This is a genomic window from Brevundimonas sp. AVps31 (assembly GCF_058681355.1).
The window spans coordinates 3,337,184-3,389,588 of sequence record NZ_CM178736.1 but is presented as its reverse complement, the minus strand read 5'-3'; the positions used below and the strand labels follow the sequence as shown (position 1 = coordinate 3,389,588).

General features: G+C 69.2%; 57 protein-coding genes, 2 tRNA genes and 1 other RNA gene (1 of these 60 only partly in view). 25 read left to right on the top strand and 35 right to left on the bottom strand.

The annotated features are described in order from the left end of the window. Window positions 1–32 precede the first annotated feature (32 nt). Window positions 33–386 carry a RusA family crossover junction endodeoxyribonuclease gene (locus tag ACW174_RS16650; RefSeq protein WP_492015474.1) on the top strand — a complete coding sequence of 118 codons (354 nt, stop codon included), beginning with the start codon at window positions 33–35 and terminating at the stop codon, window positions 384–386. A gap of 4 nt (window positions 387–390) precedes the next feature. Here ACW174_RS16650 and ACW174_RS16645 read toward each other — a convergent pair whose 3' ends face one another. The 6 genes from ACW174_RS16645 to ssrA form a co-directional block, all read right to left on the bottom strand. Then, window positions 391–801, bottom strand: coding sequence for a hypothetical protein (locus ACW174_RS16645; protein WP_492015473.1), 411 nt, complete (start codon window positions 799–801; stop codon window positions 391–393). A 71-nt stretch (window positions 802–872) separates the two neighbouring features. Further along, window positions 873–1,643 (bottom strand): C13 family peptidase, encoded by a 771-nt coding sequence (locus tag ACW174_RS16640; protein ID WP_492015472.1) that lies wholly within the window; start codon window positions 1,641–1,643, stop codon window positions 873–875. A gap of 58 nt (window positions 1,644–1,701) precedes the next feature. Next, window positions 1,702–2,196, bottom strand: coding sequence for an SspB family protein (locus tag ACW174_RS16635; protein ID WP_492015471.1), 495 nt, complete (start codon window positions 2,194–2,196; stop codon window positions 1,702–1,704). 92 nt (window positions 2,197–2,288) lie between these two features. Further along, complete coding sequence (locus ACW174_RS16630; protein ID WP_492015470.1) at window positions 2,289–2,702, bottom strand: hypothetical protein; 414 nt, start codon at window positions 2,700–2,702, stop codon at window positions 2,289–2,291. Next, entirely contained in the window at window positions 2,699–3,001 is a 303-nt protein-coding gene (locus ACW174_RS16625; RefSeq protein ID WP_492015469.1) for an autorepressor SdpR family transcription factor, read from the bottom strand. Before ACW174_RS16625 ends, ACW174_RS16630 begins: the two co-directional genes overlap by 4 nt. A gap of 155 nt (window positions 3,002–3,156) precedes the next feature. After that, window positions 3,157–3,519, bottom strand: a transfer-messenger RNA (tmRNA) gene (gene ssrA, locus ACW174_RS16620). A 136-nt stretch (window positions 3,520–3,655) separates the two neighbouring features. On the opposite strand from ssrA, the gene ACW174_RS16615 reads away from it, so the two are divergent. Next, complete coding sequence (locus ACW174_RS16615; protein WP_492015468.1) at window positions 3,656–4,519, top strand: hypothetical protein; 864 nt, start codon at window positions 3,656–3,658, stop codon at window positions 4,517–4,519. On the opposite strand, the gene miaA is transcribed toward ACW174_RS16615, so the two are convergent. Next, window positions 4,485–5,354: a tRNA (adenosine(37)-N6)-dimethylallyltransferase MiaA gene (gene miaA / locus ACW174_RS16610; RefSeq protein WP_492015467.1), complete on the bottom strand. Its 870-nt coding sequence runs from the start codon at window positions 5,352–5,354 to the stop codon at window positions 4,485–4,487. The genes ACW174_RS16615 and miaA overlap by 35 nt on opposite strands. A gap of 86 nt (window positions 5,355–5,440) precedes the next feature. Here miaA and ACW174_RS16605 point away from each other — a divergent pair, with 86 nt between their 5' ends. The 3 genes from ACW174_RS16605 (at window position 5,441) to ACW174_RS16595 (ending at window position 8,023) form a co-directional block, all read left to right on the top strand. After that, window positions 5,441–6,523: an Mrp/NBP35 family ATP-binding protein gene (locus tag ACW174_RS16605; protein ID WP_492015466.1), complete on the top strand. Its 1,083-nt coding sequence runs from the start codon at window positions 5,441–5,443 to the stop codon at window positions 6,521–6,523. Continuing rightward, window positions 6,523–6,846 carry a hypothetical protein gene (locus ACW174_RS16600; RefSeq protein WP_492015465.1) on the top strand — a complete coding sequence of 108 codons (324 nt, stop codon included), beginning with the start codon at window positions 6,523–6,525 and terminating at the stop codon, window positions 6,844–6,846. Before ACW174_RS16605 ends, ACW174_RS16600 begins: the two co-directional genes overlap by 1 nt. A gap of 79 nt (window positions 6,847–6,925) precedes the next feature. Further along, on the top strand, window positions 6,926–8,023 hold the full coding sequence (locus ACW174_RS16595; RefSeq protein WP_492015464.1) for an NADH:flavin oxidoreductase: 1,098 nt from the start codon (window positions 6,926–6,928) through the stop codon (window positions 8,021–8,023). A 104-nt stretch (window positions 8,024–8,127) separates the two neighbouring features. Here the strand turns inward: ACW174_RS16595 and ACW174_RS16590 are convergent, their stop codons facing one another. Continuing rightward, entirely contained in the window at window positions 8,128–8,655 is a 528-nt protein-coding gene (locus ACW174_RS16590) for a dihydrofolate reductase (protein WP_492015463.1), read from the bottom strand. Window positions 8,656–8,686: 31 nt separating this feature from the next. On the opposite strand from ACW174_RS16590, the gene ACW174_RS16585 reads away from it, so the two are divergent. After that, a complete protein-coding gene (locus ACW174_RS16585; protein WP_492015462.1) occupies window positions 8,687–9,277 on the top strand; it encodes a hypothetical protein in 591 nt (196 codons plus the stop codon). A gap of 9 nt (window positions 9,278–9,286) precedes the next feature. Here ACW174_RS16585 and ACW174_RS16580 read toward each other — a convergent pair whose 3' ends face one another. The 4 genes from ACW174_RS16580 to ACW174_RS16565 all read right to left on the bottom strand — a co-directional run bounded on the left by ACW174_RS16580 (window position 9,287) and on the right by ACW174_RS16565 (window position 11,701). Beyond that, window positions 9,287–9,763 (bottom strand): hypothetical protein, encoded by a 477-nt coding sequence (locus ACW174_RS16580; RefSeq protein ID WP_492015461.1) that lies wholly within the window; start codon window positions 9,761–9,763, stop codon window positions 9,287–9,289. Continuing rightward, a complete protein-coding gene (locus tag ACW174_RS16575; protein ID WP_492015460.1) occupies window positions 9,760–10,110 on the bottom strand; it encodes a phosphoribosyl-ATP pyrophosphohydrolase in 351 nt (116 codons plus the stop codon). The genes ACW174_RS16580 and ACW174_RS16575 overlap by 4 nt, the downstream gene beginning before the upstream one ends. Further along, entirely contained in the window at window positions 10,077–10,934 is an 858-nt protein-coding gene (locus ACW174_RS16570; protein ID WP_492015459.1) for a thymidylate synthase, read from the bottom strand. Before ACW174_RS16570 ends, ACW174_RS16575 begins: the two co-directional genes overlap by 34 nt. A 224-nt stretch (window positions 10,935–11,158) precedes the next feature. After that, complete coding sequence (locus tag ACW174_RS16565) at window positions 11,159–11,701, bottom strand: DUF924 family protein (protein WP_492015458.1); 543 nt, start codon at window positions 11,699–11,701, stop codon at window positions 11,159–11,161. On the opposite strand from ACW174_RS16565, the gene ilvC reads away from it, so the two are divergent. Further along, entirely contained in the window at window positions 11,700–12,716 is a 1,017-nt protein-coding gene (gene ilvC / locus ACW174_RS16560; protein WP_492015457.1) for a ketol-acid reductoisomerase, read from the top strand. The genes ACW174_RS16565 and ilvC overlap by 2 nt on opposite strands. Before the next feature lie 69 nt (window positions 12,717–12,785). Here ilvC and ACW174_RS16555 read toward each other — a convergent pair. After that, a tRNA-Pro gene (locus ACW174_RS16555) sits at window positions 12,786–12,862 on the bottom strand. A 219-nt stretch (window positions 12,863–13,081) separates the two neighbouring features. Here ACW174_RS16555 and ACW174_RS16550 point away from each other — a divergent pair. Next, window positions 13,082–13,155 (top strand) — tRNA-Gln (locus ACW174_RS16550). Between the two features lie 86 nt (window positions 13,156–13,241). Further along, window positions 13,242–15,074 carry a tetratricopeptide repeat-containing sulfotransferase family protein gene (locus ACW174_RS16545; RefSeq protein ID WP_492015456.1) on the top strand — a complete coding sequence of 611 codons (1,833 nt, stop codon included), beginning with the start codon at window positions 13,242–13,244 and terminating at the stop codon, window positions 15,072–15,074. Window positions 15,075–15,080: 6 nt separating this feature from the next. Here the strand turns inward: ACW174_RS16545 and ACW174_RS16540 are convergent, their stop codons facing one another. Continuing rightward, window positions 15,081–15,683: a sensor histidine kinase gene (locus ACW174_RS16540; protein ID WP_492015455.1), complete on the bottom strand. Its 603-nt coding sequence runs from the start codon at window positions 15,681–15,683 to the stop codon at window positions 15,081–15,083. A 130-nt stretch (window positions 15,684–15,813) separates the two neighbouring features. On the opposite strand from ACW174_RS16540, the gene ACW174_RS16535 reads away from it, so the two are divergent. After that, window positions 15,814–16,269: a response regulator gene (locus ACW174_RS16535; RefSeq protein WP_492015454.1), complete on the top strand. Its 456-nt coding sequence runs from the start codon at window positions 15,814–15,816 to the stop codon at window positions 16,267–16,269. A 239-nt stretch (window positions 16,270–16,508) separates the two neighbouring features. Here the strand turns inward: ACW174_RS16535 and ACW174_RS16530 are convergent, their stop codons facing one another. The 3 genes from ACW174_RS16530 to ACW174_RS16520 form a co-directional block, all read right to left on the bottom strand. Then, window positions 16,509–17,933, bottom strand: a complete 1,425-nt coding sequence (locus tag ACW174_RS16530; RefSeq protein ID WP_492015453.1) for a hypothetical protein — start codon at window positions 17,931–17,933, stop codon at window positions 16,509–16,511. Between the two features lie 65 nt (window positions 17,934–17,998). Then, window positions 17,999–18,334 carry a hypothetical protein gene (locus ACW174_RS16525; protein ID WP_492015452.1) on the bottom strand — a complete coding sequence of 112 codons (336 nt, stop codon included), beginning with the start codon at window positions 18,332–18,334 and terminating at the stop codon, window positions 17,999–18,001. 40 nt (window positions 18,335–18,374) lie between these two features. Further along, on the bottom strand, window positions 18,375–18,923 hold the full coding sequence (locus ACW174_RS16520) for a GNAT family N-acetyltransferase (protein WP_492015451.1): 549 nt from the start codon (window positions 18,921–18,923) through the stop codon (window positions 18,375–18,377). Between the two features lie 75 nt (window positions 18,924–18,998). On the opposite strand from ACW174_RS16520, the gene ACW174_RS16515 reads away from it, so the two are divergent. Next, window positions 18,999–19,472 carry a DUF1036 domain-containing protein gene (locus tag ACW174_RS16515; RefSeq protein ID WP_492015450.1) on the top strand — a complete coding sequence of 158 codons (474 nt, stop codon included), beginning with the start codon at window positions 18,999–19,001 and terminating at the stop codon, window positions 19,470–19,472. Window positions 19,473–19,492: 20 nt separating this feature from the next. Here the strand turns inward: ACW174_RS16515 and ACW174_RS16510 are convergent, their stop codons facing one another. Continuing rightward, window positions 19,493–21,679 carry a S9 family peptidase gene (locus ACW174_RS16510; RefSeq protein WP_492015449.1) on the bottom strand — a complete coding sequence of 729 codons (2,187 nt, stop codon included), beginning with the start codon at window positions 21,677–21,679 and terminating at the stop codon, window positions 19,493–19,495. A 159-nt stretch (window positions 21,680–21,838) separates the two neighbouring features. Here ACW174_RS16510 and ACW174_RS16505 point away from each other — a divergent pair, with 159 nt between their 5' ends. Then, a complete protein-coding gene (locus ACW174_RS16505; protein ID WP_492015448.1) occupies window positions 21,839–22,348 on the top strand; it encodes an STM3941 family protein in 510 nt (169 codons plus the stop codon). A gap of 249 nt (window positions 22,349–22,597) precedes the next feature. Here ACW174_RS16505 and ACW174_RS16500 read toward each other — a convergent pair whose 3' ends face one another. Beyond that, the gene (locus ACW174_RS16500; RefSeq protein WP_492015447.1) at window positions 22,598–24,382 is read right to left on the bottom strand and encodes an acyl-CoA dehydrogenase; all 1,785 of its coding nucleotides are present in this window, start codon (window positions 24,380–24,382) and stop codon (window positions 22,598–22,600) included. Window positions 24,383–24,591: 209 nt separating this feature from the next. On the opposite strand from ACW174_RS16500, the gene ACW174_RS16495 reads away from it, so the two are divergent. Further along, a complete protein-coding gene (locus tag ACW174_RS16495; protein ID WP_492015446.1) occupies window positions 24,592–25,539 on the top strand; it encodes an L-threonylcarbamoyladenylate synthase in 948 nt (315 codons plus the stop codon). A gap of 20 nt (window positions 25,540–25,559) precedes the next feature. On the opposite strand, the gene ACW174_RS16490 is transcribed toward ACW174_RS16495, so the two are convergent. The 4 genes from ACW174_RS16490 to ACW174_RS16475 form a co-directional block, all read right to left on the bottom strand. Continuing rightward, window positions 25,560–26,603, bottom strand: coding sequence for a patatin-like phospholipase family protein (locus ACW174_RS16490; RefSeq protein ID WP_492015445.1), 1,044 nt, complete (start codon window positions 26,601–26,603; stop codon window positions 25,560–25,562). A 3-nt stretch (window positions 26,604–26,606) separates the two neighbouring features. Continuing rightward, complete coding sequence (locus tag ACW174_RS16485; RefSeq protein ID WP_492015444.1) at window positions 26,607–27,455, bottom strand: 3-hydroxybutyrate dehydrogenase; 849 nt, start codon at window positions 27,453–27,455, stop codon at window positions 26,607–26,609. Between the two features lie 66 nt (window positions 27,456–27,521). Continuing rightward, window positions 27,522–28,292: a peroxide stress protein YaaA gene (gene yaaA, locus ACW174_RS16480; protein WP_492015443.1), complete on the bottom strand. Its 771-nt coding sequence runs from the start codon at window positions 28,290–28,292 to the stop codon at window positions 27,522–27,524. 67 nt (window positions 28,293–28,359) lie between these two features. Then, window positions 28,360–29,193 carry an NAD(P)H-hydrate dehydratase gene (locus ACW174_RS16475; RefSeq protein ID WP_492015442.1) on the bottom strand — a complete coding sequence of 278 codons (834 nt, stop codon included), beginning with the start codon at window positions 29,191–29,193 and terminating at the stop codon, window positions 28,360–28,362. A 125-nt stretch (window positions 29,194–29,318) separates the two neighbouring features. On the opposite strand from ACW174_RS16475, the gene ACW174_RS16470 reads away from it, so the two are divergent. Both ACW174_RS16470 and glnA read left to right on the top strand, forming a co-directional pair. Beyond that, a complete protein-coding gene (locus ACW174_RS16470; protein ID WP_291835915.1) occupies window positions 29,319–29,657 on the top strand; it encodes a P-II family nitrogen regulator in 339 nt (112 codons plus the stop codon). A 70-nt stretch (window positions 29,658–29,727) separates the two neighbouring features. Then, window positions 29,728–31,137, top strand: coding sequence for a type I glutamate--ammonia ligase (gene glnA, locus ACW174_RS16465; RefSeq protein WP_492015441.1), 1,410 nt, complete (start codon window positions 29,728–29,730; stop codon window positions 31,135–31,137). A gap of 74 nt (window positions 31,138–31,211) precedes the next feature. Here the strand turns inward: glnA and ACW174_RS16460 are convergent, their stop codons facing one another. Genes ACW174_RS16460 through ACW174_RS16445 form a run of 4 tightly spaced genes read right to left on the bottom strand, consistent with a single transcriptional unit; the run spans window position 31,212 to window position 34,030 of the window. Continuing rightward, window positions 31,212–32,261 carry a DUF4118 domain-containing protein gene (locus ACW174_RS16460; protein WP_492015440.1) on the bottom strand — a complete coding sequence of 350 codons (1,050 nt, stop codon included), beginning with the start codon at window positions 32,259–32,261 and terminating at the stop codon, window positions 31,212–31,214. A gap of 37 nt (window positions 32,262–32,298) precedes the next feature. Then, window positions 32,299–33,138 carry a twin-arginine translocase subunit TatC gene (gene tatC / locus ACW174_RS16455; protein WP_492017305.1) on the bottom strand — a complete coding sequence of 280 codons (840 nt, stop codon included), beginning with the start codon at window positions 33,136–33,138 and terminating at the stop codon, window positions 32,299–32,301. Window positions 33,139–33,188: 50 nt separating this feature from the next. Next, window positions 33,189–33,782, bottom strand: a complete 594-nt coding sequence (gene tatB / locus ACW174_RS16450; RefSeq protein ID WP_492015439.1) for a Sec-independent protein translocase protein TatB — start codon at window positions 33,780–33,782, stop codon at window positions 33,189–33,191. Between the two features lie 29 nt (window positions 33,783–33,811). Beyond that, window positions 33,812–34,030 (bottom strand): twin-arginine translocase TatA/TatE family subunit, encoded by a 219-nt coding sequence (locus tag ACW174_RS16445; RefSeq protein WP_492015438.1) that lies wholly within the window; start codon window positions 34,028–34,030, stop codon window positions 33,812–33,814. A 105-nt stretch (window positions 34,031–34,135) separates the two neighbouring features. Between ACW174_RS16445 and rnhA the strand changes: the two genes are divergently transcribed. Continuing rightward, a complete protein-coding gene (gene rnhA / locus ACW174_RS16440) occupies window positions 34,136–34,579 on the top strand; it encodes a ribonuclease HI (RefSeq protein WP_492015437.1) in 444 nt (147 codons plus the stop codon). Between the two features lie 168 nt (window positions 34,580–34,747). On the opposite strand, the gene ACW174_RS16435 is transcribed toward rnhA, so the two are convergent. The 3 genes from ACW174_RS16435 to ACW174_RS16425 form a co-directional block, all read right to left on the bottom strand. Further along, complete coding sequence (locus ACW174_RS16435; protein ID WP_492015436.1) at window positions 34,748–35,206, bottom strand: NfeD family protein; 459 nt, start codon at window positions 35,204–35,206, stop codon at window positions 34,748–34,750. A 3-nt stretch (window positions 35,207–35,209) separates the two neighbouring features. Then, entirely contained in the window at window positions 35,210–36,217 is a 1,008-nt protein-coding gene (locus ACW174_RS16430; protein WP_492015435.1) for an SPFH domain-containing protein, read from the bottom strand. Between the two features lie 97 nt (window positions 36,218–36,314). Further along, a complete protein-coding gene (locus tag ACW174_RS16425) occupies window positions 36,315–36,776 on the bottom strand; it encodes an NUDIX hydrolase (RefSeq protein WP_492015434.1) in 462 nt (153 codons plus the stop codon). Window positions 36,777–36,848: 72 nt separating this feature from the next. Here ACW174_RS16425 and ACW174_RS16420 point away from each other — a divergent pair, with 72 nt between their 5' ends. Beyond that, complete coding sequence (locus tag ACW174_RS16420) at window positions 36,849–37,397, top strand: GNAT family N-acetyltransferase (protein WP_492015433.1); 549 nt, start codon at window positions 36,849–36,851, stop codon at window positions 37,395–37,397. Window positions 37,398–37,418: 21 nt separating this feature from the next. Here ACW174_RS16420 and ACW174_RS16415 read toward each other — a convergent pair whose 3' ends face one another. Then, window positions 37,419–38,879: an alpha/beta hydrolase gene (locus tag ACW174_RS16415; RefSeq protein ID WP_492015432.1), complete on the bottom strand. Its 1,461-nt coding sequence runs from the start codon at window positions 38,877–38,879 to the stop codon at window positions 37,419–37,421. Between the two features lie 112 nt (window positions 38,880–38,991). Between ACW174_RS16415 and ACW174_RS16410 the strand changes: the two genes are divergently transcribed. Further along, window positions 38,992–40,425 carry a LytR/AlgR family response regulator transcription factor gene (locus tag ACW174_RS16410; protein ID WP_492015431.1) on the top strand — a complete coding sequence of 478 codons (1,434 nt, stop codon included), beginning with the start codon at window positions 38,992–38,994 and terminating at the stop codon, window positions 40,423–40,425. Window positions 40,426–40,429: 4 nt separating this feature from the next. Here the strand turns inward: ACW174_RS16410 and ACW174_RS16405 are convergent, their stop codons facing one another. Further along, window positions 40,430–41,791 carry an alpha/beta hydrolase family protein gene (locus ACW174_RS16405; protein ID WP_492015430.1) on the bottom strand — a complete coding sequence of 454 codons (1,362 nt, stop codon included), beginning with the start codon at window positions 41,789–41,791 and terminating at the stop codon, window positions 40,430–40,432. Window positions 41,792–41,902: 111 nt separating this feature from the next. On the opposite strand from ACW174_RS16405, the gene ACW174_RS16400 reads away from it, so the two are divergent. The 4 genes from ACW174_RS16400 (at window position 41,903) to fabD (ending at window position 45,537) form a co-directional block, all read left to right on the top strand. Continuing rightward, entirely contained in the window at window positions 41,903–42,679 is a 777-nt protein-coding gene (locus tag ACW174_RS16400) for a LytTR family DNA-binding domain-containing protein (RefSeq protein WP_492015429.1), read from the top strand. 52 nt (window positions 42,680–42,731) lie between these two features. Then, window positions 42,732–44,138: an FAD-binding oxidoreductase gene (locus ACW174_RS16395; protein WP_492015428.1), complete on the top strand. Its 1,407-nt coding sequence runs from the start codon at window positions 42,732–42,734 to the stop codon at window positions 44,136–44,138. A gap of 118 nt (window positions 44,139–44,256) precedes the next feature. Further along, window positions 44,257–44,505 (top strand): hypothetical protein, encoded by a 249-nt coding sequence (locus tag ACW174_RS16390; RefSeq protein ID WP_492015427.1) that lies wholly within the window; start codon window positions 44,257–44,259, stop codon window positions 44,503–44,505. 78 nt (window positions 44,506–44,583) lie between these two features. Beyond that, window positions 44,584–45,537: an ACP S-malonyltransferase gene (fabD, locus tag ACW174_RS16385; RefSeq protein ID WP_492015426.1), complete on the top strand. Its 954-nt coding sequence runs from the start codon at window positions 44,584–44,586 to the stop codon at window positions 45,535–45,537. Between the two features lie 128 nt (window positions 45,538–45,665). On the opposite strand, the gene ACW174_RS16380 is transcribed toward fabD, so the two are convergent. After that, the gene (locus tag ACW174_RS16380; RefSeq protein ID WP_492015425.1) at window positions 45,666–46,949 is read right to left on the bottom strand and encodes a serine hydrolase domain-containing protein; all 1,284 of its coding nucleotides are present in this window, start codon (window positions 46,947–46,949) and stop codon (window positions 45,666–45,668) included. A 70-nt stretch (window positions 46,950–47,019) separates the two neighbouring features. Between ACW174_RS16380 and fabG the strand changes: the two genes are divergently transcribed. Beyond that, complete coding sequence (fabG, locus tag ACW174_RS16375; RefSeq protein ID WP_492015424.1) at window positions 47,020–47,760, top strand: 3-oxoacyl-[acyl-carrier-protein] reductase; 741 nt, start codon at window positions 47,020–47,022, stop codon at window positions 47,758–47,760. Window positions 47,761–47,810: 50 nt separating this feature from the next. On the opposite strand, the gene ACW174_RS16370 is transcribed toward fabG, so the two are convergent. Next, window positions 47,811–48,224: an endonuclease domain-containing protein gene (locus ACW174_RS16370; protein WP_492015423.1), complete on the bottom strand. Its 414-nt coding sequence runs from the start codon at window positions 48,222–48,224 to the stop codon at window positions 47,811–47,813. A 183-nt stretch (window positions 48,225–48,407) separates the two neighbouring features. After that, window positions 48,408–49,613 (bottom strand): pyridoxal phosphate-dependent aminotransferase, encoded by a 1,206-nt coding sequence (locus ACW174_RS16365; RefSeq protein WP_492015422.1) that lies wholly within the window; start codon window positions 49,611–49,613, stop codon window positions 48,408–48,410. Between the two features lie 154 nt (window positions 49,614–49,767). Between ACW174_RS16365 and ACW174_RS16360 the strand changes: the two genes are divergently transcribed. Both ACW174_RS16360 and ACW174_RS16355 read left to right on the top strand, forming a co-directional pair. Continuing rightward, the gene (locus ACW174_RS16360; RefSeq protein ID WP_492015421.1) at window positions 49,768–52,209 is read left to right on the top strand and encodes a GH92 family glycosyl hydrolase; all 2,442 of its coding nucleotides are present in this window, start codon (window positions 49,768–49,770) and stop codon (window positions 52,207–52,209) included. Window positions 52,210–52,268: 59 nt separating this feature from the next. Next, window positions 52,269–52,405: the 5' end (the start) of a hypothetical protein gene (locus tag ACW174_RS16355; protein ID WP_492015420.1), read on the top strand. Its footprint extends 946 nt past the window's final position; only the first 137 of its 1,083 coding nucleotides appear in the window; its start codon is at window positions 52,269–52,271; its stop codon lies off the right edge, out of view.

Here is a 52,405-nt window from a genome sequence, read left to right as displayed (position 1 = left end):
CGAGCGGGCAAGGCTCGCGGCGGAACCCATGAATGACCCCGGGCTGGATCGGTACAGGCAAGGTGCGCGCGCGTGAGAGCGGCGAGGCGGTCGAGATCACCATCGACGGCCTGACCACCCAGGCCAAATACTACAAGCCGCTGGTCTATGAGTTCATGCGCAAGGACTGGAACTCGCGACCGTCCTACGGTGACTATGTCGTCGAGATCGTCATGGAGCACATCGGCGATCCGCCGTGGATGGACCTCGACAACCTGGCCAAGGCCCTGCTGGACGCCATCAAGGGCTATCTGTTCCACGACGACAGTCAGGTCGCGCGCCTGCTGGTCGAACGCCGCGAGGGCGAGCGCGAGCGGATCACGATCCGGGTGTTTCCCAGGCGCTGACGGCTCAGGGGATGATCTTGAACCCCGGCGGCGCGGCGGTCTCGACGTGGTCCGGATGATACATGTCGAGGTACAGTGTGCTGGTTGCGGGCGTCGAACCCGGACAGCGGACGTCATAGCCGTCGATGATCATGCCATAGGGGCCCATGCCGAAGCTGCCGATCCGCTCGACCTGCGGTGCGCGTTGGTCGGCGCAGCGAAGACGCGCCAGATAGGCGCGCTCGCCGGCCGGAAAATGGACCCGGATCGGGTTTTGCTGGCTGCCGAGGGGATGCCCGGTCAGGCCGGCGGCGGTCCGGTCGGAGCGCGCGGCGGGTACGCCGCTGAACATTTCCGCAAGAAAATCGGGTTCCGAAGCCCGGGTCGCGCAGCCCGCGGCGAGCAGGGCGAATGCGATGATGGCGGCCTGTTTCATGGTGTCCCCTCCCGGTGAACGGTGAAGGTATCGCAATCGCCGCCGCTTGGAAGTGTAAACGTCAGCGACCTCTAGGGAGGGTTGCTGCGCTGAAAGCGCAGCGTCGGCAGCCGCATCTGCATCTCCGCCCCGACGAACAGCTGCGGCTCGGACGGCAGTTCGACCGCCGCCTCCGTCTCCTTTCTGACCACGCAGGCGCGGGTGTCCGCCGCCAGTGCGAGGAAGTCGGCGGCGTTCGGCAGGCTTTCCAGAATACAGCCGTCAAACCACGGGTAGCGCTCGTCCGCGCCGCAGCCGAAGGAGGTCCGGTCGCGGCGGGCGGCGGTCATCACCATCCGGTTCGGCCCCTGCAGGGCGTTGAGGAAGATGCCGGAATAACAGGCCGAGACGATCACCACCGTCGGACGGGCGCCGCAGGTGTTGCGGACCAGATTGGCCATCACGTCCGGGGTCATGCGTGGCGCATCCCCGAACACCAGCCCGTCCGGCCCGCCGTGTGAGGTGACGTAGATCAGGCAGCCGCGCGTGGCCCGCGCGGCTGCCGCGCGCACGCCCGCCATCACCGCCGACGGCGTGGTGGGTTCGGGAACATCCGTACGCAGTGAATAGTCGACCATGTCGGCGCGGCTGAACCCGGCGTCGAGGAAGCCGCGCACCAGATCGCGTCGGGCGTTGTCGAAGGCGGGGATCGGATGCCCGCGCCCGTCGCGCCAGTCGGCCTGGATGATGGCCGAGATCCAGCCTTCGAACCGGCTGGGCGGACGGAGCGTGCGTGACTGCGCCGTCGCCGATCCCGCAAGGCCGAGCATGGCCGCCAGAAGAACGATCAGACCCCGAACCATGCGCACCCCCGCAGCTCCAGCCCGCCGAGGTTAGCGGAAGGCGCGGGCAGGGGAAGGACTACTTCTTCCGGAAGTGATCCAGCGACACGACCTTGGGCGCGTCATCGCCACCCAGCGGCGGGACAGGCGTGTCGTCGGGCTCGGCGGCGGCGACCTCGGCGGCGATCTCCTCGATGGTCGCGGGCGCTTCGAACTGCAGCAGGAACTGCACCGAGGGGTCATAGAAGCGGGTCACGGCCGCATAGGGCATGGCCAGCACCTTGGGCATGCCGCCGAATTTCAGCATGACCGAGAAGCGGTTCTGTTCGACCTTCAGGTCCCAATACTGGTGCTGCAGCACCACCGTCATCTCGTCGGGATATTTGGCGATCACGTCCGGCGGGACGCTGACGCCCGGCGCCCGGGTCTTGAAGGTGATGTAGAAATGGTGCGCGCCGGGAATCCCGTCCGGTCCCGCCGCCCGCTCCAGCGCGGAACGGATCACCCCGCGCAGGGCGTCCTGCGCCAGCTGCTCGTAGTGCATGTCGTCGACGGGGGGCGTCTCTTCAGCCATCGGGTACGGGTCTCACCTGTGCAGGGGCGGTGATAACCTCCGACGGGCGCGGGCGGAAGACGGCATCAAGGTAAAAGGCGGGAATGGCGGTTTTACAGCCCCGCCGTCGCCTCGGGATCCGAGCCCCGGCGGCAGGTCAGGCCACAGGACAGCACCACCAGGAAGGCGGCCAGAAGGGTCAGCATCGAGATCGGCTCCGCCACGACGTCCGGCAGGGTCGCCCAGACGCCGGCGACGGTCAGGCCCGCCAGGGTGATCGTCCATCCGCACGCGCGCAGGGCCGACTGGACCCTCTGTTCGGCGGCGATGGTGTCGCGCGGCCTCTTCAGCTGTTTGGGCACGACGTTGCCGTAGCCGGCGATGACCAGGCCGATCAGGACCATGAAACCGCGGCCGCCGAGGTCGTCGGCGATCAGGCCGTTCCGCTCCGCGACCTTCAGCGCGACGGCGATGCCGAGGAAGACGGCGCCCAGCACGAGGGCGGAGACGACAGGTTTGAGCTTCATCGGGACGATCCTTCATCGGAAGCGGAAGCGGAAGCGGGCGCGGCGGCGCCGATCCCGAACATCTGGCCGAAGCCCAGCAGGGCCTCTTCCAGCACGGACAGTTGCAGGCGGTAGGTGATGGTCGTGCCCTGTTTGCAGGCGTCGATCAGACCCGCCTCCTTCAGCACAGTGAAATGGGCGGACATGGTGGGGCGCGAGACCTCGAACCGGTCGGCCAACTCGCCCGCCGTCATCGGACGGCGACGCAGCAGCTCCAGCACCTTGCGGCGCGTCGGGTCTGCGAGGGCTTTGAAGACCATGTTCATAAGTCGATGTTTAGCTAATCATCGAAATAAGAGTCAAGCGGCTCGTGAGGGGAGGGCGCAAACGCGATGTCAGGAAGGTGGAGGGCTTCTGTTGCCAGACGCTCGCCGATTCTTTCTGGAAAAGAAAAGGCCGCTTCGCGATGTCGGAAAGTGCCAGGGGTTCTGTTGGCAGGCCCCCTGGCGGCCCCGCCCCAGGATCTGAACCCTGAGGACTTAGTTTGGAATTACCGGAACCGCATTACGCGGCGACAGCGTATTCCCCAGCGAAGTTATCGTTCGCAGTTAGAAAATGACCCGATACGGTGGGTCAGGACGAGCGAAAGCAATCCTCTTTACACGTCCGTCGATGCTAGTCGGCCCCGTACTAACCCGCTGATAACCGGGAGAGAATGGTGGAGCCGCCGGGAATCGCACCCGGGTCCGGTCCGCTTATTACAGGCACGTTTATCGCCATAGTCCGGCCGAAACCGGACAGGACCAATATAGGGGAGCCGCGGGCGAAATTGAAGGGTAATCGGCGATCAGCGGCGACCGATGCACGCTGGACCGCAGGGGATTGATCGCAGGACGCCGCTTCGTGGGCGAAGGCTGTTTGCCGGACCCGCGCGCAGGGCGAGTCTCCCGGCTTGGCAGGGGAGTGGCCGTCCGATGATCGCGATCCGTCCGTCGAGGGGGCTGTTGCTGCTTTACGGCCTGCTGTCTCTGGCGGCTGTGGCGCTTGGCGCGTGGGTCTGCGCCGTCTCCGGCGTGCCGTCAGGCTCATGGCTGCGCAATCTGGCCGTCTGGCCCGTCGGCCTGTTGCTGGCCGCCGGACTGGCCGTCTTCGCAGGCGAACGGATCGCTGCGCTGCTTCTGCTCTGCGGCGTGGGGCTCCTCGGCGCCAGTTTGGGCGGTATTCCCCAGGAGGGCGTCCGCCGCTGGCTGGACCTCGGCCCGCTGCACATCAACGTGGCCTTCGTTGTTCTGCCGCTGGCGATCGTCGTCTTGGCCTGGACCGTCGGTCGTTGGTGGAGCTGGGCGCTGGCCTTCGCCGGACAGGCCGTGCTGGTGGCGCAGCCGGACGCGTCGCAGGCCACGGCGTTCGGGGCGGCGCTCATGGTTCTCGCGGTCAGAGCCCCGGCGTCCCGCCCGGTGCGGATCGGCCTGATCCTGCTGGCGGGAGGGCTTTCCACAGTCAGCTGGCTGCGCCCCGACCCGTTGGCTCCGGTCCCGGAGGTGGAGGAGATCGTGGGCCTGGCTTCCGCCGTTTCGCCGATCCTCGCCGGGCTCGCGGTCCTGCTCATCACGGCCGTGGCCCTGACGCCCGCCGTAACAGCGCGGAACACGCCCGCCCGGCCCGCGGGCCTGGCCCTGTCCGCCTATATGCTGATCGCCGCCGCCATCACGGTGTTCGGCGCCTTCCCCATGCCGCTGCTGGGCATCGGGATGAGCCCGATTCTCGGCCTCTGGCTCGGCGTCGGCCTGCTGGCCGCGCGCCTCAGGCCCGCGCCCAGCCCGGCGTCTGGTTCCTGAACCAGGTCAGCTGGCGTTTGGCGTAGTTGCGGGTGGCCTGGCGGGTGGCGTCGATGGCCTGATCCAGCGTCGTCTCGCCGGCCAGGTGGGCCGCGAACTCGCGCACGCCGACGGCCTTCATGGCGGGCAGGTCCGGCGACAGGCCTCGCGCCATCAGGGCCTGAACCTCGTCCAGCGCGCCCTGTTCGACCATCTGGTCGACCCGTCGGTCGCAGTTCGCATAGAGCGCCGCGCGGTCCGGCTCGACCACCAGACCGGTCCACGACCCCGGCGGCAGCAGGGGGGTGGTGTCGGCGGTCCAGTCGCTGAGGGCGCGGCCGGTGTGTTCGGCCACGGCCATGGCGCGGGTCAGGCGCTGGCGGTCGCCGCTTTCGATCCGCTCGGCGGCCCGGGGGTCGCGCACGGCCAGACGGCGGCGGAAGGGGGTCTCGCCCTCGGCGTTATAGGCCGCCGTCACCGCCTCGCGCACCGCATCCGGCACGTCGGGAATCTCCGCCAACCCCTTGATCAGGGCACTGAAATACAGGCCCGTGCCGCCGACCAGCAGGACCGGGCGCCCCGCCTCCGCCAGCTCCGCCAGCAGGGGCGTCGCCGCGCGGCTCCAGCGGCCGACCGACCAGACCTCGGCGGCGTCGGCGACGCCGTACAGCCGGTGCTCGATCTCAGCCTCGTCCGCCGCCGATGGCCGGGCGCTGAGCACGCGCAGGTCGGCGTAAAGTTGCTGGCTGTCGGCGTTGACGATGACGGCCCCGGTCCGCGCCGCCATCTCCATCGCCCGCCGCGACTTGCCCGAGGCGGTGGGGCCGGCGATCAGGGTGATGGGGGGCAGGGTCAAGATGAGGGCTCGCGGGGCGGGTCGTCCGGCGATAGAACGCGGGCCTCGCAGCCGCAACCCGCCCGGCCCAGACTGGAACGCCTCCCTTGCCCCATAAAGCCGCCGTCATCGCCGCCTTGGACGCCATCACCGACCCCCGGACGGGGCAGGGACTGGCCGCCGCCGGACTGGCGCAGGGGCTGACGGTGACCGAGGATCGCGCGGGCTTCGTGATCGAGGTGCCGGCGGGCGAGACGGCGCGTTACGCCCCGGTCCGCGACGCCGCCGAGGCCGCGCTCAAGGCGCTGCCGGGCATGACCCGCGTCTCCGTCATCCTCACCGCCGAGACCGCCCCCACTGCCGCGCCGCGCCGCACCGCCTCCCTGTCGCCGCAGGCCGTGGACCAGACCCGGCCCAAGGCGCCCGTCGCCACCGACCGCCCGGCCCATGTGCGCAAGGTGCTGGCCGTGGCCTCGGGCAAGGGTGGGGTGGGCAAGTCCACCGTCGCCGTGAACCTGGCCGCCGCCCTGGCCGGGCGCGGCCTGTCGGTCGGGCTGCTGGACGCCGACGTCTATGGCCCGTCACTGCCGACCATGCTGGGCGTTTCGGGCAAGCCGGACTATGTGGACGGCATGATCCAGCCTCACGTTGTGCAGGGGCTGAAGGCCATGTCCGTGGGCCTGCTGACGAAGGCTGAGGACGCCATGATCTGGCGCGGCCCGATGGCCTCGCAGGCCCTGACGCAGATGCTGACCCAGACCCGCTGGGGCACGGCGGAGCAGCCGCTGGACGTGCTGGTGGTGGACCTGCCGCCCGGCACCGGCGACGTGCAACTGACCCTGATCCAGAAGACGCCGCTGGACGGCGCCGTCATCGTCTCGACCCCGCAGGAGGTGGCCTTGGCCGACGCGCGGCGGGGCCACGCCCTGTTCGCCAAGGTCGGGGTGCCGACCCTGGGGCTGATCGAGAACATGACCGGCCCGATCTTCGGCAAGGGCGGGGCCAAGGCCGAGGCCGGGCATCTGGGCGTGGCCTACCTCGGTGATATTCCGCTGGACGCCGCCGTCCGCGAGGGTGGCGATGCGGGGCTGCCGGTGGTGCTGGCCGATCCGCAGGGAGACATCGCCGCCCGGTTCGCGGGCTTCGCCGAGGCCGTCGCCCGGGCGCTCGGGCTGACGGGCAGAGCGTGATGCGGGCGACCGGGGCGGTTCTGGCGGCGGGGCTGATGCTGGTCGGGTGCGCACCCGTCGCTCCGCACCTCCCGAATTCCGGACTGCCCCGGTTCGATCCGCAGGCGCCGGATCTGGCGGGCTTTGCGCGGACGCTCGAGGTCCATTGTGGCCTTCGGGCGGGCGATCTTTTGTCGGCTGACGCCCGGCGATACACGCTGACCTTCGAGGCTGGACGGTCCGTGACCTATGAGCAGTTCCGCTGTGTGCAGGACGGCGTGCGGGCAACGGATTTTGGCGGCCGCGCGGTGTCGATCCTGCTGATCGGCGAAGACGCGCCCTGACGATTTTTTGCGGATAGGGTTTTCAAACGCAACGGGAATGGCCACCTTGCCGGTTCCAGTCCTCCGCGCGAGCCTTTCCATGTCCGTCGACGCCCTGTTCACCCCCTTCACCATCAAGGGGCTGACCCTGCCCAACCGCATCGTCATGGCGCCGATGACCCGGTCCTTTTCGCCCGAGGGCATCCCGTCGGACGGCGTGCCCGGCTACTACCGTCGCCGCGCCGAAGGGGGCGTGGGCCTGATCGTCACCGAGGGCACGGTGGTCGAACGCCCCGCCGCCCGCAATGACGCCGCCGTCCCTGTCTTCCACGGCGAGGCCCTGCCCGAGTGGAAGAAGGTCGTTGAGGAGGTCCACGCCGCCGGAGGCCTGATCGCGCCGCAAATCTGGCACGTCGGCGCCGCCCGCGGGCAGGGCCCGGACTGGCAGCCGCTGGGCAAGGTCGACAGCCCGTCCGGCCTCGTCGCCCCGGACAAGCGGAAATATGAGCCGATGACCGAGGAGGATGTGGTGGACACCATCGCCGCCTTCGGCCGCTCGGCCCGCGCGGCCAGGGAGCTGGGCTTCGACGCGGTCGAGATCCACGGCGCCCACGGCTATCTGATCGACCAGTTCTTCTGGGGCGGCGTCAATGTGCGCGAGGACCGCTGGGGCGGCCCGACCATCGCCGACCGCGCCCGCTTCGGGGCCGAGGTCGTCAAGGCCGTGCGCGAGGGCGTGGGCGACGACATCCCGGTCATCCTGCGCCTGTCGCAATGGAAGCAGCAGGACTTCACCGCCCGCATCGCCGAAACCCCGGACCAGATGGTCGAGTGGTTGACGCCGCTGTCGGACGCCGGCGTGGACGTCTTCCACTGTTCGCAGCGCCGGTTCTGGGAGCCCGAGTTCGAGGGCTCGGACCTCAATTTCGCCGGCTGGGCCAAGAAGCTGATGGGCAAGCCGACCATCACCGTCGGCTCGGTGGGGCTGGACGGCGAGTTCATCGCGGCCTTCGGCGGCGCGGGCTCGAAGCCGGCCTCGCTGGATGGCCTGCTGCGCCGTCTGGAGAATGAGGAGTTCGACCTCGTCGCCGTGGGCCGCGCCCTGCTGGCCGACCCCCAATGGGTGCAGAAGATCCGCGACGGCCGTCACGACGACCTGCAGGCGTTCGAACGTCAGGCGATGCTGACGCTCTCGTAAGGGCGAATGATGCGGGATGGGTGGTGAAGGGTGAAGATTGAGGGTGAGTGGCCGCGTGGCTCACCGGCTCACATCGTCGCTGCTCACCACTCACTTTTCACGACTCACCGCCGTTCGAAGACCTTGAAGACGAAGGCGTGGTCGTCCTTCGCCCCGGCGGGGTGGGCTTCGGACGACGCTTCCGTCCACTGCCCCGGATCGAAGGCCGGGAAATACACGTCGCCGTCGGGCGCGGCGTCCACCTCGGTGATGTACAGTCGTTTGGCGCGGGGCAGGGCGGCTTCGAACAGGCCCGCGCCGCCGATCACGCAGACCTCGTCGAGATCGTCGTCCTCGGCCGTCTCGCGCGCGATCTCGATGGCTTCGTCCAGCGTCCGGCAGATCACCGCGCTACGAACCTGATCATCGTCGCCCCAGCTTTCGTCGCGGCTCAGGACGATGTTGAGTCGGCCGGGCAGGGGCTTCAGCGGCAGGCTCTCCCACGTCTTGCGGCCCATGATGCAGGGCTTGCCCATGGTGATGGCCTTGAAGCGCTGCAGATCGCTGCGCAGCCGCCAGGGCAGGTCGCCGTCGCGTCCGATCACGCCGTTGGAGCCACGGGCGACGACGAGAACGACTGAAGGAACGGCCAAGGTGTTTATCCGCTTTGGAGGGACCACTGTCATGAACGCGAGGCTCCGCATGGGCAAGTACGTCCCCGCCATCATCACCGGCGTCATCGTGATGTTCGTGCTGTCCCTGATCCTCGGCGCGGTCGGCTTCAGCGGCTTCGCCCTCTGGTACATCCCGTTCTTCGTCGGCGGCATGACCGCCTATCTGATGGCCAATCTGCAGGGGACGAAGGGCGGGCCGGTCGCCTCGGACGCACAGAAGACCGCCGTGCTCGGCCTCAAGCCATCGCCGGGCAAGGGGCTGATCCTGATCCACCGGCAGGGCTTCGTCGGCAAGATGGCGGGCATGGAGGTGACGCTGGACGGCCGCGTCCTGGCCCAGCTGAAATCGCCCCAGTTCACCGCCGTCGAGGTCGACCCCGGCCCTCACAGCCTCGGCTTCGGCTTCGTCGGCCTCGCCGCCGCCCAGAACAAGCCGGAGGTGGTCCAGACCACGGTGGTCGAGGGTCAGGTCGTCGCCTGGCGCGCCACGGTCGCCATGGGCATGACCTCGAAAAACACCATCAAGGTCGAGCGCGACGATCAGGTGCAGGCGCTGGTCGATGATCTGCGCCGGATGAAGATGGTGGTCTCAGCGGCGTAACGACCGGTGTCAGCGGCTGGCCTGATAGACAACCCGGGCGAGTCCCACGCTCTCATCAACCGGTTCGATCACGGTCACCAAGCCGAGGATCTGCCCGGCTGCGTCCTTCTGCTCGAAAACCGTTTGCACCGAATCACCGTCGGCGTCGCTTATCTGTTCGCGCCATGTGCGGAGAACGAGTTTCGGCTCCCAGTCGTTCAGGCCAGCCTCAACCGCCCGGGCCAGTCGGTCTCCCTGGGGCCGCCATTGAAGCGTCTCAATCACGCAGACGCCGCGATCACTACGGCCCTCCGTTCTCGTTCCGTCATCGAGACGTCCGGTAAAGGATGATCCGGCCGTGAAGCTGGCTCCAATGGAGCTGGCGTAAAGCCGCTCATTATTGCCGCACCGTCTAATCTCTCTGCGGGCGGCCTCAGCGAAATCGCTCGGAGCCGGCATGACCAGAACCGGCGGTGGTTGTTGAGCGAGGGCAAGCAGTTCGATCACGCACTGTTCTCCAGCCAGTGCAGCCACTTCCGCTGCATCGCCGCCTCGATATCGATATTCGCCGCGCGGCAGTAGATGAGCAACATGCCGAGCACGTCCGCCGCCTCGTCGCCCAGCTTGTCCGCGTCCGCCGCGCCGCGCGCCCGGCCGGTCATGCGCAGATGTTCGGCCACCAGTTCACCCAGCTCCTCCTGAACCTTCAGCAGGGCCCAGTCGCCGGACGCGGCCTTGTCACGGTCGATGCCGTGCTCGCGGGCGTAGATGTCGGAGATGCGCAGGACGGAGTCCTGCAGGCCTTTCAAATCCAGCGGCATCAGACCGCGACCGGCGCCTTGATGTGCGGCCACGGCTGGTACCCATCAAGCACGAAGTCCTCCAGCCGGTAGGCGAACAGGTCGTCGCGCGGCGTGATGGTCATGGTCGGCAGGGGCAGGGGCTCGCGGCTCAGCTGCAGTTCGGTCTGCTCGATGTGGTTCAGATACAGGTGGGCGTCGCCGAAGGTGTGGACGAACTCGCCCGGCTCCAGCCCGCAGACCTGCGCCATCATCATGGTCAGAAGAGCATAGCTGGCGATGTTGAACGGCACGCCCAGGAAGACATCGGCGCTGCGCTGGTACAGCTGGCAGCTCAGCTTTCCGTCGGCGACGAAGAACTGGAACAGGCAGTGGCAGGGCGGCAGGGCCATGTCGTCCACGTCCGCCGGGTTCCAGGCGGACACGATATGCCGGCGGCCGTTCGGATTGGTCTTCAGCCCGTGGACCAGCTTTTCGATCTGGTCGATGACGCGGCCGTCCGGCGCGGCCCAGGACCGCCACTGCTTGCCGTAGACGGGGCCCAGCTCGCCCTCGGCATTGGCCCATTCGTCCCAGATGCTGACGCCGTTTTCCTTCAGCCAGCCGATATTGGTCTCGCCGCGCAGGAACCACAGCAGTTCGACGATGATGGAGCGCAGGTGCAGCTTCTTGGTCGTCAGGACCGGGAAGCCCTTGGACAGGTCGAACCGCATCTGGCGGCCGAACACGCCCAGCGTCCCGGTGCCGGTGCGATCGTCACGGCGTGCGCCATTGTCCAGGATGTCGCGCAGCAGATTCAGGTACTGCCACTCGGGGTGGTCAGCGGGCACGGCGCCCGTGCGGGCCTGAATGTCAGCGGCGAGGAATTGCGCGGTCATGGACCGACAGTGCCGCTGATTCGGGCCGAGGGGCAGGTCATCGATTCGGTTGCTCACAGGAACGTGGCTTCAGACACCGATCACCTCTCCACCGAAGGTGGGGAGGGGGACCACCCGAAGGGTGGTGGAGGGGTAGGCCGTGGCGCGTTGCAGACCCCTCCGTCTCGTCCGCTGACGCGGCCGAGCCACCTCCCCACCTTTGGTGGAGAGGTGAGGCGGTTGGCTCAGCCCCCGAACCCGCCCTCATCCAGGAACGCCTGCTCCTCCGGCGTCGTCGCCCGGCCCAGACTGGCGTTCCGGTGCGGGAAGCGGCCGAAGCGGACGATGATGTCGCGATGGAGGTGGCCCCATTTTTTCAGATCTTCATCGTCGCCGATGAGCGCCAGATAGCGGTCCTGATCCTGCAGACGTTCGGAATGCTCGAACGGCAGCAGGATGAAGTTCCGCAGGTCCGTATCGAACGCCAGATGATGGCCGCGCGCGACCGCCTGTTCGGCGAAAGACAGGGCCAGCGGGTCGGTGGCGAACTGGTGGGCCGTGCCGCGGAAGGTGTTGCGGGGAAACTGGTCCAGCAGGATCAGCAGGGCCAGCGCGCCCTCGGGCGTGTCCATCCAGTGATCCAGTTCCCGCCGCGCCGCCATCATGTGGCCGTGGGCGAAGCGCCGGCGGAAGTCGTCGTCGAAGGCGTCGTTCTTGGCGAACCACTTGTCGGGCCCGGCCTCTTTCCAGAAGCCGATGACGTCGGAAGGCTGTAGGTCTGTGCTCATGACCCAGACCCTAGCCAATCCGCTTCCCGCCTACCACGACGCCGACTGCGATCTGTCCATCATCCGCGGCAAACGCGTCGCCGTGATTGGCTACGGCAGTCAGGGGCGGACCCATGCGCTCAACCTGCGCGACTCGGGCGTGACCGACATCGTCATAGGGCTGAAGGCGGCGTCGGCGACGCGGGCGAAGGCGGAGGCCGACGGCTTCCGCGTCCTGACGGCGGGCGAGGCGACGGCGGGGGCGGATGTGGTCGCGGTCATGGTCTCGGACGAGGCGCATCGCGATCTGTGGCGCGACGAGCTGGAGCCGAACATCCGGCCGGGCGCCGCCCTGATCTTCGCCCACGGCCTGTCGGTCCGCTTCGATCTGGTGACGCCGCGCGCCGATCTGGACGTCATCCTGGCCTCGCCCAAGGGCATCGGCCCACGCATCCGCGATCTGTACGAGGCGGGGGAGGGGGTCTTCTGCCTGTTCGGGGTCCAGCAGGACGCCACCGGCGGCGCCCACGCCTTGGGCCTGTCCTACGCCGCCGCCCTGGGCTGCGGGCGCAAGGGTATCCTGGAGACCACGATGAAGGACGAGTGCGAATCGGACCTGTTCGGCGAGCAGGTGGTTCTGTGCGGCGGGGTGGCCGAACTGGTCGACGGCGCCTTCATGAAGCTGGTCAACGCGGGCTATCCGCCCGAGGTGGCGTGGTTCGAATGCTTCTATGAGCTGAAGCTGGTGACCGACCTGATGTTCGAAAAGGGAATCGCCGGGGCTTTCGGGCGGATTTCCAACACGGCCGAGTACGGCGCCTATCTGACCGGGCCGCGCATCATCGGCGACGCCTCGAAGGCGGCCATGGACGAGGTGCTGTCCGAGGTCCGCTCGGGCGCCTTTGTCGACAGGCTGATGGCCGATTACGACGCGGGCTCTCCGGACCTGCTGGCCCACCGCAAGGCCTTGGGCGAACGCACCATTGAAGGCGTCGGCGCGCATCTGGCGGCGGTGGCGTCAAAAGCGGGGGGCTGAAACGAAAAGAGCCTCCCGAAGGAGGCTCTTTCGCTCGCTTCCGGGGTTTCGGGAAACCCTTGGGAAGAATGGTCGGAGTGAGAGGATTCGAACCTCCGACCCCTGCGTCCCGAACGCAGTGCTCTACCAGGCTGAGCCACACTCCGACTTGAGGAGGGGGCTTATAGCGACGGCTTTTCCGCCCCGCAAGCGCCGAAACGGCCTGTTTGAAAATAGTCCGCCCGCCGCCGCTCGCCGACCGCCGCTCCCCCGAAGGCCCTCGAAACCGCGATGTCGCACTCGCTTCAAAAGACCTATTGCGTCCGGCGCAGCCTTGGCGTATCCGACCGCCTCCTCGCCGCAGGGCGGGGGTTCGCCGGACCTGCTGGGGAATGGTGTAATGGTAACACTACGGTTTTTGGTACCGTCATTCTAGGTTCGAGTCCTAGTTCCCCAGCCATCCGCCGCCTTGGGATTTGAAGCTTTTCAGCCTCGTCCCGGATGTCTCTCTCGACCGTCTCATCCGGCCGCTCTAATCAGGGCGGCATGAGCTTCGTCACCGCTGCCTATCCCTCCGCTTCGGGCGGCTGTCGTTGTCAGTCGGGGCTGACGGCGCGGCAGTGCTGCGATCTGGCCCTGACGCCCGTGGCGGGCGGGGGCGCGTCTGCGGATGCGGCCGGGGTTCGGGGAATCACCGAGGTGTTGCGGCGCGGCGACCGGATGGAGGCGCGGCGGATCGCGGTGGCGGTGCTGGAGCGCAGCCCGCGCGATCAGGACGCCCTGATCGCCTTTGCAGGCGTGCTGAAGGCGGAGGGCGCGCCCGCGGCCCGGATCATCGCCGAGCGGGTGTCCGCGCTTCATCCGGACAGCCCCGTCGCCCGGGCCGCGACGGCGCGTCATCTGCTGGAGGTCGGGGCCGTCCGCGCCGCCGAGCCGCACGCCCGCGCCGCCCTCAGGCTGGCGCCCCTGGCGCCGGGCTCGCACCTGCTGATGGCCCGGGTCTTTCTGGCGCTGGACAACGCCTTCGCGGCGGAACGCCAGCTTCGCGCGGGGCGCGCCCGTCTGGCGCCGGATGCGCCGTCCGAGGCCTTTGATTTCCAGCTGGCCATCGCGTTGACCGGACAGGGCAAGTTCGTGGAGGCGCGCGAGGTGTTCGCCCGCCTGTGCGCCGGGGCGGACCGTCTGGATGTGCTGATCCTCTGGGCGGATATGGAGGAGCAGGACCGGAAGTTCACGCAGGCCGGGGCGCTGCTGGATCGCGCCGAGACCCTGTCGCCCGGTCATCCGTCGATCGCGCGGATGCGGGCGGTGGTGCTGGATCGGCTCGGCGAGCGCGAACAGGCCTTGGCTCTGATCGAGTCGGAAGAGCAGCGGCCCGGCGCGGGGTTCGATCCCATCCGGCAGCGGTTGAAGGGTCAGGTCCTTGATCGGCTTGGACGATATGACGAGGCCTTCTCCAGCTTCGAGGCGTTGAAGCGCTACCAGAGCCAGGTGATGGGCCTGACCTATGGCGAGGCGGAGGCTGGGCGGCTGGTCTCGACCCTGAAGCGGTTCTACCTGCCGGCGGTGGCGGACAGCCTGCCGCGGGCCACGGTCGCGTCAGGCCGGCCCCAGCCCCTGTTTGTGGTGGGCTTTCCCCGCTCGGGGACGACCCTTGTCGAGCAGATGCTGGCGTCCCATCCCCAGGTCGCGGGCGGGGGAGAGTTGCCCTTCATCCTCGAAGCCGCCCAGCGCAGCCAGACCGTGCTGGACAGCCCGTCCGTCTATCCCTTCTCCCTGACGGAGCTCTGGCTGGGTGATCGGGCCGGGGAGCTGGACCTGCTTCGCGATCTGTACCTGACCCGGGCGGAGGAGATGGCGATCTCGGATCCGGAGCGGGCGTGGTTCACGGACAAGATGCCGCTGAACGAAACCCATCTGGGCCTGATCCACCTGCTGTTCCCGCAGTCGCCGGTGGTGCACCTGCTGCGCCATCCGCTGGACGTGGTGCTGTCGGTCTTTTTCAACGGCATGACGCACGGATTCAACTGCGCCGCCGCGCTGGAGACGGCCGCGCGCCACTATGTGCTGATCGCCGACCTGATCCAGCACTACCTGTCCGTCCTGCCGGTCCGGTATCACGCGGTCCGCTACGAGGATCTGATCGACGATCAGGAGGGGCAGGCGAGGGCGCTGCTGTCCTTCGTCGGCCTGCCGTTCGACCCCGAAGTTCTGGACTTCCATCGCAATCCGCGCGCCGCGCGCACGGCCAGCTACGCCCAAGTCACCCAGCCGCTCTACGACCGGTCGCGGTTCCGGTATCGCCACTACCGGAAGCAGCTGGAGCCGGTGATTCCGATCCTGCAGCCCGTGATCGAGCGGCTGGGCTATACGATCTGACGACGGTCAGTGCGTCTGCGCGGCTTCCAGCGGCAGGCGGATGCGGATGCCGACGCCGGCCTCGGGCGCGGTCTCGATGCTCATCGAGCCGCCCAGATGCTCGACGAGGCCCTGCACCAGCGACAGGCCTTCGCCGGGCTCGATGACGTCGGCGCCGATGCCCGAATCACGGACCACCAGGCTGACGCCGCCCACGGCGCGTGAGAAGGCGACGGCGATGGAGCCGCGACGCCCGTCCGGGAAGGCGTGGCGGCAGGCGTTGGAGATCAGTTCGTGCGTGATCATCGCCATCGGCAGCAGGTGGCTGTCCGGCAGCAGGGTGGTCTGGCCGCGCACGTCGATTCGCACCGGCCGACCTTCGCAGGTGCGGCTCCAGAAGGCGGCGACGTCGTCCAGATAGCCGGCGAAGTCCAGCGGACCGCCCCCGCTCATGCGGCGGCTGATCAGCTCCATCGCCGCCGTGACGTCGCTGAGCCAGGTCAGATGGCGCACGCTCTCGGGGTCGTTGACGCTGCGAAGGCGGATGCCGACGAGCGTCTGCAAAAGCTGATATCCGCCGAGCAGACGCCGCTGGAGCTCGATGATCCGGTTTTCCGCTGTCGCGGCCATCGTTCCCCCGACGATTGAAAATGCGGGGAATTCTTACGACAGACTGAACCAAATAGCCAATGCGGCGTTTCGCTGTCCGCTGGCGGACACAACGGTGTTAATGCGTCCCGTCAGTCTTGGGGGATGTTGCGTGCCCGACCTACCTGACCTTCGGGTCATGATCGTTGAGGACCAGGCTCTGCTGGCCATGGAACTGGAGCTCGTCCTCGGCGAATCCGGCTGCGACGTCGTGGGCTGCGCCATGGACAAGGCCGGCGCCTTCGTGATCGCCGAGCGGGAGCGGCCCGATCTGGCGCTGGTCGACGTGAACCTGCTGGACGGGATGACGGGGCCCCAGATCGCCCAGAAGATCGTCACCGAGTACGGGGCGGCCGTGGTCTTCCTGACCGCCAACCCGGAACAGATTCCCGAAGGCTTCGCGGGCGCCCTGGGCGCGGTGTCCAAGCCCTTCGATGAGCAGACCATCCGGGCGGTGGTCGGCTTCGCCCGCCAGTTCATCCTGCACCGGACGGTCGGCGAGCCGCCGCGCCGGTTCCGGCTGGCCCCGTGGCTGACGACGCCGCCGGACGACATCGCGCCGCATTAGTCGGCCCGCCATAGCCGTCGGCTTGCTACGATTACTATTGTGAGCGGGTCGAATTTTTCGGCGAAAAATTCCGAAGACTCCAACTCGAACAGGTTCGGTCCGGCGAAGGTCGGGGTGGGTGTCGCACGCTGTCAAAGACCGGCGGGCAGTGTGGCATGCGCCTGCGTCAGAAATGGACGTATGCGGCGACAGGCGAGGCGGCGTGAGGCCGCCCCGCCCGTCGGCGCATCGCAGCAGGGCTACTGAACCTTGATCCGCATGAAGATCATGCCGCCGTCAGGGTCGCCGCCGTAAAGGGGCTCCAGGGCCGCCGGGACCCGGTTGACGCTGTAGAGGGCGCCCAGGCCGAAGCGGACGTTGTCGGCGACCCGCCAGTCATGCACCGCGCCGATCGAGGCCTTGGCGACGGTGTAGAGGTCGCCGTGGCCGCCGCCGACGCCGGGAACCAGTTCGTCCGTCTCGATCCGCTCGGCGCGGGCGAAGACGGTCCAACGGTCATCCGGGCTGAAGGCGCTTTCCAGAAGCCAGCCGTCCTTGGACTCGTCGTGGTCATTGGTCTTGCGGCCCCAGGCGAGGGTGGTGGACCACCAGCCGTCGGAGCCGATCCGACGGGTATGAATGGCGCTGGCCGAGAGCTTGCGGTCGTTCTCGTCGGGCTCCAGCTGCTCGGGGCCGGTGACGTCGGCGTAGGAGGCCTGCAGCGACCATTCCGCCGTCGGGTTCCAGCTGCCGCGGACGGCCCAGCTGTCGAGGTCGGGCGGGTCGAAGTCGAAGCGGTTCTGGTCCGGCTCGCGCCCGGTGAAGGCCGAGGCTTCCAGCTTCAGGTTCTCATGGGCCCAGCCGAGGGTGGTGACGCCGAAGACGATGTGGGTCGAGTCGAGCCAGTGGTGGGTGATCGGCGCCTCGGGACTGTCCATGGCGCTCATCCGGTGCATGAAGGCGGGCGGGCCGAAGGCGGGCTCGCCCGGATAGCCGATGTAGGCGAAGACCGTGTCCTTGTCGGTCAGGGGGCGGGCGTAGCTGGCGGACAGCTCCATGACCAGTTCGTGCGGGTGCTGGCGATCAACCAGCGGCGTGACGCCGTCCGCGGTCTCGCCCGCGGCGAGCAGCAGGGGGAAGCCGTCCTTGCCCATGAAGGGGTCGGGACTGACCATGGCGCGCAGGTTCAGGGTCGAACCGTCGGCGAAGTCGCGGCGGGCCGAGCCCATCAGCATGCCGCTGACGAAGGTCTTGTCGTCGCCGCGCGGTCCGTTCTGGCGGTCATAGACCAGGTTGAGCTGGGCATGGCTCATGAAGGTCCAGTCGCCCGAGCCCCAGTGGACGCCGCCGTGATGGGAGGCGTCGGGCTGCCAGGCCGTGCCGGAGGCTTCACGGGTCATGGGCCAGGGACCGAGGACGCCGGTCATGGCGTGGGTCTGGCCGTGGTCCATCCCCGACATGTCGTGGCCGGACGCGCCCATGCCGGCGGGGGCCATGCCGGACATGTCGTGTCCCGCATGAGGATCGGCGGCGGGCCGGGGCGGAGCCTGATGCGCAGGCGGGTGAGTGGGGGACGGCGCCTGTTGCGGGGCAGGCGCGGGGTGATGGTCGTGCTGCTGCGCCGCCGCCGGGAGGGCGAGCGCGAGCAGGGATACGCCGACGAGCGGCGCGAGGAGACGTGCCATAAGTGGCTCCTGAATACGAGGCTGATCCGACGCCGGCGAGGCGGCGCGTGCAAGGTCTTGCGGGATCAGGCGCGTGGAGGGCCGTGCTCGGGAGCGGGGCCGCGTCCGGTCAGGCGGGCGGCGGGCAGGGGGTGATGATCGCCCGCATCGGCGCGGGCGGCGGCCGGCTGAACCGGCGGAACGGCGGGCGCGGCGACGCACATGACGCAACAGGCCATGACCTTCATCGCCTTGGAGGGCGCCTCGGCGGGGGCGTCGCCGTGTTGCATCTGGCCCGACGTCTCATGGCCCGACATCTCGTGACAAGGCGGCGTGGCGGGACCGGCGGCGGCGGGCAGGGCGCCGAGCGTCAGCACCGCAAGGGCGCCGGCCAGCATCAGCAGGGTCCGCAGGATCACCATGGGTCAGAGGTAGGCCCTTCGCCGCCGCGCCGCAACGCCGTCAAAGCCGCAGGCCGTCGCTTTCGGGCGGGCGGCCGTCGGGGGTCAGGTCCAGCTGCATCAGGACCACGTCGATCCAGCGGTCGAACTTCCAGCCGGTCTCGCGCCAGACCCCGGCCTCGCGGAAGCCGGTGGCCTTGTGCAGGGCGATGGAGCCCGCGTTGGCGCTGTCGCCGATGACGCCGATCAGGTGACGCAGGCCCATGGCGCGCGCGCGGTCGATCAGGGCCTCCATCAGCGCCCGACCGATCCCCTGACCCCGCGCATCGGGCGCCAGATAGACAGACAGTTCAACGCAGTAGCGATAGGCCGGGCGGAGCCGGAAGGGGGCCAGATAGGCGTAGCCGACGACCTGACCGTCCCGCTCCGCGGTCAGCCAGGGCAGGTCCAGCTTGCGAACCGCGGCGAGGCGGGAGGCCATTTCGGCGGCGTCCGGCGGGTCGAGCTCGAAGGTCGCCGTGCCGTGCAGAACCTCGTCCGCATAGAGGGCGGTGATCGCCGCCATGTCGTCAGGCCGGGTGTCGCGAAGGCTGGCAGAGGCTTGTTTCATCGTCAGTCTTTGTCAGTGACAGAACGCAGTTACGGTGATTACCGTGTTCCGTGAGTGGCGAACGGGAGGCGCATCATGAAATCCATTCATCTCATTCTGGCGGCGGCCCTGATCGGCGCCGCGGGGCCGACCGGGGTCGCCGCGCAGACCAAGCCGGGCGCCCAACCCGGCAAGCCGGGCGTGACCCCCGGTCGGGCGACGATCGACCTGAAGGTCTGCAACCGCAGCGGCCGAAGCGCGACGGTCGCCGTCTCCTATGTCCAGCCCGGCGAAACCGGCTTCATCAACCGCGGCTGGTACGACGTCGCCGACGGCGCCTGTCGCGATCTGGTGACGACCGACAACGCCAACTTCTACTTCTACGCCGACGCCACCGATGGATCGGGCCGGAATTGGAAGGGCGGCCATACGCTTTGTGTCCAGTATCCGGGGCCCTACACCTTCTATTCCACAGGCGGGTCCGAGTGCGCCTCGGGCCAGGAGACCCGGGACTTCGCCGCCTTCCACGCCGACGAGCCGGGCTCGTGGACGTGGACTCTCGATCCCTAGGCGTCCGGGCCCGCCGGGGTTCAGGCCTGCTCCCAGCCCTTCCGGATCGACCAGATGGCGAAGGCGTAAACCACGGCGATATCCTTCAGATAGTCGAACCGGCCGGATGAGCTGAAGTGGCCGGCGGTCATGTTGATCTTGAGCAGGACCGGCTTGCCCGAGGTGGTGGCCGGACGCAGCTTGGCGACCCACTTTTCGGGCTCCCAGTAGGTGACGCGCGGGTCCGACAGGCCGCCTGTGGCCAGCACCGCCGGATAGGCCTTGGGCTCGACCTGATCATAGGGGCTGTAGCTGAGCATATAGTCGTAGGCGGCCGGGTCGGTGATCGGGTCGCCCCACTCGGGCCATTCGCCGGGCGTCAGCGGCAGGCTGACGTCGGACATGGTGTTGATCACGTCCACGAAGGGCACGTCGCCGATGACGCCGGCCCAGAGATCGGGCCGCATATTGTTGATCGCCCCCATCAGCAGGCCGCCGGCCGAGCCGCCGTGGGTGACGATGTTTCCGGCGCGGGCGTAGTTCTTCGAGATCAGGTGTTCGGCGGCGGCGATGAAGTCGGTGAAGGTGTTCTTCTTCGTCATCCGGCGCGCGGCCAGGAACCAGCCCCAGCCCTTGTCCGACCCGCCGCGGATGTGGGCGATGGCGTAGATGAAGCCGCGATCCACCAGCGACAGCCGGTTGGTGTTGAACCCGGCGCCCATGGGGATGCCGTAGGAGCCGTAGCCGTACAGCAGAACGGGGGCGGAGCCGTCCACCGGGGTCGATTTGCGGCGCAGCAGGGTTATCGGGACCAGGGCGCCGTCGGACGCCGGGGCGTTCAGCCGCTCGACAACATAGTCGTCGATGTTGTGGCCGGACGGGACCTCCTGCGTCTTGCGCAGGGTGCGCTCGCGCGTCTCCATATTGTAGTCGAAGGTCTGGTTCGGCGTGGACGGCGAGTTGTAGCCGTACCGGGTCATGGGGCTGTCGTATTCGTAGGTGCCCATCAGCCCCAGCACATAGGCGGGCTCGTCCACCGCGATGGCGTGCTCCTCGCCGGCGCGGGTGCGGATGACGATGCGGGTGTTGGCTTCGTAGCGCTCGACCCGGGCGAGGTGGCCCGAGAAGGGGGCGATCGACTCGATCAGGCGACCGGCGGTGAAGGGCACCAGATCGGTCCAGTTGGCGCGACCCGGCGCGTCGGTCGGGGCGGTGACAATCTTGAAGTCCACGGCGCCGTCGGCGTCGGTACGGATCACCCAGCGGTCGCCCCAGTGGTCGGCGTCATAGCGCAGGGCCTCGCGGCGCGGCTCGATGACGGTCGGGGTGGCTTCCGGCTGGTCGGCGGGGACGAAGCGGTATTCGGTCTGCTCGCCATTGCCCGAGGTGATGAGGATGAACTTGTCGTCGGAGCTGAGGTCCAGCCCCATATACATGCCGTCGTCCGGCTCCTCGTAGACGGTGGTGATCTCGCCGCCGCGGGTGGGGCGCTTGAGGATCTTGTCCGAGCGGCCGTTGTCGTCGCGATTGACCCAGAAGATCCATTCGCCGTCCGCCGAGAAGGTGACGCCGCCCATGGCGCTCTCGACCGGCTCGCCCAGGAAGGCGTCCGAGGCGATGTCCTTGATGAAGATGCGGTAGACCTCGGACCCCTGGGCGTCCTCGCTGTAGGCGAACAGGGCGTGGTCGCGGCTGTGCTCGGTCTCGCCGACCGAGGAATAGGCCTTGCCCTCGGCCAGCTTGTTGGCGTCGAGCAGGACGACCTCGCCGGTCGTCTGGCCCCGCGGGCGGCGGCAGTAGAGCGGGTGCTGCTGGCCGGTCTCGAAGCGGGTGTAATACTCCCACGGACCGTCGGGCAGGGGGACGGAGCTGTCGTCCTCCTTGATGCGGCCCTTCATCTCCTCGAACAGCTCCTGCTGCAGCGGCAGGGTGGAGGCCATCATGGCCTCGCGATAGGCGTTCTCGGCGGTCAGATGCTCCTTGACGTCGGCCTTGATCAGCGACGGATCGCGCAGGACCGCCTGCCAGTTGTCGTCCTTCATCCACTGATAGTCGTCGACGCGGGTGCGGCCCAGCTGCTCGATGGTGACGGGGATCTTCTTGGCGACGGGCGGCACGGGCGTGTTGGGCATCGAGGCTCCGGGAGGGGATTTGGCGTTCGCCAGGGCGGGGAGGGCGGTCGCGGCGAGCGCGGCGGCGGACGTCGTGAGCAGGTCTCTGCGGTTCATCTTGGGCTCCCCCGAATTGGCAGCGAACCTTGGGCGCGGGCGGGGGCGGGCGTCAACGCTCGACTTTCGGACCGCGTCGCGCGCCGTAGCCGATAGCAAATTCCAAAGCTAAGGTTGGCGTCCGGACCCTCAGACTCTTTTCGAAACGATCGGTGCGCCATGGATGAGTTCGTCGCCTATCCGTCCCGGTTGAAGATCGCCCTGATCCTGTTGGGCGGGCTGGTTTTCGTGGGTCTGGGATTGTGGATGGGCGGCGTGTTCGGCCCGGCGCCCGCGTCGCATCGGTACTCGCCCGAGCTGGTCCGCCTGATCGGCTGGATCGCCGTCGTGTTCTTCGGACTGTGTTGCGCCATCGGGGCCGGACGGCTGTTCGACCGGCGCGAGCAACTGAGGATCGGGCCGGACGGGATAAGCGCGCGAAACTGGTCCGACCGGACCATCCCCTGGGCGGAGATCGTCGACATCACGACCTGGAGCTATCGCCGGCAGACCTCGATCATCCTGCACCTGCGCGACCGGAGCCTGTTCCCGGGCCGCGGCCTGGCGGCGCTGCTGGCGGGCGCCAATCGGGGCCTGACCGGCGGGGATGTCGCGATCTCCCTGACCGGGACGAATCGCACGACCGAAGAGGCGCTGGCCGCGATCGAGCTGTTCCTGCCGGTGAAGTAGACCCCTCCGTCTCGTCGGCTTCGCCGTCGAGCCACCTCCCCACTGCGTGGAGAGGCAGACCCCTCCGTCACGGCGCGAAGACGCGCCGCGCCAGCTGCCCACCTTCGGTGGAGAGGTAGACCCCTCCGTCTCGTCGGCTTCGCCGTCGAGCCACCTCCCCACCTTCGGTGGAGAGGTGAACGCCAAATCACCTCTCCACGCAGTGGGGAGGGGGACCATGCGAAGCATGGTGGAGGGGTTGGTCTGCCCTTACCCCGCCAGCACGTCCGCGCTCATCCGCTCCAGCAGGGCGCCGCCCTGGCCGACGGCGGCGAGGCGGCTGGAGACGTGGCCGAGGACGTTGGCGGCGTAGACTTCGTAGAGGGCGATCTTGCCCTCCAGCCAGACCGTGTCGCCGGTTCCGGCGTCGAGCTCGGCTTTGGCGGCCAGCGCGCCCTTGGCCAGCATCCAGCCGCCGGTGACGTCGCCCAGCAGCTTCAGATAGGCGTCGGCGGCGGTCAGGACGTCGGCGGCGCGGTCCTTGTCGGCCTTGGCGTCGAGAATCCACAGGGTGGCGTCCTCGACGGCCTCGACGGCGTTGGCGAAGCGGTCGACGGGCTTGCCGGTGTAGAGCCGGCCCAGCAGGGGCAGGGTGGCCTTGAAGTCGGCGATCAGGTCGCGCGCCGACTGCCCGCCGTCCTGCGACAGCTTGCGGCCGACGAGGTCCATGGCCTGGATGCCGTTGGTGCCCTCGTAGATCGGGGCGATGCGGGCGTCGCGGTAGTACTGGGCCGCGCCGGTCTCCTCGATGAAGCCCATGCCGCCGTGGATCTGGACGCCTTGCGAGGCGACCTCGCAGCCGATGTCGGTGGACCAGGCCTTGGCGATGGGGGTGAACAGGTCCTCGCGGCCCTTCCACTTGCGGCGGTCGTCCTCGGTGGCCGCGTGGCGGGCGAGGTCGGCGGCGACGCCGGTGGACAGGCAGATGGCGCGGGCGGCGGCGATCTTCGCCTTCATCACCGACAGGGTGCGGCGCACGTCCGGATGGTCGATGATCGGGGCGTTGGCGACGCCGGTCCAGACGCTGCGGCCCTGTTTGCGCTCGCGGGCGTATTCGAGGGCGTGCTGGTAGGCGCGCTCGGCGATGCCGACGCCCTCGACCCCGACGGCGAGGCGGGCGGCGTTCATCATGACGAACATGTGCGACAGGCCCTGATGGGGCTGGCCGACCAGTTCGGCGGTGGCGTCCTCATAGGCCATGACGCAGGTGGGCGAGCCGTGGATGCCCAGCTTGTGCTCGACGCTGACGGGATGGAAGCTGTTGCGCTCGCCCAGCGTGCCGTCCGGCTGGACGCGGAATTTCGAGGCCAGGAACAGGCTGATGCCCTTGGGGCCGGCGGGGGCGTCGGGCAGGCGGGCGAGGACCAGATGGACGATGTTGTCCGTGGCGTCGTGGTCGCCCCAGGTGATGAAGATCTTCTGGCCCGACAGCCTGTAGGTCCCGTCGCCGTTCGGGACGGCGGTGGCGGTCAGGGCGCCCAGGTCCGAGCCCGCGCCCGGCTCGGTCAGGACCATGGCGCCGGTCCATTCGCCGGAGACCAATTTGGTCAGGTAGATGTCCTTCTGCGACGGCGTGCCGTGCTCCTCCAGCGCCTCGATGGCGGCGAGCGACAGCATGGGGCAGAGGCCGAAGGCCATGTTGGCGGCGTGGACGGTCTCATAGGCGGCGAGTTCGAGCGCCTTGGGCAGCTGCTGGCCGCCGGAGTGGGCCTGGGCGGTCAGGCCGGTCCAGCCGCCGGCGGCGAACTGGCGGTAGGCGTCGGAGAAGCCGGGGGCGGGGGTGACGTTCCCGTCCTTGCAGGTCGAGCCCTTCTGGTCGCCGATGCGGTTCAGGGGCGCGAGGACGCCTTCCGAGAACTGGCCCGCAGCCTCCAGCACGGCGCCCATCAGGTCGGCGTCATAGTCGGGAAAGGCGCCGGTGGCGGCCACCTGGTCGATGCCGGCGACGGCCTGAAGGGTGAAGGCGAGATCACGGATCGGGGCGCGATAGGTCATGGGGCTTCCGGACGGTTCAGACGGATACGGGCCGGTCATGGCGCCGCCCGCGCCGGTTAGGCAAGGGGCGTATGACCGCATGGCCCTGAGTCTGGACCTGTGCCGCGACGGAAGGGAAGCCCGCAGGCGTCCGGCGCGGCGCGGGGGTTGCGCACCCTGTGTCGGGAGGCGCACATGGCCCGCGACTTCAGTGCGAGGGCTTTGGACGCGTGGAACGGTCGGACGGCAGGACGGAACGGGGGCACGGCGCCGAGGCGGCCGCCGCCCGGGCGCTGGCCGAGGGCAAGCTGATCCTGCTGCCGACCGAGACGGTCTATGGACTGGGCGCCGACGCGTCGAACGCGAGCGCCGTGGCCGCCATCTTCGAGGCCAAGGGCCGGCCGCGCTTCAACCCCCTGATCGCCCATGTCGCCGACGCGGCGGGCGCCGAGCGGATCGCGGTGTTCGACAGTCCTGCGCGCAAGCTGGCCGACGCCTTCTGGCCGGGCCCCCTGACCATCGTCGCCCCTGTGCGAAGCCGCGAGGCGGTGTGCGACCTGGCCCGCGCCGGTCTGGACAGCGTGGCGGTGCGGGTGCCGGGCCATGCGAAGGCGCGCGAGGTACTGGGCCTGTTCGGCGGGGCGGTGGTGGCGCCGTCGGCCAACCGCTCGGGACGGCCCAGCCCGACGACCTTCCGGGACGCCATGGACGAGACGGGCTTCGCCGCCGCCGAGGGCGTGGACGGCGGCCCCTGCGCCGTGGGGGTGGAGAGTACGGTCGTCTCGGTGCTGGGCGGCAAGGTCAGCCTGCTGCGCCCCGGGGCGGTGACGCGCGAGGAGCTGGAGGCGGTGGTCGGGCCGCTGGACACCGGCGACGAGGGCCACCGCTCGCCCGGCCGCCTGACGCTGCACTATGCGCCGGACGCGCCGGTGCGGATCAATGTGACGACCCTGCACAGGGGCGAGCTGTTGCTGGGCTTCGGGCCGGGCGTGGGCGATCCGCGCTGGAGCCTGAGCCCGACCGGCGACCTGCGCGAGGCGGCGGCCAACCTGTTCCGGCGGCTGAGGGAGGCCGACCGGGAGAAGCCCGCCGGGATCGCGGTGTCGCCGATCCCCAAGGCGGGTCTGGGCGAGGCCATCAACGATCGGCTGAGCCGGGCGGCGGGGCATATCGGGTAGCTCTACCCGGCAGGGGACGGCTACAAAAACCGCGCCCGGATATCCACGCTCGACCGCTCGCCCACGGCGTCGAAACAGTCCGCCAGCCAGTCTTCCGCGGCCTCCCGGCCATAGCCCTTGAGGCGGTTGAGGAAGGTCCATTCGGTGTCGAATTTGGAGCCGAGCGACAGCGCCCCCAGCCACCGGTCGCTTTCGATGGCGTGCATGCGGATGGCCTCGACGCGGTGACGGCCGCCGGCCTTTAGCTGGCCGTCGGTGATGAGGGACTGAAGCAGGGCGAAGGCGCGCAGTTCGGAGACCAGCGGGGCGTTGAAGACGATCTCGTTCAGCCGGTCCATGATCTCGCCGGCGGCATGCGGCGTCTCCTCGCGGGCGAAGGGATTGAGCGGCAGGATCAGGATGTCGTCCGGCGTGTCCGGATGGATCAGGGGCCACAGGGCCGGGTTGGCGAGATAGCCGCCGTCCCAATAGCTTTCGCCGTCAATCTCGACCGCCTGGAACAGGTGGGGCAGGCAGGACGAGGCCAGCAGGACCTCGGGCGTGATCTCGGCCGTGCGGAAGATGTGCGCCCGGCCCTGCTTCACGGCGGTGGCGGAGATGAACATCGCGATGGAGGAGGCGCGGACGGCGTCGAAGTCGACCGCCGTGTCCAGCACCCGTTTGAGCGGATTCAGGTTGAAGGGGTTGAAGGCGTAGGGGCTCATGGACATGGCCATGTTTTCCGCCGACCGCCACAGGCCGCTGTCCTTGAGCCAGCCGCCGGGCTTGAGGGCGGCGCTCCAGATCGCGCTGTCGCCGAAGACGTTGCGGCCGCCGGACTGGTTCACCTCGCGCCAGAGCCGGTCGAGCTGTTCGCGGGCGCCGGCGGGGCCGCCGGTCTCGAGCCCGCTGACCAGGGCGGCGGCGTTCATCGCGCCCGCGGAGGCGGCGGTGACCGCGCGGACGTCGAGGCGGTCATCCTCAAGCAGGCGGTCCAGAACGCCCCACTGGAACGCGCCGTGGGCCCCGCCGCCCTGAAGGGCGAGGCAGACCGGACGACGTTTCGGAGCCGCCGGTCGAGCCATGGCCTATTGCGCCGTCCAGCCGCCGTCGATGGAGAAGCTGGCCCCGTTGGCGGACGCGCCGAGGTCGCTGACGAGGTAGAGGAACATCCCCGCCAGTTCGTCGGTGGTGACGAAGCGTTTGGTGGGCTGGGAGCCGAGGATGACGTCCTTGAGCACCGCCTCCTTCGACATGCCGCGTGTGCGGGCCTGATCGTCGATCTGTTTGGAGACGATGGGGGTTTCGACGAAGCCGGGGCAGATGGCGTTGCAAGTGATGTTGTCCTGCGCCAGCTCCAGCGCCACCGTCTTGGTGAAGCCGATCACGCCGTGTTTGGCGGCGACATAGGCCGACTTGAACGGGCTGGCGACCAGGCCGTGGGCCGAGGCGATGTTGACGATCCGGCCGCGGCCCTGGGCCTTCATGATCGGGATGGCCGCCCGCGTCGCATAGAAGGTCGACGACAGGTTGATGGCGATGATCTGCTCCCACTTGTCGGCTGGGAATTTCTCGACGGCCTCGACGTGCTGGATGCCGGCGTTGTTGACCAGGATGTCGACGCGGCCGAGTTCGTGTTTGGCGTAGGCGACCATGTCGGCCACCTCGTCGCCGCGCATCATGTTGGCGGCGTGGTAGCGGACGCGGACGCCGCAGCTCGACTCGATCCCGGCGCGGGTGCGCTCGATCTCGGCCGGGTCGCCCAGACCATTGATGACCACGTCGCCGCCCCGGCTGGCCACGGCCCGGGCCAGCGCCAGTCCGATGCCCGAGGTCGAGCCCGAGATGACCGCGACCTGGCCCTTCAGATCACCGATGTCGCGGAACGGCTCGCTCTCGCTGGAGGCGGCGTCACCGCGCTTGGGCCACTGGAACATACTGTTTCCCCGTTGGAAGGTCTTTGCGACTCTACCTTTGGTCATACGCCATGGCGACCGTCAGGCTCAAGTATTTCCCGACCTGATGAATATCCACTCGGTCTCGGTCGAGGCGGCCTTGTCGAAGCGGTAGCCGTCGCGGTCGAAGGCCTTGAGGTCTTCAGCCTTTTCGAGGCGTTCGTCGATGGCGTAGCGGGCCATGGTCCCGCGCGCGCGCTTGGCGAAGAAGGAGATGATGCGGCGCTCGCCGTTCTTCTCCTCATAGAAGTTCGGGGTGACGATCGGCAGCTTGAGCGCGCGGGCGTCGACGGCGCCGAAATATTCCTGGCTGGCGAGGTTGACCAGGGTGGGGTCGGGCTGGCCTTCCGCATCGGCGTTGAGGCCTTTCGACAGGCGGTCGCCCCAGAAGTCGTACAGGCTGGACCCGCGACGGGTCTTCAGCCGCGTGCCCATCTCCAGACGATAGGGCTGGATGCGATCGAGCGGGCGCAGCAGGCCGTAGAGGCCGGACAGGATGCGGACGTGTGACTGGGCGTAATCGAGCCCGGCGGCGTCCAGGGTGCGGGCCTGCAGGCCCTCATAGACGTCGCCCGCGAAGGCGAAGGCGGCCTGCACCCCGTCCAGCGAGTCGGGCTTGAAGGCCTGAAAGCGTTCGCGGTTCAGGCGGGCCAGATCGTCCGAAATGCTCATCAGGCTGCGCAGTTCGGCGATGGTGCGGGCGCGCGCGGTCTTCGACAGCGAGGCCGTATCGTCGAGGAAGCGGCGCTCGGACGCGGGCAGGGCGGGGTCGGCTTCGGTGAAGTCCAGCCGCTTGGCCGGGGAGAGGACGATCAACATGGCGCCCTGTTAGGCCGGTTCGGTGACGATTTGAACCGGGCGTCGGGTCGCGGCCCCCCAAGCGGTTCTAGCGGCGCTGTGCATAAAGCCCCGCCAGTACGGCGGGCAGGCCCTCGGGCAGGTCTTCGGCGATCAGGCCGGGGCCGAAGGCGCGGGCGGCCTCGGCGTGCATCCAGACGGCGGCGCGGGCGGCGTCGAAACTGTCCATGCGCTGGGCGACCAGACCGCCGATCATGCCCGCCAGCACATCGCCGGTCCCGGCGGTCGCCAGCCAGGGCACGCCGTTGTCGTTGCGGGCCAGACGGCCGTCCGGCGCGGCGATCAGGGTTTCAGCCCCCTTGAGCACCACCACGGCCCCGGCGCGCGTCGCGGCTTCCCGCGCGGCGGCCTCATGGCCCTGATCGAGCAGGCCGGGGAAGAGGCGTTTGAACTCGCCCTCATGCGGGGTCAGGACGTCGTCGCGGTCCAGCAGGCCGAACAGCTCCCCGGGCCAGTTCTGGAAGACGGTCAGGCCGTCGGCGTCGACGATCAGGGCCGCGCCGGTCTCGGCCAGGGCGCGGACGTTGGCGGCGGTGGCGTCATTGACCCCGGCGGCGGGGCCGATGACGACGGCGTCCATGCCCTTGGCGGCGGCGGACAGGGCCTCATCCGAGGCGAAGGGGCTGACCATGACGGCCTCGATCGCGGCGGCGATCACCGCCGCCGCGTCCGGCGGGCAGAGGAGGGTGACCACGCCCGCGCCGATGCGCAGACCGGCCCGCGCGGCCAGCCGGGCGGCCCCGGTGCGGGTGGCCTTGCCCGACACGACGCCCAGTCGGCCGCGGGCGTGCTTGTGCGCCTCGACCCCCGGCCAGGGGAAGGCGGCGCGCCAGTCGTCCGAAGGCGTGGGCTGGTCGGTCATGCTCACTTCGCTTCTTCTCCGTTCACGGATGGCGTCAAAGGCGGAAAAGAGCTTGCCTTATTGTGCAATGCAATGTCCCTTTGGTGCCCGAGCGCGAGGCATCAATAGCCCGTCCGGGAACACCGATGAAAAAGATTGAAGCCGTCATCAAGCCGTTCAAGCTGGATGAAGTGAAAGAAGCCCTGCAGGACGCCGGCGTCCAAGGCATGACGGTGCTCGAGGCCAAGGGCTACGGGCGTCAGAAGGGGCATTCGGAACTGTACCGCGGCGCCGAATACGTCATCGACTTCCTGCCCAAGATCAAGATCGAGGTGGTCGTGTCCGACGACCTGGCCCCGTCGGTGATCGAGGCCATCCAGACCGCCGCCCGCACCGGCAAGATCGGTGACGGCAAGATTTTCGTGTCTGACGTCCTCGACGTCATTCGCATCCGAACCGGTGAGACGGGCGCGCAAGCGGTCTGATCGCCTGAACTACCGGCCGTCCCTCGGGGGGGCCGTCACGACCTCCCCATAAGAAACAGGACCTCGAAGAATGAGCGACGCAGGTAAGATCCTCAAGGAGATCAAGGAGAAGGACGTTCGCTACGTCGATCTCCGCTTTACCGACACCAAGGGACGCATGCAGCACGTCACCTTCGACATCGACCTGGTGGACGAGGAGTTCCTCGAAGAGGGCACCATGTTCGACGGGTCGTCGATCGCGGGCTGGAAGGCCATCAACGAGTCCGACATGCTGCTGAAGCCGGACCTGTCGAACTTCTGGATCGACCCCTTCTACCAGCAGACGACCCTGTTCCTGTTCTGCGACGTGCTGAACCCCGACACCGGCGAGGCCTACAATCGCGACAGCCGCTCGATGGCCAAGAAGGCGCTGGCCTATGTCCAGTCCTCGGGCGTGGGCGACACGGTCTTCTTCGGCCCGGAAGCCGAGTTCTTCATCTTCGACGACGTGCGCTGGTCCACGGCCCCGCATGACACCGGCTACACCTATGACTCGATCGAGCTGCCGGCCAATACGGGCGCCGAATACTCGGAAGGCAACATGGGCCACCGCCCGACGCACAAGGGCGGCTATTTCCCGGTGAACCCGGTCGACAGCGCCCAGGACCTGCGCGGTGAAATGCTGGGCGTCATGCGCGACCTGGGCATGCAGCCCGAGAAGCACCACCACGAAGTGGCCCCGGCGCAGCACGAGCTGGGCCTGAAGTTCAGCGACCTGCTGACCATGGCCGACCGCCTGCAGCTGTATAAGTACGTGATCCACAATGTGGCGGCGTCGTACGGCAAGTCGGCCACCTTCATGGCCAAGCCGACCTTCGGCGACAACGGCTCGGGCATGCACGTGCACCAGTCGATCTGGCGTGACGGCAAGCCGCTGTTCGCGGGCGACAAATACGCCGGCCTGTCGGACATGTGCCTGTGGTACATCGGCGGCATCATCAAGCACGCCAAGGCCATCAACGCCTTCTCGAACTCGACGACCAACAGCTACAAGCGTCTGGTCCCGGGCTATGAAGCCCCGGTCAAGCTGGCCTATTCGTCGCGCAACCGCTCGGCCTCGATCCGTATTCCGTGGGTCAACTCGCCCAAGGCCAAGCGTATCGAAGCCCGCTTCCCGGACCCGATGGGCAACCCCTATCTGACCTTCGTGGCCCTGCTGATGGCCGGCCTGGACGGCATCGAGAACCGCATCGATCCGGGCGCGGCCGCCGACAAGAACCTGTACGACCTGCCGCCGGAAGAGCGTGGCAACATCCCGGAAGTCTGCGGCTCGCTGCAGGAAGCCCTGGACAACCTCGACAAGGACCGCGCCTTCCTCAAGAAGGGCGGCGTCATGGATGACGACTTCATCGACAGCTATATCGAGCTGAAGAAGGAAGAAGTCGCGCGGCTGCAACTGCACCCGCACCCGGTCGAATTCGACATGTACTACAGCTGCTGATCGACAGCAGGGGCTGATCGGGGAGGGCGCCGGACGAGAGATCGTCCGGCGCCCTTTTCGTTTGGGGCGGGGCCCTAGTGCAGGCTGTGGCTCAGCGGGTCCCAGCGGGGCGGGGGCTGGAGGGCGGCGGGGAAGGCGATGCGGATGTCGCAGCCGGTGGCGCTGCGGGTGATCCGGAGGGCGCCGCCCAGCTGTTCGGTCATGGCCTCGACCAGGGCCGGGTCGCGCGGCGAAGGCAGGTCCGGCGCGCCCGAGGCGGCCAGCATCAGCACCCGTTCGGCGTCGCGCGCCTCCAGCAGGACCAGCAGGCGGGCCGCCGGGCTGTGGGCCTGCAGGGTGGTCAGATATTCCAGCAGGACGAGGCCCAGGGCGGTGGCCTGTTCGACCGGGACGGCGATGCCGGTGTCGCCGAAGCTGACGTGAGCCGCGTCCAGCCCGCCCCGCTCCGCGACGGCGACGGCGAGGCGGCGGCCGAAGGCCTCGAACTCGATGGTGCGCGCGTCATCGCCGGTGAACGCCCGGTGGGTGCGGGAGATCAGCAGGGTGCGCGAGGCGGCGTTGTTGAGCACCTGGGCCGCCACCGGGTCCTCCTCGCCATAGGCCCGCATCTGCAGGATGGCGGAGATCAGCTGGAGGTGGTCGGTGGTGCGCTGGGCGTGGTCGCGGAACAGCTCGGCCTGACCGGTGGCGAGGGCCTCGACGCGGGCATGGCTGCGGGCCAGATCGCTGAACCGCTCGCGGATGCTGGACAGCACATGGACCAGCAGACCCGAGGAGATCAGGAAGAAGGCCAGCGACAGCAGGGCGCGGCCGTCCTGCAGGAAGCTGAACGGGGTCGGGCCGAAGGCGCAGACCATGACCGTCGACAGGGCGGTGGCCAGCAGGGCGGGGCGTCCGCCCCACCAGTAGGCCGACAGGATCACCGCCGGATAGAAGAGGATGAAGCCGTAGCCGTTGGCGAGGATGGGCGAGAACAGCAGCCGCATGCCCAGCGAGGCCAGCACCAGCGCGACCGCCCCCCACCAGGGCGCGCCCGGCAGGGCGTGCAGACGTCGGCTCAGGCGGGAAACACGGCGGTCGGACGCAAGGTTGGGCGCGGGCATGCTCATTCCGATAACACGCACGGCGACGCTCGTCCCGTCGTTCGCCGATCCGCGCTCGTCAGGCGGGGGTCAGACCCTCGGCGTCGTCGGCCTTCTTGCGGCGCAACTCGATGACGCGGACGCACCAGATCGAGATCTCGTAGAGCAGCACCAGGGGCACCGCGAGCATCAGCTGGCTGATGGGATCCGGCGGTGTGACGATGGCGGCGACGACGACCACGGCGACGATGGCGTAGCGACGGCCCTCGACCATCAGTTTCGAGCTGATGATGCCGGCCAGGCCGAGCAAGGTCATGACGATCGGCAGCTGGAAGCACAGGCCGAAGGCCAGCAGCAGGGCGGTGACGAGGTTGAGGTATTCGGAAATCTTGGGCAGCAGGGCCACCGACACGCCTTCGCCGGTCACCTGCTGGCCCAGCGAGAACCACATGACGAAGGGCAGCATGACGAAATAGACCAGGGCGGCGCCCAGCATGAACAGCAGGGGGGCGGCGATCAGGAAGGGCAGGAAGGCGCCCTTTTCGTTGCGGTAGAGGCCGGGGGCGACGAATTTGTAGAGCTGCCAGGCGATGACCGGGAAGGCCACGACGACGGCGCCGAAGCCCGCGATCTTCATCTTGGTGAAGAGCTGTTCCAGCGGGGCGGTGGCGATCAGCTGGACCACGTCCTTGCCGCCCTCGGGCACGGATTTGAGCCCGGCGGTGACGGCGATCAGATCGAACGGATTGACGTGGTGGCCATTGCCCGCCGAGGCCGCATGCATGGCGGCGGCGGCCTGGAACGGGTGGATCAGGATCAGCTGGATATCGGCGGCGTAGTAGAAGCAGCCGAGGAAGGCGACGGCGAAGGCGATGACGCAGACGACCAGCCGGCCGCGCAGCTCGATCAGGTGATCCATCAGAGGCGCGCGCGACGCCTCGATGTCGTCGTCTTCCCGGTCGGTGGCGCTCACTGGTCAGCCGCCTTCTTGCGGGTCGTCTTCTTCGGTGCGGGCTTGGGCGCGTCGGGCGTCGCCTTGGCGGATTTCGCGGAGGCTTTGGCCGCGGGCTTTTTCGCCGGAGCCTTGGCCGATGCCGCCTTGGCCGCGACGGACTTTGCGGCGGTTGGGGTGGCTTTGCGGGGGGCGGGGGGGTTGGGGGCCGGTTTCGCCTCGGGCTCGTCCAGCGGCGCCATGACGGGCGGGCTGTCGGGCCATTCGTCGGGGCCGGTGAGGGCCGGGGCCGGCGCGGCGGTGGTGACGGGGCGGTTGAGGTCGTCGCTGATGCTGCGGAAGGTCGCCTCGGCGTCGGCGCCCAGGGGCATCATATTGGTCTGGCTGGTTCGCAGGGCCTCAACCTCCTTGCGCAGGTCGTCGAGCTCGGACTGGCGCGCCATCTCGTCGAAGCTGTGCCGGAACTCATTGGCCATGTTGCGCGCGCGGGCGACCAGCTTGCCCAGCTTGTGCAGCATGGCAGGCAGACGTTCGGGCCCCACGACAAGCAGGGCCACGACCGCGATCACGACATATTCCATGCCCCCGATACCGGGGCCCAGACCACCCATCCGTCAGTCTCTCCGGCGCGAGCGCGCGATTACGACTTCAGGTCTTCTTTTTCCGCGTCGGTGCGCGGCAGGGCGCCGGCGCGTTCGTCGGCCGGTTTGTTCTCGTCGGTGTCCTTGAGGCCGTCCTTGAAGGCTTTCACGCCCTTTGCGGCGTCACCCATGATGGACGACAGCTTGCCGCGGCCGCCGAACAGCACAACCACGATCAGGGCGACGATGGCCCAGTGCCAGATGCTGAAAGAACCCACAGCGACATCTCCTCAGGCGGGCCGATGCGCGGCCCGATCACACTCTCAAGCCGCATATAGGCCGTTCGGTGGCGCGACGCCAAGGGAACCTGTAACAGCGCGCGGATGAGTCACGTCATCATCCACACCGACGGCGCCTGCAAGGGCAATCCGGGCCCCGGGGGCTGGGGCGCCATCCTTCAGGCCGGCGAGGGCCGGGAGAAGGAATTGTGGGGCGGGGAGCCCAACACGACCAACAACCGCATGGAGCTGATGGGGGCGATCATGGCGCTGGAGGCCCTGACCCGGCCGTGCCGCGTCGATCTGCATACCGACAGCAAATACGTCATGACGGGGATCACCGAATGGATCCGGGGCTGGAAGGCGCGCGGCTGGAAAACCGCCGACAAGAAGCCGGTCAAGAACGAGGACCTGTGGAAACGGCTGGACGCCGCCCGCGCGCGTCACGAGGTCAAATGGCACTGGGTGAAGGGCCACGCCGGCCATGAGCTGAACGAACGGGCCGACGGGCTGGCGAACCGCGGGATCACGGAGATGCGGAAGGGCTGACCCCTCCGTCTTGTCGGCCCCGGCTGGAGCGGCATCACCCCTCCACCATGCTTCGCCTGCGGCTCGCATGGTCCCCCTCCCCAGCTTCGCTGGAGAGGTGAGAAACGCGGTTTACCTCTCCACGCAGTGGGGAGGTGGCTCGACGGCTAAGCCGTCGAGACGGAGGGGTTACGCCGCCCGCACCTTCAGCTTCGGTCCGTCGATGCTTTCGACGATGACGCTTTCACCGGCCAGCGGGGCGGGGCCGTCGATCTCGGCGGACCATTCGGCGCCGGAGACGAAGACCCGGCCGCGGCCGTCGACGAAGGCCTGGACGACCTGGGCCCGCTGGCCGACGAGACGGCCTTCGCGGGCGTTGATGTCCGGGCTGTCGGTCGGGTTCACGCGCTGGATCAGGCGACGCGACAGCAGGGTCGCGGCGACGGTCAGGGCGGCGAACAGGGCGACCTCGCCCCAGAAGCCGAGCGGCAGGCCGACGGCGGTCAGGACCGCCACCACGCCCGCGGCCACGGCGGGCCACAGCAGCCATTCGGTCGAGAAGGCCGCCTCGACCGCCAGCAGGATCACGCCGAGCGCCAGCCAGACCCAGAAGGGTTGAGCGCTGTGGAACTGGATCAGGGCGTCCATGGATCAGGTCCTCGGAACAGTGGGACGGGGCGGGCGCGGGGGCGAGGGCGGACGCGGCGCGACGGGCGCCGCGGCCTGGGCCGGCGCCGGACGGTGCTGCTGGTCCTGCGCCAGGTTCACCAGTTGGCCGATGCCGGCGATGGTGCCGACCAGGGCGCCCATCTCGGCGGGGACGATGACCGTCTTCTGCTGCGGGCTGCGGGCCAGTTCGGCGAAGGCCTCGACGTACTTCTGGGCGACGAAGTAGTTGATCGCGTTCACGTCGCCGGCGGCGATGGCGTTGGACACCATTTCGGTGGCGCGGGCCTCGGCCTCGGCTTCGCGTTCGCGGGCCTCGGCGTCGCGGAAGGCGGCTTCACGGCGGCCTTCGGCCTCCAGAATGGCGGCCTGTTTGGCGCCCTCGGCGCGGGCGATCGCGGCCTGCTTTTCGCCCTCGGCCTCGGTGATGACGGCGCGACGCTCGCGCTCCGCCTTCATCTGACGCGCCATGGCGTTGGTGATGTCGACGGGCGGGGTCAGGTCCTTGATCTCGATCCGGTTGACCTTGACGCCCCACGGCTCGGTCGCCGCGTCGATCACGGTCAGCAGGCGCGAGTTGATGTTGTCGCGCTGGAACAGCACCTCATCGAGGTCCATCGAGCCGACCACGGTACGCAGGTTGGTCGAGCAGAGCTGGGTGATGGCGTAGGGAAGGTTCTCGACCCGGTAGGCCGCGCGTCCGGCGTCCATGACCTGGATGAAGACGATGGCGTCGACCTTCACCATGGCGTTGTCCTTGGTGATGACCTCCTGCTGGGGCACGTCGAGGACCTGCTCCATCATGTTCATGCGTCGGCCGACCCGTTCGACGAAGGGGGTCAGCAGGCTGATGCCCGGCGCCAGGGTGCGGGTGTATTTGCCGAAGCGTTCGACCGTGAATTCACGACCTTGCGGCACGATCTTCACAACGCTGAACAGCAGGACGAAGGCCAGAACGACCAGCCCCACGAAGAAGAGAATAGAAAAGTCCATCAAAAGCCTCCCAATTCCCGTCAGGGTATCAGGCTGGGGGGCGCGCGCCATCGAAACCGGACCGAGGGTTGATGACATCCCCGTAATCTTCGCCGTTTCAGGCCGGTGGGGCCCGGTCCTGTTCCCTGTCCTGTTCACGGGCCCGGTCAGCCGCCAGTGCGATGATCCGCCGCGTCTCGGACCAGTCGATCAGGGCCTCCACCTGATCCAGCGGCACGAATCGCGCCTCCAGCGCGTCGTCTCCGGCCACCGGCTCGCCCGATCGCCACTCGGCGGCATAGTCGATCAGCACATAGTGGCGACCGGCCTCGGGGAAGAGGCCGTCGACCACGTCCAGCAGGCCGGTGATCCGGGCGGTGACGCCGGTCTCCTCCATCAGTTCGCGCAGGGCGGCGTCGACCGCGCGCTCCCCCGGCTCGATGCGGCCGCCGGGCAGGCTCCACTCGCCCATCCGCGGCGGCTTGCCGCGACGGATCAGCAGGACCTCATCACCGCGCAGGCAGACGACGCCGACGGCGGGGACGGGGGCGGGGAAGAGAACGGTCAGGGGCGAGGCCATGGACGCATATCCGGGCATTCGCGGGCGGCTGTCCACCGTTGCGGCGGCCCGGGACGGCCCTATGCTTCTGTCATGACGCCCCTGGAGACCGAACGCCTGTTGCTGCAGCCACTGACCCAAGCGGATGCGCCCGCCATCCAGGCGGCGTTTCCGGTCTGGGAGGTGGTGCGCTGGTTGGCGAACGTGGTGCCCTGGCCCTATCCGGAGGACGGGGCGGAGGCCTTCGTGTCGCAGGTCGCGCTGCCCGCGATGGCCGAGGGGACGGCCTGGCACTGGAGCATCCGCAGGAAGGCCGAGCCGGAGCGGTTGATCGGGGTCGTCACCCTGACCGACAAGGACGACGACAACCGCGGCTTCTGGATCGATCCCGTCCAGCAGGGTCAGGGCTTCGCGACCGAGGCCAGCGCGGCGGTGACCGACTACTGGTTCGACGTGCTGGGCAGGCCCGTCCTGCGCGTGCCCAAGGCGGTGGCCAATCCGGCCTCACGGCGGGTCTCAGAGAAACAGGGGATGCGGGTGGTGCGGCGGCTGGAGCTGTCGCTGGTGAGCGGGATCGAAGAGGCCGAGTTGTGGGAGATCGATCGGGAGCGCTGGCGGGCGAGCCGATCCGGGCGGGGCTGACCGGATCCGCCCGCCGGCCCCTCAGCCGACCGCGAAGGTCGGCGGCGGCAGGGTCAAGGTCGTGTCGGCCACCGGCTCCTCGCGGAAGAAGCGCACCAGCAGCGGCTGAACCTCCGGGTGGGATTCGAAGACATTGTGGCCGGCGTTCTCGACCAGCACCTGCGACCGGTTCCGGAACTGGGCGATGACCTCGGCCTGTTCCTCCAGCGGGGTGCGGCCGTCCAGCGAACCGGCGACCAGCAGGGCCGGGGTGTCGATGCGGATCGGGGCGCGGAAGTCCGGGCCGAGGTCGATGCCGGGGATGGCGCCGAGCAGGTGGGGCATGGGGAAGTTGAAGGCGTCGCCGAGGACGGCCGTCTTCCGCTCTTCCTCGACCAGGGCCAGCCGGGCGGGCGAGATGCCGGACGCGATGTCCATGGCCTCGGGCATTCCGGAGAGGCTGAACAGGCCGGAAGGATGCGGCATCAACGGGGCGAGCGCCTCCATCCTGCCGGCGTCCAGCGCCAGATAGAGGCCCGGCAGCAGGGACAGGCTGGGCGGGTTGGCGACCATGCCGCCGGCCGCGAGCTGGACCCCGAAGCCGCCGAGCCGGATCTCGGCCGAGCCGGCCGGGCCGGTCACGGTCATCGGCGCCGGATCGGCCTCCAGCCGCTCATGGACGCGCCGCATGAGGGCGGGCAGGTCCGGGACGGCGGCGCGGACGACCGGATCGGCGTCGAGCAGCCGGTCCACGCGCCGCAGGAAGGCGTCGATGTGGGCGGGGCGCTTCACCGTCTGGTCAGCCCCCTCGAGGCTGGCGAGGGCGACGCGTCCGATGGACTGCGGGTGACGCTTCAGGACGGACAGGGCCAGGTGCGTGCCGTAGCTGATGCCCCACAGATTGAACCGCTCGACGCCGAGATGGCGGCGCAGATCCTCGATGTCGTCGGCGTTCTGTTCAGTGTTGTAGCCGGTCATGGCGACGCCGGCGCGGGTCCAGTCGACCCAGGCCTTCTGGATCTCGTCGCGATACCAGCCGGTCATGCCGTCGCGGGTCAGGGCGGGCCAGGGGCCGGCCCCGGCGGGACGGTCGGGGATGTGGGCCGACAGGCCGACGCCGCGCTGGTCGAGGGCGATGACGTCCGCCACCTCGCGCAGGGCCATGAAGATCGGGAAGCGCGGCCCCATCGCCGTGCGCACGCCGGAGCCTCCCGGTCCGCCGGCCAGATAGACGATCGGCGGCCCCGGATTGGGCGAGGTCGAGGGGAAGCGGACATAGCCGAGGCGGATGCGGCGCGCGCCGGGGAGGCGGCGATCCTCCGGAACCTCGAGGAAGCCGCGCTCGGCGTCGGTTCCCTGACCGTTGCCGGCGGTGAACCGGAACGGGCCGGGCTCGGCCGCGGGCGGGGTCTGGGCGTGGGCGGTCCATGGCAGCATCAGGCCGGGGGCGGCGAGGCCGGCGGCGGAGAGCAGGGAGCGGCGGTTCAGCGAGATGTGGGTCATGCGTCGGGTGAAGCGGACTTTTCGACGGCGGGAAGCGCGTTTCGGCCAACGGTGCGTCCGCATCGGTGAATGGCGGCGCTTTCCGGCGAATGACACGGTATGGCTTGCGGCCATGTGGCGGCTTCTTCTTCTCCTTCTTCTTGTGACCGGCCTGCCGACCGCCGCGCGAGCGCAGGACGGGGCGTGGCAGACGTGCCGGGGCGCGCCCGGCGCGGCGGCGCCCGTGCTGAGCGATTGTCACCCGGTCGCCGGGGTCATCGACCCGCAGGGCCGGGAGCTGTGGCTTCGCTCGGTCGTGGCGCGGCCGACGGGGCAAGAGCCGGTCGCCTTCTACGTCGTGGGCGTGGCCTCGTCGGAGGTCTGGCTGAACGGCGAGCGGCTGGGCGCCAACGGCCGGCCGGGCCCATCCGCCGCGACGGAGGTCGCCGGACGGTATCAGGTCAGTTTCCCGATCCGGGAGGGCCTGTGGCGGGCGACGGACAATGTCGTCGTGGTCCGCATGTCCTCCTTCCACGGGGCGGTGCGGCTGGACGCGCCGGTGGCGGGCCTGATGGTCGCGCCCTATCCCTGGCCGTCGCGGGCGCCGTTCCTGGCGGCGGCCTTCATCGCGGCGGGCTGCCTCTTCGCCGCCGCCTTTGGATTCGGGGTGATCCACGGCCTGCGCCGCACAAGCTCCAGCCTGATGCTGGCGGGACTGGCCGGGGTGGCGGGGCTGCAGGCGGTTCTGGAAAGTCTGAGAGTGCTGATTCCCTACGCCTATCCGGTGCACGGCTGGCGGCTGGTCGGAATCTGGGGGTTGGGGGCGGCGTTCGCGGTCCTGCTGGCGTCGTGGATGCTGTCGCGGTTCTGGCCGCAGGCGCGGCGGCCGGCGACGGGGATCGTCGGCGTGGCCGTGCTGGCGACCTGTCTGGTCCCCGGCTTTGACGCCAAGACCTGGCTGGCCCTGATGGTCGGCGTCGGAGTCTCGGCGGTGGTGGCCGCGGTCGCGGTGTGGCGCCGGCAGCCGGGGGCGCGGCCGATGCTGGCCTATCTGGGCCTGTTCATCGCGGCGGGCGCGGCCTTTCCCGAGTGGTTGGTCGACCTGTCCTACTTCCTGTTCGCCGCCGGGCTGGTCCTGCCGTTGCTGATGGTCGAGGTGGTGCGGCTGGGGCGGGACGACCGGGCGCGCGAGGCCGTGCTGACCGAGGCGGCGGCGCGTCCGAACTGCCTGACCGTGGCGTCGTCGCGGCGGGTCGAGCGGGTGCCGTTCGCCGACATCGTCGCGGTCGTGGGGGCGGACGACTATGTCGAGCTGAGGCTGGCGGGCGGGCGGCGGCTGCTGCACGCGGCGCGTCTGGATGGGCTGGAGGCAGACCTGCCGGAGTGCTTCCTGCGGGTCCACCGGTCGGTGATCGCCAATCTGGACCAGGTGCGCGGGCTGGAGCGGGAGGGCGGCCGGGGCCGGCTGCTGATGACCGAAGGCGAGGCCCTGCCGATCAGCCGCAACCGGATGGCCGCCGTGCGCGCGGCGCTGGATCAGGCGCCGCCCTTCCGGCCCGGGGTCTGAGGGCTCACCGCGCCCGGGCCAGCAGACGGCCGTCGCCGTAGTCGCCGTCGAGGCGGCCGGTGCGGGCCCAGTCCAGCACGGCCTGATAGTAGCCGGGGGCATAGCCCAGCATCGTGCGGGCGCCGTCGGCGGCGGTTTCGTAGCGCAGGATGCCGTGGTCGGTGTCCGGATATTCCAGCAGGGTGATCGGACGCCCCTGCGCGGACAGATCGATCAGGCGGCGGCGGGTGGCGTCCGGCGGGGCGCCGGTGTCGTCTTCGGCCTGGATCCACAGCATGGGGGCGTTCAGCCGCGTCAGGACGGGCAGGGGGTCGTAGTCCCAGGAGGTCCCGGCATCGAGCTGCGGGGCCATGGCGATGATCTGCGCATTGGGCGCGGTCAGCAGCAGGCCGGTGAACTCGCCCCGGATGTCGGCGTACCAAGGCTCGGCGCGGTAGCGGGCGCGGATGGCCTCCAGATCGCCGAAGCCGACGGCCCCGCGCGAGGCGACGAAGGCGGCGGTGACATCGGTGATGTGACGCGCCTGTTCGAGCACGTCCGGCCCCCAACCCCTGGCCGTCAGGTCCTGCGCGACCTGATCGCTGTCCTCGGACAGGACGCCATAGGCCAGGCCGAAGCCGATGATGACGAAGTCGACGGGCGTGCGGTCGGCGGCGAGGGGGGCGACCCAGCCGCCCTGACTGGCGCCGTGCAGCCCGACCCGGCCCGCGCGGCCGCCCGCCAGCCGACGCGCCTCGATCACGGCGGCGGCGGCGTCCCCGGCCAGGACCTGGAAGTCCTGGGTGTAGCGGCCCTCCGACCCGCCCGAGCCGCGCTTGGCGTAGACGAAGACGCCGACGCCGGACGCCGGGGCGAACCGCTGGAAGGCGTTGAAGGTCAGGGCGTCGGCGCCCTCGGAGCCGTGCACCTCGACCATGATGGGCACGGGGCCGTCGCCCGGCGGCAGGATCAGCCGGCCGTTGAGGCGGACGCCGCCCTGACCGGTGAAGGTGGTGTCCCGGACCTGAAGCGTCTCGCGGACGCCGGTGTGGCCCTCGAAGGTGATGCGGCCCTGGTCGCAGGCGCCGAGCTGGGGCTGGGGGCCTTCGACGCGGCGGGTGGAGCCCGTGGTGCTGACCCAGCGGCCCTCGGCGTCGAGGGTCATGCGGGCCGTGGCGCCGTCCAGCCGCCGCCAGCGCAGTCCGCGGCTGACCAGCGGCGCGACGTCGACCCAACTGCCGTCGTCCAGACGATAGAGGCCGACGTGGCAGGTCACGGCCGGATCGGGCCGCGCATCGACATCGGCGCCCGGAAGCTGGGCCAGGGCGGGAGAGGCGACGATGGACAGGGCGACGGTGAGGGTGGCGGCGAGCCGGGCGTGGGGCATGGATGGTCCTGTTGGCGGGAGGGGCGTTTCGCGGACCGTCCTTGCCGGGCGTGCGGCGGCTCGCTAGGCCCGATTGCGTGAACGGCGCCGGGGCTGCGCGAACGGGACGGCATGGGCGACAGGGCGGGACAGCGGATCGGAACGGCGACGGCGCGGCGGTGGGCGACCGACCTCGTCCTGCTGGTCGCGATCGGCCTGCTGATGGGCTTTCTGGGTCCGTTCGACTCGGAGCGCGCGCCTGTCGCGGAGCGGTATGTCTACTGGCTGATCTGCATCGTCGGAGGCGGACTGATCGGGGTGGTTGCGGACGAACTGCTGAGCCGGCGGATCGCGCGGCCCTGGCGGCGGGTGGCGGCGGTCTCGGTGCTGATGACGCCGCCGGTGACCCTGCTGGTGCTGGTCACCCAGCATCTGCTCGTGGGCCAGCCGATCCTCTGGTCCGCCTATCTGTGGCTGCTGTGGCAGGTGTGGCCGATCATGCTGGCGGTGATGAGCGTGCGGGCCCTGATCTGGCGACGCCCGCCCGTGCGGGTCGAGACCCGGACCGTCATCGCCCCGCCGCTGCCCGAGGCCGAGGCGGCGTTCCGGCGTCGGCTGTCGGCGAAGCGCCGTGCGGCGCGGCTGATCGCCGTCGAGGCGCACGACCACTATCTGAAGGTCCATACGGACGCGGGGGTTGAACTGCTGACCCTGCGGTTCGCCGATGCGCTGGCGGACCTGGCCGCGGCTCACGGCTGGCGGGTGCATCGGTCGTGGTGGATCGCCGCCGAAGCGGTGGAGTCCGTGCAGTGGCGGCGCGGCGCGGGGGAGGCGCATCTGGTCGGCGGCCTGATCGCGCCGATCAGCCGGACCCATGCGGCGGTGCTGAAGGCGGCGGGCTGGTTTTAGGCCTTCCGCCATTTCAACTGGCGCAAGCGGCGACGCTTTGCCACAAATCCCCATGACCTCCCCGTCGCCAGAAGCTCTCGCCGCCCTCAAGGCCGCCGCCGGACCTGGCGGGTGGACCGATGATCCGTCCGATATCGCGCCGTGGCTGACGGAGTGGCGGAACCGGTGGTCGGGGAATACGCCTCTGATGCTGACCCCGCGCTCGACCGGGGAGGTGGCGCGACTGATCTCGATCTGTGCCGAGCATCGGGTGGCCGTGGTGCCGCAGGGCGGCGACACCGGTCTGGTCGGCGGGCAGATCCCGTTCGGCGAGGTGCTGCTGTCGACGCGCAAGCTGAGGGCGGTGCGTGATGTGACGCCGCTGGACGACGCCATGACGGTGGAGGCGGGGGTGACGCTGCTCGAGGCCCAGCAGGCCGCGACGGCGGCGGGACGACGGTTTCCGCTGAGCCTGGCGTCGGAGGGCTCGGCCACCATCGGCGGGGTGATCTCGACCAATGCGGGCGGCACCCAGGTGGTGCGCTACGGCATGATGCGCGACCTGGTGCTGGGCATCGAGGCGGTGATGCCGGACGGGCAGGTCTTCCACGGGCTGAAACGGCTGAGGAAGGACAACACCGGCTATGACCTGAAGCAGCTGCTGATCGGGGCCGAGGGGACGCTGGGGGTGGTGACGGCGGCGACGCTGAAGCTGTTTCCGATCATGCGCTCACGGGCCACGGCGATGGTGGGGCTGGAGACGGCCCACGCGGCGATCGAACTGCTGGCGCGGGCCAAGGCCGAGACGGGCGGGGGCGTCGAGGCCTTCGAGCTGATGAAGCGGATCGGCATGGAGTTCGTGCTGCGCCACATCCCCGACACGCGCGAACCGCTGGACAGCGCGCCGAACTGGTATGTGCTGATCGAGCTGGCCTCGGGCGAGCCGGGGGCGGCCGACGCGGCGCTGGAACGGCTGCTGTCGGACGCGTTCGAGGCGGGGCTAATCGTCGACGCCGCCATCGCCCAGAACGACGCCCAGCGCGCGGCTTTCTGGAAGGTGCGCGAGGAACAGTCGGCGGCCCAGAAGCCCGAGGGCGGGGGCTGGAAGCACGATGTCTCCGTGCCCGTCTCGCGCATCGCCGACTTCCTGGATGAGGCCTCGGCGGCGGTGGAGCGGTTCGAGCCGGGCGCGCGGATCAGCGCCTTCGGCCACGTCGGCGACGGCAATATGCACTACGATGTCCTGTGCCCGCCGGGCGCCGACCACGCCGCCTTCATCGGCCGCTGGATGCAGGGCTCGGAGATCGTCCACGACATCGTCGCCCGCTACGACGGCTCCATCTCGGCCGAGCACGGGCTGGGCCGGCTGAAGACCGAAGAGGCGCGGCGCTACAAGACGCCGCTGGAGGTCGCGACCATGCAGGCGGTGCGGGCGGCGATTGATCCGCTCAGGATCATGAACCCGGCGGTGCTGTTCTAGGGCCGCCGTTCACATCACAGCGGTTCGATCATCGCTGTGGATATGAGAACAAAGACGGAACATCAAGCCTTGTGACTCACCGACCGGCCCGGCTAGCTTGCGGGTCCGGGAGGACTGAATGGCCGAATCTCAAATGGATGCGTCGCGCGGACGGATGATCGTGCGCTGCCTGTCGCCGGGCTGCGTGCACGTGGCCCTGATGGACGCCCGGACGATGTTCGGCGCGACCCGCGACTGGCCGACGGCGGGCGCGTCGCAGCGGTTCCGCTGCGTCTGCGGCGGGCGCGAGAGCCGGATCAGCTATGCGGGCGAAAGCGCGCCGGTGGAGACGCAGGCCGCGCCGGACGCGATCCACCTCTGGGGCTGAGGGCGCACCGCCCGGCTTGCCCCTGCGTCACGCCCGGCTTATCGCTGCGGCCCTGATTCACGGCTTCGGAGCCCTCTCATGACCCTCGCCCTTCTGTTCCCCGGCCAAGGCAGCCAGTCGGTCGGCATGGGCGCGGCGCTGGCCGACGCCTTCGCCTCGGCCCGCGACGTCTTCAACGAAGTGGACGAGGCGCTGGGCCAGAAGCTGTCGGTGCTGATGCGCGAGGGGCCGGAAGACCAGCTGACCCTGACCGAGAACGCCCAGCCGGCCCTGATGGCCGTTTCGGCCGCCGCCGCCCGGGTGCTGAAGGTCGAGTTCGGGGTGGACGTCAGCCGCGCCGCCTTCGTGGCCGGCCACTCGCTGGGCGAATATTCGGCCCTGTGCGCCGCCGGTTCGATCTCGCTGGCCGACACGGCCCGCCTGCTGAAACTGCGCGGTCAGGCGATGCAGCGCGCCGTGCCGGTGGGCAAGGGCGCCATGGCCTCGCTGATCGGGCCGAAGACGGACCTGGCCCTGGCCGAAGCCGCCGCTGCCGCCGGGTCTGAAGTCGGCGTCTGCGTGGTCGCCAATGACAACAACGCCGGCAACATCGTCATCTCGGGCGACAAGGCCGCCGTGGACCGGGCCATCGAGAAGGCCAAGGAACTGGGCGCGCGGGCCATCCCGCTGAACGTCTCGGCCCCCTTCCACTGTCCGCTGATGCAGCCCGCCGCCGATGAGATGGCCGCCGCCCTCGCCGCCGCGACCATCCTGGCGCCGGTCGTGCCGGTGGTGGCCAATGTCACCGCCCGTCCGGAAACCGATCCGGAAGTCATCCGCCGCCTGCTGGTCGAACAGGTCACCGGCCGCGTCCGCTGGCGCGAGTCGATGGAGTGGATGGCCGGGGAGGGTGGGGTGACCCGTTTCGTCGAGATCGGCTCGGGCAAGGTCCTGACCGGCATGGCCAAGCGCATCGCCCCGGACGCCGAGAGCCTGTCGCTGAACACGGCCGAAGAGCTGGAAGCGTTTGCGCGGTCGGTGACCGGAGGCTGACGCCGGCGTGTCGGGAGTGGCGAGTGGCGAGTGGCTGGCCGCCATCCAGCGACGGCGCTGTCTGCGCCGCCCTTCCGCAACCCGCGAATCCGCAGATCACTCGTCACTGGCCACTGGCCACTCGCCACTCAGGCCGCCCGGACGATCCCCAGATCCGCGTCCAGCGCGGGCCGGAGCTCGGTCAGGATGTCGACGGCGCGGTAGGGCATGGCCTGGATCATCATCGTGGCGGCGAAGCGCTGTTCCGGGTCGATCCAGCCTTGGGTGCCCGCCGCGCCGCTCCAGCCGAACTCGCCCTGACGCGGGTGGCCCGGACGGGCGACCCAGCCGCCGAAGCCGAAGCCGCCGCCTTCGGCCGTCAGGTCGGCGGGCAGGATGTCGGTGCGGATCATCCGTGCGGTCTCGGGCCTCATGACCCGCACTCGTCCCGCGCGGCCGTCGTTCAGCAGCATGGACAGGAAGTCGAGGTAGTCGCGCGTCGAGGAGATCAGGCCGCCGCCGCCGGAATAGAGGGTGACGGGGCGGGCATAGTCCTCCGCCGACAGACCCGGCACGGCCGCGGGTGGCGTCCCGCCGTTCCGGCTGAAGGCATAGACCTGCATCAGCCGCGCCGCATCGCCGTCGCGCAGCCGCCAGACGGTGTCGCCCATGCCGACCGGATTGAGCAGGCGGCGCTGGACGAAGTCGGGGAAGGCCATGCCCGAGACGCGCTGGATAACCAGCCCCAGCACATCGAGAGAGGCGCTGTAGTGATAGGCGGTCCCCGGCTCATTGGTCAGGGGCAGTTCGCCCAGCTTCTGGACCAACGTATCGAGGTCGCGGACCTGATTGGTGTCGCCGCCGGGCGCGCCGGGGGTGATTCCGGCCTCGCGATAGGCGCGCGGGATGGGGCCGTCGCCGGCGATGGAGTAGCTGAGCCCGCTGGTGTGGGTCAGCAGGTGGCGGATCAGCATCGGGTTGCGCGCGGCCCGGCCGTCGAGGCCGCGGTCCGGATTGGCGGCGACCTTCAGATTGGCGAACTCGGGCACGATGTCGGCCACCGGCGTGTCCAGCGTCAGTTTGCCGTCCTCGATCAAGAGGGCCGCCGCCGCGCCCGTGATCGGCTTGGTCATGGAGAAGATGCGGAACAGGCTGTCGGGGGTGACGCGGTCGAAACTGCCGTAGCCCAGCGTCCCCGCCTGAAGGAACAGATCGTCGCCGTCGGGGGTGCGCACGCCGACAGAGACGCCGGGCAGTTTCCGCTCGATGACGAAGCGGTTCAGCACCGTCTGGGTGCGGGGCAGGCGGTCCAGACCGCGAATCGTCGGGGTGGCTCCACCCCCGAAATCGAGGGTCCCGCAGCCGCTTAATCCAAGGGCGCCCGCGCCCAGAAGCAGGGTGCGGCGGCTGGCGGTGAAGCGGTTTCGGTCCATCGGGCGTTCCTTCTGGAGATATGACGCGGGCTCGGTTAGACCCCTCGCACGAAATGGCGGAGCTTTGAAAATGTTCAACCTCACTGGAAAGACGGCGCTGGTGACCGGCGCGACCGGCGGCATCGGCGGCGCGGTCGCCCGCGCCCTGCACGCGCAGGGCGCGACAGTCATCCTGTCCGGCACGCGCGAGGCGGTGCTGGCGGATCTGGCGAAGGACCTCGGCGAGCGCGCCTTCGCCGCCGCCGCCAACCTGTCGGACCCCGAGTCGGTGGACGGTCTGGTCGCGCGCGCCGAAGAGGTGGCCGGCGCCCCGCTGGACATCCTGGTGGCCAATGCGGGGATCACCAAGGACGGCCTGCTGATGCGGATGAAGGACGAGGACTTCCAGTCGGTCATCCAGATCAATCTGGAGAGCTATTTCCGCCTGTCGCGCGCCGCGATGAAGGGGATGATGAAGCGCCGCTCGGGCCGCATCATCGGCGTGACCTCGGTGGTCGGCGTCACCGGCAATCCGGGCCAGACCAACTATGCGGCCTCCAAGGCCGGCATGATCGGCTTCTCCAAGTCGCTGGCCCAGGAAGTCGGGTCGCGCGGCATCACGGTCAACTGCATCGCCCCCGGCTTCATCGCCTCGCCGATGACCGACGTGCTCAACGACCAGCAGCGCGAGACCATCCTGAAGAACATCCCGGCCGGCCGCCTGGGCACCGGCGACGAGATCGCGGCGGCGGCGGTGTATCTGTCGTCGGATGAAGCCGCCTACGTCACGGGGCAGACGCTGCACGTGAACGGCGGCATGGCGATGATCTGATCGGGGGACTTCACCCCTCCCCATCTTCGATGGAGAGGTGAGGGTGCGGATCACCTCTCCACGCAGTGGGGAGGTGGCGCGTCGCGTCTTCGCGACGTGACGGAGGGGTCAGCGATCCGTTCGCGAATGACCCGGATGATGAAGGCCAGAACGCCGTCCAACTCATCTTTCACATCGATCGCGGCGATGCGGATGACACGGATGCCCTGTGAGGCCAGCCAGCGCGTGCGACTTCGGTCGTGCGCGGCGCGATCCGGGTCGTCATGGCATCGACCATCGACCTCGACCGCCAGCCGTGCGGCGGCGCAGTAGAAGTCGAGGATGTAGGGGCCAACGGGATGCTGGCGGCGGAACTTGTAGCCGCCCAGGCGGTGGGCGCGGACGCGGACCCATAGGCGCGCTTCGGGCGGTGATAACGGGCGGCGCAGGGTGCGGGCGCGCTCATGTGTGATGGCAGGCGTCATGCGCGCAAAAGTTGCATGAGGATGGTGGTCACGCAACCAACCGGAACGGGTTGGCGACCCCTCCGTCACGGCGCGAAGACGCGCCGCGCCACCTCCCCACTGCGTGGAGAGGTGAACCGAACCTCACACCTCACCTCTCCACCGAAGGTGGGGAGGGGGACCGCGCGAAGCGGGGTGGAGGGGTTACTTCAGGCCGGCCGCGAACCGCTGGATCCGCGCACACGCCGCTTCCAGCACGTCCTCCGACGTCGCATAGCTGATGCGGAAGTACGGGCTCAGGCCGAAGGCCTCGCCCTGCACCACGGCCACGCCCTCGGCGTTCAGCAGTTCGGCGGCGAAGGTGGAGTCGCCGTCGATGACCACGCCGCCTTCGGTCGTCTTGCCGATCAGGCCGGCGATGGAGGGGTAGACGTAGAAGGCGCCCTCGGGCGTGGCGCAGGTGACGCCCGTGGTCTGGTTCAGCATCGAGACGACCAGGTCGCGGCGCTTTTCGAAGGCGGCGCGGCGTTCGGCCATGAAGTCCTGCGGGCCGTTCAGCGCCTCGACGGCGGCCCACTGGCTGATGCTGGCGGGGTTGGAGGTGGTCTGGCTGGCCACCTTGCGCATCAGGTCGATCAGCGGCTTGGGCCCGCCCGCATAGCCGATGCGCCAGCCGGTCATGGCATAGGCCTTGGACACGCCGTTGACCGTCAGGGTGCGATCGTAGAGGTCCGGCGCGACTTGGGCGATGGTGGTGTATTCGAAGTCGCCGTAGACCAGATGCTCGTACATGTCGTCGGTCAGCACCCAGACGTGGGGGTGGCGACGCAAGACCTCGGCCAGGGCCTCGAGCTCGGCGCGGGTGTAGGCGGCGCCGGTGGGGTTGGACGGGCTGTTGAGGATCAGCCACTTCGTCCGGGGCGTGATCGCCGCCTCGAGCACGGCGGGCAGCAGTTTGAAGCCGTCCTTCTCCTCACCGATCACGGTGACGGGCTCGCCGCCGGCCAGCAGGACCATGTCGGGATAGGAGACCCAGTAGGGGGCGGGCACGATGACCTCGTCGCCCGGGTTCAGGGTGGCGACGAAGGCGTTGAAGATGACCGGCTTGCCGCCCGGGGCGACGTGGATCTGGGCCGTCGAATAGTCGAGGCCGTTCTCGCGCTTGAACTTGGCGGAGATGGCGGCCTTCAGCTGCGGCATGCCGTCGGCGTCGGTGTATTTGGTCTCGCCGCGCGTGATGGCGTCGATGGCGGCCTGTTTGATGTTGTCCGGAGTGTCGAAATCCGGCTCTCCGGCGCCCAGGCCGATGACGTCGCGGCCTTCGGCTTTCAGCTGACGCGCCTGAGCGGTCACGGCGAGGGTCGCCGACGGCTTGACGCGGGCGAGGGCGGAGGACTGAAGGCTGGACATGGCGACTCCCGGGAAGGCGCACCTCATTACGCAGTTGCGAAGGGGGGATCAAATGACGAGACGCTACGCCGTTCTGCCGGACACAGTTCCGGTTCCCACCGCCGCCGCATCCCCCTAGAACCGCTTCAACAAACAGCGCTTCGGGGAGGAAGTGATGGGGTGGGGAAACGCGGTCCGGGTCGGGCGGGCGATGGCGGCGGTGCTGGCTGTGCTGGGGCTGGCGCAGCCGGCGACGGCGGCGGCGGTGCGGAGCGAGCGAAGCCTGCCGCAGACGGTGAACACCTTTATCGGCACGCGGGACGAGGGGAACACCTTCCCCGGGGCGTCGGCGCCCTTCGGCCAGATCCAGGTCAGCCCGATCGGCTCGCACTATGCGGGATACCGCTATGACGACGAGACGATCCGGGGCTTCGGGCGGTCGTTCGTCTCCGGCGCGGGCTGCTGGGAGCAGGGCGGGCAGGTGTCGGTGCTGCCGGTGACGGGGACGATCGCGCCGGGCGGGGCGTTCGACACGACCAAGACCGCCAGCTTCGATCACAAGACCTATGCGTCCCGCTACACCCACGAGGGCGAGGTCGGGCAGGCGGGCTATTACAGGGTGCGGCTGACCGACTACGGCGGCATCGATGTGGAGGCCACGGCCCGGACCCGGGCGGCGGCCGAGCGCTACACTTTCGCGGCGGGCCAGACGCAGGGCCATGTCCTGATCAACGTCAGCCAGGCCAATGAGCGGCACCGGGTGATCGGCAGCCAGGTCCGCGTCGTCGGCGACCGGGCCGTCGAGGGCAAGGTGACGACGATGAGCTTCTGCGGCGGCCACCAGTATTCGACCTGGTTCCGCATCGAGTTCGACCGGCCCTTCGCCGGTTTCGGCGTCTGGGGACAGGCGGGCGGGACGCCGGGCGCGCGCTTCAGCATGGAGAGCGAGCACGATCCGCGGAACGGCGCCTGGGTGACGTTTGACCTGTCCCAAGGGCCGGCGGTGACGGCGGTCAGCGCCATCTCCCACGTCGATCAGGCGGGCGCACGGGGCAATCTGGACGCCGAGGGACGGCGCGACGGACGGCTGCTGGGCTTCGACACCCTGCGCGCGGACGCCGAGGCGGACTGGGCGCGCGAGCTGGGCTCTGTGCGGGTGAAGGGCGGACGCGCCGATGACCGCGCCGTCTTCTATACGGCCCTGTATCACGCCCTGCTGCAGCCGATGACCGGCAGCGACGCCGACGGGCGCTATCGCGGCTATGACGACGAAATCCACGTCGCCGAGGGCTGGACCTATCACGAGTATTTTTCGCTGTGGGACACCTACCGGTCCCAGAACCAGCTGCTGGCCATCCTCAAGCCGGAGCGGGCGCGGGACATCGCGCGCTCGGTGCTGGCCATTGACGAACAGGGCGGCTGGCTGCCGCGCTGGGGCTACGCCAGCTTCGAGACCAATGTGATGACCGGCGATCCGGTCACGCCCTTCCTGGTCGACCTGTGGCGCTTCGGGGCGCTGGAGGGGCGGGAGCAACAGGCGTGGGCGGCGCTGCGGCGCAACGCCTTCGGCAATCCGCCGCTGAACTCGCGCCACGACGGCCGGGCGGGCAATCCGCACTATCTGACGGACGGCTACGTCCAATTCGACCGGGCCCATCCGTCCAAGGGGATGGATTCCGATCCCCACCATGCGGGCTCGGCGACGATGGAATATGCGCTGGCCGACTGTTCGCTGGCGATCATGGGCGAGGCGCTGGGACAGACGGCGGACGCGGCGACCCTGCGCCGCCGGGGCGGGAATTGGCGCAGGGTCTGGGACGCGAGCGTCACGGACCCGGAGAGCGACTTCACCGGCTTCCCGCGTCCGCGGATGGAGGACGGGACATGGTTCGCCCCGCCGTCGGGCGCCTATGATCCGACCTCCCACTATGGATTCCATGAGGGCACGGCCTGGCAATATCAGTGGCTGGTCCCGCAGGACGTGGCCGGGATGAGCGAGGCCATGGGCGGACGTGAGCGGACCTTGGCCCGGCTGGACCGCTTCTTCGCCTTCGACAAAATCTCGGCCGACCCCATGAGCGCGCGGGCCGAATGGGTGGCGGGGCCCTACGCCTACTACGGTCAGCATCGGTACAATCCGAACAACGAGCCGACCATGCATACGCCGTGGATCTACACCCTGCTGGGCCGGCCCGACCGGACGGCGACGGTGGTGCGCGCGGCCCAGACCCTGTTCACCAACGCCCCCAACGGCGTCACCGGCAATGATGACCTGGGCACGATGTCGGCCTGGTACCTGTTCGGGGCCATGGGCCTGTATCCGGCCATGCCCGGGACGGGTCAGATTTTGATCGGCGCGCCGCGCTTCGAACAGGTCGAGATCGATCTGGGGCAGGGGCGAAGCCTGCGCATCGACGCGCCGGGCGCGACGGGCGAGGGGGTGCAGTATGTCTCGGGCGCCCGCCTGAACGGGCGGGCCCATGACCGCGTCTGGCTGGATTGGGACCAGCTGAAAGCCGGCGGCCGGATCGACCTGCGGCTGACGGACCGGGTGGAGCGGACGACCTGGGGGACCGGGGCAGGGGATGTGCCGTCGGGGACGTGCCGGGCGGGATGAAAACGCGGTTTACTGGACGGGGTGACTATGCTCACGGTGACGCTTCGAAAGGTTAGCCCATGATCCTGACCGCCGTCGCCTTCGCCGCCGCCCTGGCCGGTCAGGATCCGGACTGGCCCGCTGTCTGTGATACGGAGCGCGAGGTGGAAACGCCTGAATGCTCCGCTGCGCTCCAGGCGCAGTTGCTCGAGATGTT

Excerpts from the sequence above, each read along its gene's own strand:
- ACW174_RS16650 (WP_492015474.1), top strand. The coding sequence starts at position 33 with ATGACCCCGGGCTGGATCGGTACAGGCAAGGTGCGCGCGCGTGAGAGC.
- ACW174_RS16645 (WP_492015473.1), bottom strand. The coding sequence starts at position 801 with ATGAAACAGGCCGCCATCATCGCATTCGCCCTGCTCGCCGCGGGCTGC.
- ACW174_RS16640 (WP_492015472.1), bottom strand. The coding sequence starts at position 1,643 with ATGGTTCGGGGTCTGATCGTTCTTCTGGCGGCCATGCTCGGCCTTGCG.
- ACW174_RS16635 (WP_492015471.1), bottom strand. The coding sequence starts at position 2,196 with ATGGCTGAAGAGACGCCCCCCGTCGACGACATGCACTACGAGCAGCTG.
- ACW174_RS16630 (WP_492015470.1), bottom strand. The coding sequence starts at position 2,702 with ATGAAGCTCAAACCTGTCGTCTCCGCCCTCGTGCTGGGCGCCGTCTTC.
- ACW174_RS16625 (WP_492015469.1), bottom strand. The coding sequence starts at position 3,001 with ATGGTCTTCAAAGCCCTCGCAGACCCGACGCGCCGCAAGGTGCTGGAG.
- ACW174_RS16615 (WP_492015468.1), top strand. The coding sequence starts at position 3,656 with ATGATCGCGATCCGTCCGTCGAGGGGGCTGTTGCTGCTTTACGGCCTG.
- ACW174_RS16600 (WP_492015465.1), top strand. The coding sequence starts at position 6,523 with ATGCGGGCGACCGGGGCGGTTCTGGCGGCGGGGCTGATGCTGGTCGGG.
- ACW174_RS16595 (WP_492015464.1), top strand. The coding sequence starts at position 6,926 with ATGTCCGTCGACGCCCTGTTCACCCCCTTCACCATCAAGGGGCTGACC.
- ACW174_RS16585 (WP_492015462.1), top strand. The coding sequence starts at position 8,687 with ATGAACGCGAGGCTCCGCATGGGCAAGTACGTCCCCGCCATCATCACC.
- ACW174_RS16570 (WP_492015459.1), bottom strand. The coding sequence starts at position 10,934 with ATGACCGCGCAATTCCTCGCCGCTGACATTCAGGCCCGCACGGGCGCC.
- ilvC (WP_492015457.1), top strand. The coding sequence starts at position 11,700 with ATGACCCAGACCCTAGCCAATCCGCTTCCCGCCTACCACGACGCCGAC.
- ACW174_RS16565 (WP_492015458.1), bottom strand. The coding sequence starts at position 11,701 with ATGAGCACAGACCTACAGCCTTCCGACGTCATCGGCTTCTGGAAAGAG.
- ACW174_RS16545 (WP_492015456.1), top strand. The coding sequence starts at position 13,242 with ATGAGCTTCGTCACCGCTGCCTATCCCTCCGCTTCGGGCGGCTGTCGT.
- ACW174_RS16540 (WP_492015455.1), bottom strand. The coding sequence starts at position 15,683 with ATGGCCGCGACAGCGGAAAACCGGATCATCGAGCTCCAGCGGCGTCTG.
- ACW174_RS16530 (WP_492015453.1), bottom strand. The coding sequence starts at position 17,933 with ATGGCACGTCTCCTCGCGCCGCTCGTCGGCGTATCCCTGCTCGCGCTC.
- ACW174_RS16525 (WP_492015452.1), bottom strand. The coding sequence starts at position 18,334 with ATGGTGATCCTGCGGACCCTGCTGATGCTGGCCGGCGCCCTTGCGGTG.
- ACW174_RS16520 (WP_492015451.1), bottom strand. The coding sequence starts at position 18,923 with ATGAAACAAGCCTCTGCCAGCCTTCGCGACACCCGGCCTGACGACATG.
- ACW174_RS16515 (WP_492015450.1), top strand. The coding sequence starts at position 18,999 with ATGAAATCCATTCATCTCATTCTGGCGGCGGCCCTGATCGGCGCCGCG.
- ACW174_RS16510 (WP_492015449.1), bottom strand. The coding sequence starts at position 21,679 with ATGAACCGCAGAGACCTGCTCACGACGTCCGCCGCCGCGCTCGCCGCG.
- ACW174_RS16505 (WP_492015448.1), top strand. The coding sequence starts at position 21,839 with ATGGATGAGTTCGTCGCCTATCCGTCCCGGTTGAAGATCGCCCTGATC.
- ACW174_RS16500 (WP_492015447.1), bottom strand. The coding sequence starts at position 24,382 with ATGACCTATCGCGCCCCGATCCGTGATCTCGCCTTCACCCTTCAGGCC.
- ACW174_RS16490 (WP_492015445.1), bottom strand. The coding sequence starts at position 26,603 with ATGGCTCGACCGGCGGCTCCGAAACGTCGTCCGGTCTGCCTCGCCCTT.
- ACW174_RS16485 (WP_492015444.1), bottom strand. The coding sequence starts at position 27,455 with ATGTTCCAGTGGCCCAAGCGCGGTGACGCCGCCTCCAGCGAGAGCGAG.
- yaaA (WP_492015443.1), bottom strand. The coding sequence starts at position 28,292 with ATGTTGATCGTCCTCTCCCCGGCCAAGCGGCTGGACTTCACCGAAGCC.
- ACW174_RS16475 (WP_492015442.1), bottom strand. The coding sequence starts at position 29,193 with ATGACCGACCAGCCCACGCCTTCGGACGACTGGCGCGCCGCCTTCCCC.
- ACW174_RS16470 (WP_291835915.1), top strand. The coding sequence starts at position 29,319 with ATGAAAAAGATTGAAGCCGTCATCAAGCCGTTCAAGCTGGATGAAGTG.
- glnA (WP_492015441.1), top strand. The coding sequence starts at position 29,728 with ATGAGCGACGCAGGTAAGATCCTCAAGGAGATCAAGGAGAAGGACGTT.
- tatC (WP_492017305.1), bottom strand. The coding sequence starts at position 33,138 with ATGGATCACCTGATCGAGCTGCGCGGCCGGCTGGTCGTCTGCGTCATC.
- tatB (WP_492015439.1), bottom strand. The coding sequence starts at position 33,782 with ATGGGTGGTCTGGGCCCCGGTATCGGGGGCATGGAATATGTCGTGATC.
- rnhA (WP_492015437.1), top strand. The coding sequence starts at position 34,136 with ATGAGTCACGTCATCATCCACACCGACGGCGCCTGCAAGGGCAATCCG.
- ACW174_RS16435 (WP_492015436.1), bottom strand. The coding sequence starts at position 35,206 with ATGGACGCCCTGATCCAGTTCCACAGCGCTCAACCCTTCTGGGTCTGG.
- ACW174_RS16430 (WP_492015435.1), bottom strand. The coding sequence starts at position 36,217 with ATGGACTTTTCTATTCTCTTCTTCGTGGGGCTGGTCGTTCTGGCCTTC.
- ACW174_RS16425 (WP_492015434.1), bottom strand. The coding sequence starts at position 36,776 with ATGGCCTCGCCCCTGACCGTTCTCTTCCCCGCCCCCGTCCCCGCCGTC.
- ACW174_RS16420 (WP_492015433.1), top strand. The coding sequence starts at position 36,849 with ATGACGCCCCTGGAGACCGAACGCCTGTTGCTGCAGCCACTGACCCAA.
- ACW174_RS16415 (WP_492015432.1), bottom strand. The coding sequence starts at position 38,879 with ATGACCCACATCTCGCTGAACCGCCGCTCCCTGCTCTCCGCCGCCGGC.
- ACW174_RS16410 (WP_492015431.1), top strand. The coding sequence starts at position 38,992 with ATGTGGCGGCTTCTTCTTCTCCTTCTTCTTGTGACCGGCCTGCCGACC.
- ACW174_RS16405 (WP_492015430.1), bottom strand. The coding sequence starts at position 41,791 with ATGCCCCACGCCCGGCTCGCCGCCACCCTCACCGTCGCCCTGTCCATC.
- ACW174_RS16400 (WP_492015429.1), top strand. The coding sequence starts at position 41,903 with ATGGGCGACAGGGCGGGACAGCGGATCGGAACGGCGACGGCGCGGCGG.
- ACW174_RS16395 (WP_492015428.1), top strand. The coding sequence starts at position 42,732 with ATGACCTCCCCGTCGCCAGAAGCTCTCGCCGCCCTCAAGGCCGCCGCC.
- ACW174_RS16390 (WP_492015427.1), top strand. The coding sequence starts at position 44,257 with ATGGCCGAATCTCAAATGGATGCGTCGCGCGGACGGATGATCGTGCGC.
- fabD (WP_492015426.1), top strand. The coding sequence starts at position 44,584 with ATGACCCTCGCCCTTCTGTTCCCCGGCCAAGGCAGCCAGTCGGTCGGC.
- ACW174_RS16380 (WP_492015425.1), bottom strand. The coding sequence starts at position 46,949 with ATGGACCGAAACCGCTTCACCGCCAGCCGCCGCACCCTGCTTCTGGGC.
- fabG (WP_492015424.1), top strand. The coding sequence starts at position 47,020 with ATGTTCAACCTCACTGGAAAGACGGCGCTGGTGACCGGCGCGACCGGC.
- ACW174_RS16370 (WP_492015423.1), bottom strand. The coding sequence starts at position 48,224 with ATGACGCCTGCCATCACACATGAGCGCGCCCGCACCCTGCGCCGCCCG.
- ACW174_RS16365 (WP_492015422.1), bottom strand. The coding sequence starts at position 49,613 with ATGTCCAGCCTTCAGTCCTCCGCCCTCGCCCGCGTCAAGCCGTCGGCG.
- ACW174_RS16360 (WP_492015421.1), top strand. The coding sequence starts at position 49,768 with ATGGGGTGGGGAAACGCGGTCCGGGTCGGGCGGGCGATGGCGGCGGTG.